Genomic DNA, 57671 nt, shown 5'->3' on the forward strand with positions numbered 1-57671 from the left:
CGTTGAACCAGAACGCCGCCATCGTCGCGGCCCTGAACGCCAACACTTACGATTCCATCGGCGGCTATCGTGACTCCAATTACCTCTTGTGGGACGCCACGGCGATCACCGCCGGTCGACATGACTACATCTCGGTCAACGGCCAGATCACCCTCGGTCAGGCCACCATCACCATTCAGGATGTGAACAACTACCTCACCCAGGCCAACACTTCCGGGAAGGCCCAGGTGGGTGACATCTTCAATCTCGGTGCCTGGCTGGACAACAGCGCGCTTTCCACCTTCGACGCGGGCACCAACTACCGCACCGGCGGCTCGGGCGGCGGCAATCTCATCCTGCCAACCCTCGGCGGCGGCCTCGTGTATGACGTGAGCCTGTTCAACGACTACGGCATCATCGTCGCCATCACGAAGCCCGGTGTCGTGCCGGTGCTGATGAACAGCCTGCACCTTCAGCGCAGCGGCTCCTGGAACACGGCCGCCAACTGGCGTCCCAACTCCGTCGCCAATTCCCTGGGTGCCATCGTCAACCTGACCAGCAATGTCGGCACGGGCGGAGGGGCATCAGGAGGACAACCCGCCAACGGCGGTCTGCATGCCACCATCACCCTGGATGGCAGCAAGAGGGTGGGTGTCCTCGCCATCGGCGATCAGGACAACACGCACCGCTTCGAAATCGTCCGCGGTGCCGGCACGGGCAGCCTCATCTTCAACAATGGGGAGTATGGCCGCGCCCTGCTGAGCAAGGTGCAGTCCAACAGCACCACCGTGGGTGTGGACATGATCACGGCGCCGGTCATCCTCGAAAGCAACCTGCGTGTGAACGTCAACTCCGGTGGTGCCACCGCCCGCATGGACATCAGCGGTGCCATCTCCCAGGCCGTGGGCTCGACTTTTGGCATTGACTACATGGGAGCGGGGCGCGCCACGATCACCGGAGCCACCGCCAACACCTACACGGGCCTCACGACGGTCTTCAGCCGTGGTTTTGGGGATGCGGGGAACCCGCAGTTGGTTCTTGCAAAGACCACCAGCAGTGTCAGCGCCACGCCGGTTGGCACCACCCAGCAGGTATCCAGCGCAGTCACCACCGCCTCCAGCACCACGGTGAATCTGGCGTCTGGAAACACGAATAACTTCTACATCGGCATGCCGGTCACGGGGCATCCCAACATCCCGGCAGGGGCCACAGTGACGCAGATCAACAACGCCACCCAGTTTGTCATTTCGCTGGCAGCCACGGGTGCGGCTACCGCCAACGCGACCTTCGACACCCGCCGCATGGTCAATGTGGCCAGCACCACCGGCATGTATGCTGGAATGGTCATCAACGGACATCCCAGCATCCCGAACGGCACGGTCGTCCAGGCCGTGAAGAACCAGACGCAGATCGTCCTTTCAGCCGACGCCACCGGGGGCACCGCAAGCAGTGCAACCTTTGGAACCTACGTCGCGAATGGTGCCGTCCCCGGTGACCTGAAGATCGGCAACATCAGCATGGGCGGGCTGGGCAGCACCGTGGTGCATCTCGGTGCCAGCGAGCAGATCGCCAACACCTCGCTCCTCAGCTTCGATGCAGGCAATGGCGCGGGATCCACTGGCAATAATGGCAACAACTCCTACTTCAAACTCATGGGCTTCAGCGAGACGATCCGCGCCTTGTCCGACTACACCGCCAGCGGCGTGGTGGAGAACCTGGAGGGTGAAGGCGGTTCGGCCAACAGCACGCTGACCTTGAACACCAGCGGCACGAACTACTTCAACGGTTTCCTGCGCGACCGTGCCAACAATGCGGGCAGCGGAGTCCTGAGTCTGGCTCTCTCCGGCAATGGCACGCAGGTGCTCGCGCTCGGCAACATCAGCTACACTGGCAGCACCCTCATCAACTCCGGAGCCACCCTTGTGCTCGAAAGCGCCACGAGCTTTGGCAGCGGCGTGGGCAATGCGGGCCCCTCCGCCATCGGCTCGCGCACCATCAGCAACAACGGCACCTTGGGATTCCGCATCACCAACGGCGCCAGTTGGGGCTTCAATCGCGTGGTTTCCGGCACGGGCGGCATTGTGCGCGATGGCGGAACAGGCACCCTGACCTTGAACCTCAGCGGCGCGGTCAACTCCTCCTGGGTCTCCGGAAACACCACGGTGACTGTTCCCAGCACGACGGGACTGGTGGCAGGCATGATGGTTTCCGGCACGGGGATCCCCACCGGCGCCGCGATCCAGCAGATCCTCAGTCCGACGACCTTCCAGCTTTCTGCCGCGCCCACCGCTGCCGGTACCAATGTGGGCCTGGTCTATGGATCCGCCGCGATCGCCGCCTCCAGCTTCACCACCACCGGTACCACGGTTACGGTGGCCGACACGTCCGGCCTGAAGGCTGGTTTGAATGTTCACGGCGCCGGGATCCCTCTGGGTGCCAAGATTCAGGCAATTCTCGGAGCCAATTCCTACCAGCTTTCGGTCACACCCACCGCGGCGTTAACCGGAGTGAACTTGATTTATGGCGCCGCCCCAGTGGGAGGCGGTATGCAGGTGCTCGATGGCGGCACTACGTTTTTCACCGCTCCCACCGTAATTTCCGGCGGCGGCTTCTATATTCGCGGCCTCGAGGCGCTCACCACGGTGAGTTGGAGTTCCCCCGTCGCTGTGCTCGGCGGCGGTCTCACCCTGCAAGGCACGGGGGACAACGTCATCAACGGCGCCGCGCTCAGTGTGATTTCGGCCAGCACGGTCAATGGATTGATCGACATCCGGGCGGCTGAGCTCAGAATTTCTGGTGCGAATGGCTCCCTCTCCGGGGTGACTCAGATTCGTGTTGCTGGCAGTGGCAGCACTGTGGGGGGCAACATCAGCCAGGGACTGAGCCTCACCAGCAATGATAGCGGCTTCCACACGAACCGGATCAACGATGATGCCGCCATTGTGCTCGACTCCGGGCGTGTCATCCTCGTCAACTCCAATTCCTCGCAAAATTTGACCGAAACCCTGGGCACGCTCTCAATTGCCGGAGGTGCAAACCTTGTTTACAGCTCATCAGTTACCAGCACTTCCAATAGTTTGACCTTTGCCGGTTTTGGCACTCGCGCCGCCGGTTCCATGGTTGTGTTTGATGGTGTTGATGCAGTTACGGAGCGGATTTTCTTCAACTCCGCGCCATCCCTGGTCAACGGCATCATGGGTGGATGGGCTGTTGATTCCGCTTCCTTGGATGAGTGGGCCACATTGGCGGGAGGTGAGGTGATTGGACTGCCTACCGGCAGCTACACCACCACCAGCAGCGCCACATCCTCCGACTCGTGGGCCTCCAGCCAGAATGTTAAAGTCACCGGCTTCAACCAGAACCTCACTGCCAGCCGCACTATCCACTCGCTGAACATCCAGGACACCGGCGGCCGCACCATCACCATCAAGGCCAACAACGTTGCCGCCGAGCAGAGCCTCGTCATCAAGAGCGGCGGCATCCTTTCCACCCGCAACACGCACAACATCACCGGCGGCAAGCTCATCGCCGGGACGCATGCTGGATCGCTCAATCCTTATGAGCTCGTCATTTACAATACCAGCCAGCTCAACATCAACAGCGTCATCGCCGACACGACGACCCGTTTGGGAGGCAACTCCACCAACGTCGGTTCCCTCACCGCTTCCAGCATCAGTGGCACAACTGTGACTGTTGCTCCAGGCCTAACAGCGGGCTTGGAAATCGGTGCCACGGTTTCCGGCGCGGGCATCGCCGACGGCACCACCATCGCCAGCATCACGGACGGCTCCACCTTTGTCCTCAGCCAGGCTGCCACCGGTGGCACGAATGTGGCGCTGACTTTCCAGGATCTGTCCAATGTCGTCACCGGCATCAACACCGCGGGATTGACACCGGGGATGCGGCTGCTTTCACCGGAAGGCTTCCAAGGCCATGCCACCATCGTCTCGGTGGACTCCAGCGGACAAATCACCCTCGACCAGGCGGTGAACATCCGGGCGAACCTCAACTTTGACTTCATCACGCAATCCACGAGCCTCGTGAAGGCTGGGGCCGGCACTCTCGTGCTCAATCCCACGCTCAGCATCGGCACGAACGGCGGGATGAACCCGAACAGCTTCGATGTCACGCTGGCCTCCGGTTCCTTTAACACAGGCATCGTGGTCGGAGCCACGGTCACGGGAGCGGGCATTGATCCTGGCACGACCGTGGTGGGGCTCGTTGGTAACACTGGCGTCAGGCTCTCCAACCAGCCGAATGCCGCCATTGCCAGCACTCTCACTTTCACGCTGCCGAACAACTACACGGGCAGAACCTACATCAACGAGGGCGTGCTCCAGATCGCCCGTGAGAGCGACCTGGGTCTCAATCCGGCCACATTCACCGCCGACCAGCTCACCATCAACGGCGGCATCCTGCGCGTGAGCACGGACCTGCTCTTCAACGACAGCAACCGCGGCATCACCTTCGGCAATGCGGACGGCGTGTTCCGTGTGGCGGACAACCGCACCCTCACCATCGGCGCTGTGAACACCATCAACGGCGCGGCAGGCCGCCTCCTCTTCTCGGCGGACGGCACCAGCCGCGGTGTGATGGTGGTGGCGGGCAACAACAACCTCTCCGGCGGCATCGAGACCGTTGGTGGCCAGCAGGCCACCACAGGCACCTTGTCCTCGACTTTCAACAGCGGCTTGACCACGGTGAACGTGGCCAGCACCGCTGGGCTTGAGGTCGGCGCGAGTGTCTCCGGCACCGGAATCGCTCCGGGCACCACCATCGCCAGCATCACGAACGGCACCACCTACGAGTTGTCCGCCGCGGCCACCGCGAATGGCAGCAGCGAGAACCTAACCTACGGAGGTTTCAACGCTCTCAGGCTCACGGGCAACAATACGATCGGATTCGTCCGTGTCGTCGGCTCCAGCATCGCCCTCCTTGGCAACAACACGCTCACAAGTGACATCGCGGTCAATTCTGGTCTGCTCAGGGTCGGCGGCAGCAACCAATTCAACGGTCAGTTGACTGTGACCGCAGGGACCGTGCGTTTCGAGAGCAATGCCGGCCTGCAGAGCACCACGGGCGGCTATAGAGTCAGCACCGACGGCTTCCTCGACCTCAACGGCTTCTCCACCACGGTTTCCCAGATCAGCGGATTTGGAACGGTCACCAACAACGGGGCGGCCGGCTCGACCTCCACGCTCACCGTGAACAACATCGAGAGCTTTACCTTCTCCGGCTCCCTGACGGACGGCCAGTCATCCTTCGGTGTGCTGGGTCTGACCAAGTCTGGTAACGGCATCCTGACCCTGGCCAACACCAACAACTCCTACACCGGTCCAACCGTCATCAACGGCGGCGGCATCCGGGTTCTCGAGATGGGCTTCGGCGGCTCCGCCAGCGGCATGGGGGCCGCCACCAACGCAGCTTCGAATCTGGTATTCAACGGCGGCTCCCTGCGCTTCAACGGGGCCTTCTCTACATTCACCGACCGCTCCTTCACCCTGGGTGTGGGTGACAACGCGGGTGCCATCATCGCTGACGGAACCTTCATCGGTGCGGAATTGAATTTTGGCCTCGCCGGCTACTCTCCTGCCATCGCATTCAGCGGCTCGGGCAGCCGCACGCTCACGCTGGGCGGTTCGAACCGCGGGAACAACAAGTTCGATCTTGTGCTGGGCGACGGCACCGGTGGACCCACCTCCGTGAACAAAATCGGCAACGGGACCTGGGTCATGGGCGCCACCAGCACCTACAAGGGTGAAACCGTGGTCAATGCGGGCATCCTCGCCGCCACGGTGAACGGAGCCTTCGGTGCCACGGGAGGCGCGGGCATCATCATCGCCGGTGGTACGAACGCATCAACCGTGCTGGGCAATCAGAACGCCACCGTGGACCTGCGCAATGTCGCCTACTCCACGGTGCAAAGCATGTTCCTGGCCGGCGGAACCCTGGCCACCACCACGGGCTCCAGTTCATGGGCAGGCCCGGTTTTTGTCACCGCCAATTCCAACATCATCGTTTCAAACGGAGCGGTGCTTGACCTCAAAGGCACCCTCGGCGGCGGCAATGCCATCTTCCAGGGGGGCGAGGGCATGCTCATCCTCAGCGGCCAGGCCGACAATGTCACCCGCAATACGGTGACCAACGGCATCGCGGCACCAAACCACACCATCCAGGCCGGAACCCTCCGCCTGGACTACAGCAGCAACAACTTTGGCAAGCTCTCCGACAATGGGCAGCTGGTGCTCGGTGGTACCCGCTTCGGTGGCAGACTCCAGCTCAGGGGCGGCAGCCATCTGGAAATCGTCGCGGGCACCACCATCGGTGCAGGCCGCAACTTCATCGAACGCCTCACCGACATTTCCAGCACCGCCATCCTGCGCATGAATGGCATCGGCCGGCAGACCGGAGCCTCGGTGGACTTCAGCGCCGATGACATTGCCAGCACCGACACGGACAACGTGAACGGCATTCTGGGCGGCTGGGCCACGGTAGGCGGCACTTCCTGGGCGACCAAGAGCGTCTTCACCGAGGCTTTTGTGAACAGCGGCGTCACCACCGGGCAGGACAAGCTCATCCGCGGCCTTGGCCTTTCCGATTACACCAATGTCGGCGCCTTGCCGGGTCCGCTTGCCAATGAGTGGGCGGTGAACGCGAACATGAACGTCATCGGCAACAGCACCCAGAGCACACGCACCGCCAATACCCTGCGTTTCCACAACTCCAACAACGTCGCGGGGAATGCTCCTTTCCGCATGACGCTGGATGGTGTCAACGTGCTCCAGTCCTCCGCCATCCTGTTCACCAACAACATGGCGGCTCATTCAGGAGTGATCGAAGGCACCGGCTTCCTGACGGGCGGGGCGGGCACCAGCAGTGACCTGATCGTCCTGCAAAACAACACAGGCAGCGGCTCCTTGGAAATCAGCGCCGTCATCGCCAACCTCGCCCCGGCCGGCAGGTCTGGCACGCTCAATGCCAACAACCAGATCACCGGCATCAGCCTTGTGGGTCTTGCTCCCGGTCTGACGGTCACCGGCACTGGGATCGCCGCGGGCACCACCATCAATGCAATCACCGTCACGGACGCGGTCAACCAGATCGGCACGCTCACCATCAGCGCCAACGCCTCCACCTCCGGCTCCACTGCGCTTTCCTTCGTGCCCGTGGTCAACGGTCTCGACAAGAGTGGCGTCGGCAGCCTCATTCTTTCCGGTCTCAACACCTACACGGGGGTCAACACCCTCAACGCCGGCATGACCACCATCCGCACCCTCGCGGTGCAGGGATATGGGGCCACCACTCAGCTCATCTCCTTCGCCCCCTCCCTCGGCCGCACCCTCACGGACGTTGATGTGACCGGCCTCACCATCGGCATGAACGTCACGGGTTCATCGATCGCAGGTGGTGTGACCGTGACTTCCGTCGATGCTCGCAACAGGACTGTCGGGCTTTCCAACGGCGCCATTGTCACGCTCGACAACACCAGCGTCACCTTCGGCAGCAACGTCACGGCCAAGTCCGGCTCGCAGACAGCCACGGTCAACAACGGCAGTGCCACCATCACCATCCCGGGCGGCACGGCGGGCATCACCATCGGCCAGGCAGTCACCGGCACCGGCATACCGTCGAATGCGGTGGTCATCGCGGTCAACAACGGCACCCAGATCACGATTGGAACGATCAACGGCAGCAACGTCAGCGCTGCCCCTGCCACGGCCAACGGCACGTCAGTGACCTTGGACCCGAACTCCACCGCAGGTGGGGTACGCACCGCAGACACGGACAGCGGGGCGCGCATCGTCGTGGGCAGCACGCTGGGCATGACTGTCGGCCAGGCCGTTTCCGGCACTGGCATACCCGGCGGGGCCACCATCGTCCGCATCCTCGATGCCAATAATCTCGATCTTTCGGTGCCGGTGAACGCCACTGGACAGAACAATCTGAACTACACCGCCGGTGTATCCATCGGAGCGACACTGCTGGCCACCACCACCGGTGGCAGCGCAACCGTGACAGTGCCATCAACCGCCAATCTCAGCGTGGGTGAGCGTGTGACCGGCCCGGGCATCCCCGAAGGCGCCACGGTGGCCGCGATCCTCAGTCCGACCCAGATTCTCTTGTCCGTGGGTGCCTTGTTCACGGGTTCCAACACCCTCGTCTTCGCCGGCACCGCCAGCGGTCTAGGCGCATCTTCCAATGCCGTCGGCAACATCATCTTCAACGGTGGCATCCTCCAGTTGAACGGCACCACCGCCAGCACGGACCGCGGCTTCACCATCAATGACAGCGCCATTTGGGACGTCGGCAACGCCTACTCGAACCTGCGCCTCGGCGGCAATTACGCCACCCCGGGCAACGAGGAGTTCTACTCCCTGGTCAAGCGCGGAGAGGGCACGCTGAGCATGCTGGGCACTGCTTTTGGCGGCTACGGTCTTGAGGCGCTGATTGTCGAAGACGGCGTGTTGCGGCTCACCCCGGCGTTCAACGACCAGTACATCCGCAACGACGTCGGAGCCCTCATCCTCTCCGGCGGCATGCTGGAACTGCAGAGTGTCTCAGACCGCAACACCACCCAAAACATGATCGGCACCATGCAGGTCAGGGAAGGGGCCTCCGTCGTGCGTGTCATCGGAACCACTGGGGCCACCACCTTCCTCAACCTGCAGGACATCAACAACCCCACCGCCGTGGACTTCCAAAAAGCAGGTACTGTCCTGTTTGATGTGCAGGGTGGGCCCACCGTGTCCCAGATCGTCCTGGCCGGCCGTGCGCTTGTCGATGTCGGCGTCATCCTGCCGCGCACCACCTTCACCAACCGCTCGGTCCTGCGGCCAGGAGTCAATGACTTCGGCTTTGTGGACTCCGCCACGACCATTCTGTCAGGATCGGACATCAAGGGCGCGCATCACTTCCTTTCAGATCCGGCCACCTGGACGAGTTCCAGAAACGTCCATGACGGTGCGCTTCCGGAAGAATCCTTCCGCGGCACCACCGTTTCCGGCGCCTCGGTGAACACCATCCTCTTCTTCAACAATGATGTCGCGCTCGCGGGTGACCGGTTGGACTCGACCCCGGTCGTCACCCGTGTGCCGGGAGTGGACCGGCTCGCAGTCGGCATGGCAGTGCGTGGCAACGGCATCCCGGACGGCACCATCATCATTTCCATCGACCAGGCCAACAACACCATCACCCTGAACAACACGCCGGCGTTCTCCGACAACACAGGCCTGCCACTCTACTTCTTCGACGCATCCATCACCGGCGATCTTGGCGCTGGCAGCGTGACGATCACCAACATCAACGATCCACGCTTGAAGGCAGGTCAGGCCATCTTCGGCGCGGGCATTGCCAGCGGCACCACCATTGTCTCGGTCGATACCCTGAACAATACGGTCACCCTCAGCCAGGCTGCCACCACGTCAGCCGTCGGTTCTTCGATTTACTCTGAGTATCTGGCCTCCACTCCGGCAGCGCTCAACTCCAGCACGGTCACAGTCAGCGATCTTCTGACCGTGGGCAGCGGGGCCATCCTCCAAACCACGAACTCCGGCAACCACGTCAACACCATCAGCGGAGGACTGCTCACCAGCGGTCTTGCCAACAGCGACGGGACCAGCGCCGACCTCATTATTCACAACTGGAACCCCAAGGAGTCTCTGCGCATCTCTTCCAGCATCATCAACAACACCGCGCTCAACCGTGTGGTGAATCTGGTGCACACAGGTGATGGCACGACTATTCTTTCAGGCGTAAACTCCTACACGGGCACGACCTATGTGCAGGGCGGCGTGCTCCGCCTCGACAGTAGCGGAGCGTTGCCCGCCAACAGCCACCTCCGCCTCGATGGAGGGGTGCTCGGCCTCAATTCCGGCAACTTCACCCGCAGCGTTGGAACCGGAGCCACCCAGGTGGACTGGACCAGCAGCGGTGGTTTCGCCGCCTACACCACGAACCGCACCGTCAACCTGGGCGGGGCTGGTGCTTCCTTGGCCTGGGGCACGGCTGGGTTTGTTCCCGACAACACCTCGCTCATCCTTGGTGCCCAGGATGCCAACGCCACCGTCATTTTTGCCAACGGCATTGATCTCGGTCGTAAATCCCGCATGATCGAAGCCGTCAGCGGCCAGTCCTCCATCTTTGCCGACGCCCGCATCACCGGGGTGCTGGATGGAGATGGCGGTCGCATCGTCAAAGGTGGCAACGGTGTGCTCGAACTCGCCGCGGCCAACACTTACACTGGCGGCACCTCCCTGGCGCAAGGAACTCTCGTTGGCACGGTCAACGGGGCCTTCGGCACCGGGCGCATCGAAGTGGGCACCACCACGGACACCCGCTCCGCTGACATGGCGCTCACTCTCCGTTTCCAAGGGGACACCCTCGCCAACCACATGACGTTTGGCCCGGTCAATGGCGAAGGCATCTCCGTGCTCTCCACCACCGCTTCATCAACAACGATCACCGGAACGGTCGAGATCGCGCGCCTGGCAGGGCAGAACCTCCTCATCGATGCCTCCCAGTTCGGAAACGCCGAATTCCAAGGGGCCATCACCGGCACGGGAGGTATCACCGTTGCCGGCGGTGGTGTCATTCTCTCCGCCGCTAACAACTTTGGAACCCTCGCCAATCAGACTAGCGCTACTGCTGTCAACGGACCGGTGGTCGTGCGCAACGGAGCCCTGCTCATCGGCCACGCCTCTGCCTTGGGAAGCACCGGCGTCATCGAACTTGGGGATGCGACCCCGGCCACCCTCTTCGCCGACTACGCCACATCTGGCAGATCGTTGCTGGGTGTTGAGCGTGACACACAGTTCATCGCGAAGAACATCAGCGGTCTGGGCGGTGCCTTTGAAGCGCAGGCAGACGGTCTGGTCAATTTAGGCTTCCCCGGGGCGGGTCCTGGTGCCTTCTACAACATCAGCCGCGTCATCGACGGTGTCACTTTCGGCTCCGCCGACATTGGCAAGAAAATCCTCGTCAAAGACGAGATCGACAGCCCTGAGCGCAACGGCATCTACGAGATCAAACAGATCAACCAGGATCTCACCATGAACGTCGTGCGTGTCGCCGACTTCAGCACCACCGCGAACATGCTCTACGGCACGCAGGTCACCGTGAACAACGGCACCCATGCCGGCCAGACCTTCTTCATGGCCGCCCAGTCCGTCACCGCCATCAACGGAAACGGAACCGACCCCGTCCACTGGTTGCGTGACCAGGTCAATGCCGACGTCACGCTGCGTGTGAGCAACGCTGCTGTCACCAGCGTCAACCAGGCCATTGACGTCAATGCCAACGGCACCGGTCTCACCACCATCGCCTCTGACGCCCCTGTCACTTTTGGCGGAGCAGTCACCCTGCAGAACCTTCGCACCAACATTCAGGAGACCAAGACTCTCCGCATCGACTCGGGCGCTTCCAGCGGTTCCGGCGTGGTCTTCAGCGGCATGATCTCCGAGGCTGACGGAGGTTCGGCCCCCACCGATGACATTCTCTCCCTGATGAAACTCGGCACGGGAGTCGTCACCCTCAGCAATGCCACCGGCAACACCTACAGCGGCACCACTACCGTCAACGCGGGCATACTGCAGGTGACCAACACCTCCGGCAGCGGCACGGGTTCCGGCAATGTCGTGGTCAAAGCCAATGCGACCCTCGCAGGCTCCGGCGTCATCGCTCCGGGAGCCAGCAAGAACGTCACCATTGAAGATTTCGGCTCCATTGCCCCCGGAACCAGTGGTGTCTCCAACGGTCAATCACTCACCATCAATCTCAATGGAGGCACCTTCGACCTCCAGGGCATGCTTGAGTTGAATCTGTTCGCGAACAACAGCGGCATCACCAATGCTGAAGCCGACCGCCTCGTGCTTGCCGGCACGGGAACCGCGACTCTCGGCACCTATGCCACACTCAAGGTCACCTCTTCGGTGAATTCAGCCACCTTCGTCGCTGGCGACGCCTGGAAGCTCCTTGACTGGGGCGGCGTGACCCACACCTCCCAGTATTTCAGAAACCTGGATCCGGCCAGTTACAGCGGAGGTTATGTGAGCAACGCCGACATCACCAATAACTTGTTGGATCTGCCAACGCTCTCCGCAGGCTTGTTCTGGAACATTAACGACCTTTACACCAACGGCACCTTGGTGGTGGCCGTGCCCGAACCTGGCCGGTTGATGCTCATCATCCTGGGCTTCCTCGCCTTGGGCTGGCGTCGCCGTCGCCGTTGGCTGTTCTGAGCAAATCCGTGCGAATCAATCGCCGGACTTGTAGTTACAAAATAAATACCCTTGCGGTTCCTGGGGCGATTTCATAGCATCGTCCTAAAATCGGAAAAAATAAGGAGGACACCCATGCTTAACGCCCGCTCATCTGCCATCCGCCACCTCAAGCGCCGCAAGGCAATGGCCTTGGTGCTCGTCATCATCACCGTCGCGCTGCTGTCCATCCTGATTATCGCGATTTTCTCCATCACGCGCACGGAGTACAAATCCACGCAAAATTACGTCTCCGCCCGCTCCGCCAAGCAATACGCAGACTTCGCCGTCGCCATCACCCAGGGGCAGTTGCAAAACGCGCAAAGTACCTCCAACCAGGCCTCGGGAGGCGACCCCGCCACCACCACCAACCAGATCATCCACGCCACCCAGCCGGGCATGGTTCGTGTGTACCGGGCCAATGGGGAATTTCTTCGGGCTCACAAGCTCTATTCCAGCTCCCAGATGGTGGTGACCAGCCCCAACAACGAGGCGCAAATCTTCGCCCAGGAGCATCAGATCCCGCAGGACTGGAATTCAGAGTCGAACAAGGCACGGTTTGTGGACTTGAACGAGCCCGTCGTCCGTCCTGGGCTTTCCCCGGGATCGCCGCAGTCTGTGTACTTCCCCATCATTGATCCCCGGGCTGCTTTTACTGGGGCGGGAACCTCCGGGCAGCAGTTGGTGGCGGTGGAGGGATTTTCGTATCAGAACCAGACGCCATCCATTGGCGGCGGTTCGTCAGTCAGCTACAACGAGGTGGTGCTCCCTGCCCAGGCGGCGGGGAATCCCAACAAACTCCGTCTCCCCATGCCTGTAGAGTGGATTTACGTGCTCCAGGACGGTACCACCGGCGCTCTCGACGCGTCCAACAAGTTCATCAGTTCCGTCAATGGTGTCACCCCCTCCTCCACTAACCCCATCGTGGGCCGCGTCGCCTTCTGGACTGATGACGAGTCCTCCAAAATCAACGTCAACACCGCCACCGAGCCCACCTTCTTCGCTCCTCCTTACTTCTATCATCAGCGCGATTCGAGGTGGGCGAACTTCCCTGGCACCGGCGGCGAGTTCCAGCGTTATCCCGGCCACCCTGCCACCGTCGCCCTCAGCGCAGTGCTCGCGCCTGGCATCAACCTCGATCCTTTCGACCCACGGGTGAACCAGAACAATGTCGTTCAAATCAAGGAACTCATTTACGGCCTGCTGCCAAAAGTCGCCGGCGGGGGGTCTCGTGCCGGCACGCGTCCGTTCCTTCTGGACGAATTCTCCGCCGCCAACGGCGAAACCGCCGCCGCCACCGGAGGCGATATCTCCGCCGCCCGTAATGAGCGTCTCTTCGCCAGCGTGGACGAGATGCTCTTCCAGGACAGCGGGTACGACGGCACCAACGGTCGTATGGCCGCCCGTGTCGAGATCCCCGGCCAGAGCGGTCGCTTCATGTTTGACCGCGACACCTTGGAGCGCTCCCGCTTCTTCCTCACCGCCCATAGCCGCTCCCCTGAATTCAGCACCCGCGGCCTGCCGCGCATCGCCATGTGGCCTCTTCCGGACGTGCCCAATGAAGCCGCCGCCAGCAACAAACGCAGCACCTTTGACAACCTCATCGCCCTCTGCGCCACCCTGCGCTCCACCGGCACCGGTTCCTCCGTGGCCAACAGCTACATCTTCCGCCGCGCCGAGCCGCATCATCCCACCCATGACGTCACCGGCTCCACCGCCGGCCTCGGCAATTCTCCGGGGCTCCAGCGCAACTCCCGCCTGCTTGACTTCCTTTACACTCAGATTGCAAACATGGAGTTCCCGCAGACCTCCGCGCTGGGAGGCAGCACCTCCACCTTCGGGCAGAAATATGGCAACCAGAACGCCGCCCAGCTCGCCATCCAGTTCTTCGATTACATCCGCAGCACCAATCTCTATGATGGCCTCCTTGCCCGCGATCAGGATGGCATGCCCGCATCAGGACTCTCCGGCACCGCCCTTTACGATCGAAAGGACCAGACCCTGGATCCACAGCGCCTGACCTACACGAGTCATCGCATCACCCGTAGGGCCATGGGCAACCTCAGAGGCGGACAACAAGCCGATGCCAGGTTCGGCGGTGATTATTTGTCAGACGACTCCGGGGTCGTTCCCGGTCACGGCCAGGTCAGCCCCGCCCGCTGGAGCAAGAACGGACAGGTCGTCCAGGGTTTCGGCCGCATGTTCACGCTCTCCGAGATCGGCTTCCAGATCATCTGCACCGCCGATGGCAAGAATGATGAACTCTATGCCGTGGACAATGGTCAAGGAGTCAAAAGCGGCGGCGGCAGCGCTCCCAGGGCTCCTGCCACCCGCACACCTACGCAAGGTGGTGGAGGCGCGGCGGCCAACGTCGGCCCGGATGTGTTTCCGCCCAACTTCCCTCCGGGAAACACCCGCCTGGGTTTCAATCGGTGGTATTCCAACTTCCCGCCGCTCACAGATACCACGGGCAGACTTTATGGCTGTGATCCCGGGAACCCGCAGCGCCATCCCTCACGGCATCCGGGCTATGACCCCGCGAACTGGAACCTCACCCTGGAGGTCAACACTCCCCTGCAACCCACGCAAAAACGTGTCCAGCTCATGTTGATGCTGGAGGCTTTCTGCGCCATGCAGGGCTGGACGAAGATTCACCCTGAGTGGGCCATCGTGCTCGACGGTGCCTTCATGCGTTCCATCCAGCTCGACGGACAGACGCTTTTCCCCTCCACACGTGATGTGATCGTCAAGTCCAACTCCAACCTCTACGAGGATCATGATGTGTATTCCAGCGGCGGTTTCGCCGGTCCTACTGCCATTGCCGGCGGCCGATCCACGCGCGGCTGGGGCGGCACCCAGATCGGGGATGACACCGATCCTTATGTCAATGGTGCCGCCCGCACCAGCAGTGGCAGTCGTTACATCGAAAACGACGGCAATCCCATCGCCCATACCGGTCTGAACAGCTGGGGCTTGGTCAGCGCCCCCATCACCATCAATCGCGCAGGACCCATGCGTCTCACTTTCGGCCAGCGTGACCTGCGCATTCGCATTTACGACAAACACAGCCGCGCCGGCAACGCCAACCAGGAGGTACAGACCATCAACATCTCCTTTGACAACATGACCCTTCCTGTTCCCGCCCTGGCTTTCAGCGGTGAGCGCAGGCTTGCCTCTGACCCCGGCGGCACCAACCCTGCCAGCAAGTTCCCGGCAAATCGTGGCGAGATCAGCCACTATTGGAGTGTGGACCAGTTCGGCCGCGAAATCTACCGCCGCTCCGTTCAAGGACCGCATTGGTGGTGCTTCAATCGCATGGGCTGCATCGGCCGCATGTCCGGGCAGGTGAATCCTGGCTTCAACGGGGCCAACAACCTCTGGAGTGCTGCTCCTGCCTTCGTCACCACCTTCACCAATTCCGAGCAGCAGGTGCTGTTTGGCCGCCTTGACACGGAGGGCCGGTACTCGACCGGTGCGGGCAGCTTTGATAATGGTGGAAGGGATGGAATCAGCCTTTTCCCGCCGGAGGTCGCGAATGGGTACATTGATGAAAATCGCAATCCATGGACGGGCAGCGACGTCGTGCGGACCTACGTGCCGGCGGTCGGTGACTACCGGCTCGTCGCCGCGCGCAACACCGTCCCGCGCTCCATGTGGATGAAGCATCCCGTCTGGGCGGCGGTGGAATCCACCAACCCGCTGAGCCAGCCACGCACCATCCATAGCTTCACCACTCATTGGTCCGATACCGAGAACGGTGCCGTGCTGCCGAATGTCGCGCCTGCAAGCTTCTCTGCATTTGTCAGACCAGAGCACATGCTTGGCGTCCCATTCCACAGCCGCCGTCGCGTTCCCGACCTTCCTCCGGCGGATAGCTGGACACGCACCGCCAACAGCTACGGAGATTTCGACAACGGCATCTCCAATTCAAGGGACGGCCCTTACATCAACAAGCCTGACGAGGGCAACTACTACGCCGGCGAGTTTACCCGACACAACAGAAAGTCGTTCTATCGTTCCGGCTACTTTTTCGAACCATGGCGTAACAGCGACGACTGGCGCAGCGGTGTTTACATGACGCCAAATCGCATGGTCTCCTCCCCCGTCATGTTTGGCTCCCTGCCCACCGGGGTCTGGGGCGGTGGCAGCGTCAGCACCAATGCCGTTAGTTCCTCCGGAGCGACTTACAACACCACCCAGGACGGGAAACCTTGGCAGACACTGCTCTTCCGGCCGTACTCCCGTTCCCACGGCAGTTTTGGCAGGCCCGTCACCACCGGCCATCCCGGAGATCACAACCCGCGCGACCACAACCTGCTCGATCTCTTCTGCATGCCCGTTGTGGAGCCCTACGCCATCAGCGAGCCGCTGTCTGTCGCCGGGCGCCTCAACATGAACTACCAGATCATGCCCTTCACGCACATCACCCGCGCCACGGGCATGCATGCCCTGATGAAAGGCGAGTTCATGACCGCCATCCCGTCCAACGAGGACGTCAACAATGCCAAGAACTACCAGCAGGCCGCCACCCCGGCCATGTGGAGCAATACCGGTGACCGGTTCTGGGATGAGGCCAACCACCGCAAATTCTGGCATCGTCCGATCGATGTGACCCGCACGCTCCACCAGTTCGAGCAGCGTTTCCGCCTCACCGCCACCGGTTCCAACCAGAACGGCGCGCGCATCCGCGGTCTCTTCCGCACTCCCAGCCAAATCTGCGAGGTTCACCTCATTCCAGATGTCTCCCGTGGTCCCTCCTCCAACCCGAGCGAAAACATCGGCAGCGTCGGCAGCATCAGTATAAACACCAGCGGTTCCCAACTTCAGCAGATCATGGACGACTTCTGGCAGAATCACGCTCCCACCGGGGACAACACCCGTGAGCGCCCCTACTCCAACCTCTACAATCGCATCACCACCCGCGGGAACACCTTCCGCGTCCACATGCGCGCCCAAATGCTGCGCAAGGCCCGCTCAACCGCCGTGGATGTCTTCGATCCAACCAAGGACGCCATCCTTGGTGAGTATCGTGGCTCCGCCCTCATCGAACGTTACATCGACCCCACCGACTCCAGCAATCCTATCCCTGACTACGCTGAGTCCGCCAACCCAATTGCCCTTCCGCCCCTCGATACGTTCTACAAATTCCGCACCCTCGAATACAAGCGCTTCAGCCCATGATCGTGACCGCACATTCCCCTCGCCGTCCGGCCTCCGCTGGCTTCTCCCTTGTTGAGGTCACGCTCGCCGTCGCCATTGCCGCGCTCGCCATCATCACCCTGCTTGGTCTCATGCCACAGGGCCTCGAAATGTCGCGCAAAACCGGCATCCTCACCCTGAACAGCAACATCATCGAGCAGATCATACGCGATCTCGAAAACACCCAGTTCAGCCTCCTGCCTCCGCAGGGAACAGGAACCCCCTCCAGCGGCGGCAATGCTCTTCCCGAGAAGAGCCGTCGTTATTTCAACGACCAGGGTCAGGAGGTCGAGCAGCAGTCCGGCCAAGTCACGTTCGTCGCCGAGATCGACTTCTCCCAGCCCGCCTCCCTGCCCAAAACCGAGCAGATGCAGCGCTATTTGCGCCGCGTGATCATCCGGATCGCCACCACCGCCAACCCCGACTTCCAGTTTGGGGAGAACAACCGGATCGCTTACACCACATTCAACCATCTGCTCGCCAAAACTCGCTGAGCCCCGCCGCCATGAACGCCGGATTATTCTGCCCCTCCCTGCCGGTTACCCCAGTCCGGCCTTACCGTCTTCGCGGCCGTTCGGCCTTCACGCTCGTGGAGTTGATGATCTCCATCACCATCCTCGTCATCCTCATGCTCGTGGTCACCCAGGTGATCGGCATTGTGCAGCGTAACTGGGTGCGTTCCAACGCTCGCGTCTCCCAGTTCCGCGAGGCGCGTGTTGCCTTTGACACCCTGACTCGTAACATCAGCCAGGCCACCCTCAACACCTACTGGGAGAGCGCTTCGGATCCCTTTCGAACCGACGCCGCTGGTCAGCAGGTGACTCGCGCCCGGGCCAATGTGCGCCAGTCTGAGTTGCAGTTCGTATGTGGGCCGACAACCAGGCTGCTTACTTCCGCCTCCGGCTCCAAGGAAAACTACCCCGGCCACGCGGTCTTTTTCCAAGCCCCCCTCGGAGTCACACGTCTCGTCGCCGCCACCGGCTCCCAGGCAAACACCGAAAACATGGTCAATCTTCTGTGTGGTCGCGGCTACTTTGTGGAATGGGGTGACGACCAGCCCTATCGTCCTCCCTTCCTCAACCAGCTCACCAGCGTTCCTCCGCGTTTCCGTCTCCGTTTGATGGAATACAGCCCCACTTCGGAAATGAACCGCATCTATTCCGATGGCTTCCGTCTCATCGACCCAAATGATCGCACCAAGATCGTAAATTCACGCAGGTGGTTCCAGGAAGCCCTCACCGCCACCGTCCAAAGTTCTGAGACAGTTGACTCCCGTGCTTTCACCCGGCCTATCGCCGAAAATATCCTCACACTGGTCATTTCCCCGCGGATCGAAACCACCGTTGCCTCCAGCAGCGGCAACATCGAGCCATTCTCCATCGCCCGCGAATATGAGTTCGACTCGACACTCGTCACCAGCCCGGGTTCGTCAGCAGGCAGCAGTCCCCAAGGCACACAGCATCAGATGCCTCCGTTGCTTCTGGTAACCATGGTCGCCCTCGACCAGCGGGGCGGCGAGAGCCTCTCCAGCAACAATGATCTTCGCCAGAAAGTGCTGGCCGAGACGTCCACCCTGTTTACCAACGCGGCCGATTATGCGGCCGACCTCGAGGGTACTGCTGAGGAACCGGGTAAACTCAAAAAAATCCTCCTCGAAAACAAGCTCGACTACCGCGTCTTCACCACCACCATCGCCCTCAAGCAGGCAAGATGGAGCTTTTAACAAACCTTCCCCCCGCCGTCATGATCCACACGTCGTCATCCCCGCGGCCGCCTGCCTCCCGCGCATTCTCCCTCATTGAAATGCTCGTCGTGGTGACGATCATCGTGCTCCTGCTCGCATTTTCAGCCCCGGCTCTCTCCCGCACGCTCATGGCCAGCAAGCTCGCCTCCGCAGGCGAGTCTCTTTTCGGCGCGATCTCCGAAGCCCAGCAGATCGCCTATGCCAGTAACGTTCCTGTCGAACTGCGTTTCTTCAAGGTCCCGGATGCTTTCGGCGCCAATCCCGCCTACCGCTCCTATCAGATCTTTAAAATCATCCAGGTTACTGAAGGAACGGGAGCCGCGGCCAACGTCAAAGAATCCCTCGAGCCAGCCAACAACCTTGTGAACCTTCCGGAAAGCGTCATCATCGTTGCTGACGACACCCTTTCGCCCGCCTTGAAAGGTGACGGTTTGCCTGACAGCAAGGAAGGCTCCAGCGTCGGCTACTCGGGCGTTCAGACGGCTGTCTATAATGCATGGCGCTTCATGCCGGACGGCTCCTGCCGCAAGGTGGGGCAGGCCACCGGTGGTTTTGCCACCCTCGAATATCAAACACTTACCGAAAGCTTCATCACTCTCACCATCGAAAGCGGTCAGGCCATCACCATGCAAAATCTTCCCAAAAACTTCTTCACCATCCAGGTGGATCCGTTCACTGGGAAAGCTCGCAGCTACAAACCGGGTTTCTGATTTCGAGATCAGGCAAATTTCCGCATGACAGCCGCATGATCGCCGCTTACCTGCGACATGGGTGATCTGCCTTCTCTCGCTTTAAGTTTCGATGACGTTCTTCTCCTCCCGGCGCACAGCGCTGTTTTGCCTGGAGAAGTCAATGTAAGCACCAAACTGGCCTCCATCGGCCTCAATGTGCCAATCCTCTCCTCCGCCATGGACACCGTCACGGAGTCCGAACTGGCCATCGCTCTCGCACGTGAGGGCGGGCTCGGCGTTATCCACCGAAACATGCCGATCGACCAGCAGGCCGACCAGGTTGCAAGGGTGAAGCGCAGCGAAAACACCGTCATTCAGAATCCGCACACCGTCACACCGGAAACGCGTCTTGGAGAGCTTCATCGCCTGATGCACGAGAAGGGCGTCAGCGGCTTCCCGGTCGTGGACAAGGACGGCAAGCTCGTCGGCATGGTCACCAGCCGCGACATGTGGTACATCGAAGACGAAAGCACGCCCGTCTCCGCCGTCATGACGCCGAGCACGCGTCTCGCCACCGGCACACCTCAGACCAGCTTCGAGGACGCCCTTAAAATCATCTACACGCACCGCATCGAAAAGCTGCCGCTCATCGATTCCAGCGGGAAACTCGCCGGACTCATCACCAAGCAGGACATCATCAAGCGCCAGACCTTCAAACACGCCGCCAAAGATGCCAACGGCCAGCTCCGCGTCGGCGCGGCCGTCGGAGTCGGCGACGATTGCATCGATCGTGGCAAAGCGTTGCTCGCCGCCGGTGCGGACGCCATTTTCATCGACGCCGCCACCGGTCACACCAGCCGCGTCATGAGCGTCATCGCCCGACTGCGTGAAAATCTCGGCGCGGGCGTGCCCATCGTCGCTGGCAACGTCGTCACCGCCGATGGCGCGCGCGATTTGATGTCCGCAGGCGTCTCTGCCATCAAGGTGGGCGTCGGTCCGGGCTCCATTTGCACCACGCGCATCATTTCTGGCGTCGGCATGGCCCAGTTCAGCGCCGTGCAGGAGGTGGCGGAGGTTTGCCGGCCCGCGGGCGTCACTGTCATCGCCGACGGCGGCATTCGTTACTCGGGTGACATCGTCAAAGCCCTCGCTGGTGGCGCTGATGTCGTCATGCTGGGCTCCTTGCTCGCGGGAACGAGCGAAAGCCCCGGCAACATGGTCAAATGGCAGGGCCGCACCTTCAAAGAATACCGCGGCATGGGCAGCCTCAAAGCCATGCGCAAAGGGGCAGGGGATCGCTATGGTCAGAACAGTTCCGGCAAACTCGTTCCCGAGGGCGTCGAGGCCCGCGTGCCCTACAAAGGTCCGCTCGCCGATGTCGTCTTCCAGCTCATCGGCGGCCTGCGCAGCGGCATGGGCTACGTCGGTGCGAACAACCTTGATGAATTGCGCGCCAAAGCCCGCTTCGTCCGCATCACTGCCGGCGGCCTCAAAGAAAGCCATCCGCACGATGTCGTCATCACCGAGGAGCCGGTGAACTACGAGCCGCATTGATCCGGCCTCGTCATTCATCATTCTGAATTCGACATATTCTCTCATGACCGCCCAAGAAGTCGCCGTCCTCGATTACGGCTCCCAGTATTCCCAGCTCATTGTCCGCCGCGTTCGCGAGCTCGGCTTTGCCTCGCACCTGTATCCGCCTGCGGAGCTGGCGAATTTGCAGTCTCCCGGTGCCATCATCCTTTCCGGCGGCCCCCGCAGCACGTCCGAAAAAGACGCGCCCGATGTCGATTACGACAAACTCATGTCCTTCGGCGTTCCGGTGCTCGGCGTGTGCTACGGCATGCAACTCCTCAACATCAAGCACGGCGGCACCGTGAAACCCGGCGTCACTCGCGAGTATGGGCCTGCCAAGCTGGTCGTGACCGACCATGAGGACCTCTTCAGCGGCATTTCGCACGAATCCCAGGTCTGGATGAGCCACAGCGACACCTGCGCGAACCTGGTCGACACGACCAAGGTCATCGCCACGAATGAAGACGCCGTCCCGGTGGCCTTGAAGTGGTCCGACCGTTGCTGGGGCATCCAGTTTCACCCTGAGGTCACGCATTCGCACGAAGGCACGGCCATCCTGCGGAACTTCCTAACAAAAAGCGGCGCAAAGCTCGCGAAGTTCGACATCAACGCGTTCAAGGCCCAGATGCTCGACCGCATCAAGGCCGAGGTCGGCAACCGGGAGGTAATCTGCGGCGTCTCCGGCGGCGTGGACAGCACCGTGCTCGCCGTCTTGCTCGCCAAGGCCGGCGTGAAGGTGCGCTGCATCTTCATCGACACCGGCATGATGCGCCTCAACGAGGCCGCGGAGGTCAAAACGCTGTTTGATGAAGTCGGTGTGCCCATCGAGCAGATCGACGCCAGCGCCATCTTCCTCGGCGCTCTCAAAGGCGTCACCGATCCCGAGCAGAAGCGCCGCATCATCGGCACGCTCTTCGTCGAGGAGTTCTGGAAAGTGGCCGACAACGTCGAATTGCTCGCGCAGGGCACCTTGTATCCCGACGTGATCGAGAGCGCCACCAGCGGCAGCATTGCCAGCAAGATCAAAACGCATCACAACCGCGTCGATAAGATCATGGAGCTCAAAGAGCAGGGCAAAGTGCTCGAACCGCTCGCCGAGCTCTTCAAAGACGAGGTCCGCGCCCTCGGTGCCAGCCTCGGCATCCCGCATCGCGCCTTGTGGCGTCACCCGTTCCCCGGCCCCGGCCTCGCCGTGCGCATTCCCGGCGAAATCACCGCCGAACGCGTCGCCATCACGCAGCAGGCTGATGCCATCTTCATCGCCGAACTCCGCCGCAGCGGCTGGTATGAGCAGACCTGGCAGGCCTACGCCGCGCTGCTCCCCGTCAAAACGGTGGGCGTCAAAGGCGATGAACGCAGCTACGAGCAGGCCATCAGCCTCCGCGCCGTCATAAGCGAAGACGCCATGACCGCCGAATGGGTCCGTTTGCCTTACGAAGTGCTCGCCAGCACCTCCAACCAGATCCTCAACCGCGTCAAAGGCGTGAACCGCGTGCTCTACGACATCAGCACGAAGCCGCCGGCGAGCATCGAGTGGGAGTGATTACTATGGGCGCTGGATTTCTTCTTTCGTTCGAAGGCTCAGAAGGTTGCGGGAAATCCACGCAGATCCGGTTGTTGAAGGAACGGCTCGAAAAGGAAGGTCGCAAAGTCGAGGTCCTGCGCGAGCCTGGTGGCACGGAGATCGGTGAGAGCATCCGCCATCTCCTCCAGCATTCGAAGGAAGGCCACGCGATGACCTCGGAGACGGAGCTGCTGCTTTTCGCCGCCAGCCGTGCGCAGATCGTGCGCGAGAAAATCCGTCCGCTGGTCGCAAGCGGCGTGTTTGTGATCCTCGACCGCTTCCTCGACTCCACGACGGTTTATCAAGGCCATGCCCGTGGCCTTCCACTCGATGCAGTGAACGCCATCAACCGCTTTGCCATCGGCGGCACGCTCCCGCAGCTCACCGTTTTGCTCGATCTCAATGTGCAGACCGCCTGGCAGCGCATCCACGCCACCGGTCGCGAGCTTGATCGCATGGAAAGCCAGCCGCCGGAGTTCTTTGAAAAAGTGCGCCAAGGCTACCTCTCGCTCGCCAAGGCCGAGCCGGAACGCTTCCGCGTGGTCGATGCCTCGCAATCACCCGAGGAAGTGCACGAGCATATCTGGAGCCTTTTGTCCGCCTAGCCCCGCAAATGCCCTTCAAATCCGATCATGCCCTGCAGCTCCTCGCGCGAGCCCGTGACAACGGGCGGCTTGGGCATGCTTACCTGATCACCGGGCCGAAGGAGGCGCGGCATGAGGAGTTTGCGGCGAAGGTGCTCGATCTCGTCGTCGGCACGCCGCAGCGGACGCTGGAGGGCTGGGAAGGCCAGGGAGCCGTTGTTTTGCGGCCGCAGAGCAAATCGCGCCGCATCACCATCGGCAAGGATGGCGATGATCCGGGCACGATCCGCTTTTTGGAAAAGATGATCCGCCGCACCGCCTCGCCGAACGGCTGGAAGCTCGGCATCATCGTCGATGCGGAGCGCATGAACGTGCAGGCGCAGAATGCCTTCCTGAAGACACTCGAGGAGCCGCCGCCTCGCACGCTGCTGCTGCTGCTCACCACGCAGCCCGAGCAGCTCCTGCCGACGATCCAATCACGCGTCATCGAAGTGGGCCTGATGGCACCCGCGGGTGCCCGCATCTTCACCGAGCATGAAAACAAGCTGCTCATCGTTCTCGGCAAACATGCCGCGAAAGGCTCCGGAACCCTCTCCGGGGCTCTGGCGCTGAAAGTGGAATTTGAGGAGATTTTAGAGGAGTTGCATGACGACCTCAAAAAGAAGCACGAGGAGGAGTTTGAGCGCGAAACCGAGCACTACGGCAAGACCACGGACGGTTCCTGGCTCAAACAACGCGAAGAGCAGGTCGAGGCCGCCATCGAGGCGGATTACATCCAGCAGCGCAGCGCCTTGATGGACCTCCTTCTGTCGTGGTTCGGGGATGTCGCACGCCAACAGGCTGGTGCGGAGCATCTCGATTTGCCGAAGCATCAAAGCATGACGGCTTCGCTCGCCTCGAAGTGGTCGCCAGACGATGTCGCCAAGCGCGTGCGAGTCTTGCGGCAGCTCGAAAGCCATCTGCACACGAACGTGAACGAGTCGCTCGCACTCGAAGTGGGCTTCATCCAGGCCTTCGGGAGCTGAGCGTCATTGCCCGCTGCCCATTTTTGCCGCTTTGATCTCCCATCCTCATGAAGCGCCTCCTACCCTCTATCGCCTGTCTCCTTGGAGTCCATCTGTCTGCCGCAGAACCCTTCCTCGAAAAACAGGATCTCTTCAAGACCGGCGATGATCCCGCTTTCAACATCTACCACATCCCCGGCGTCGTCGTGACCGCGAAGGGCTCAGTGCTGGCATGGTGCGAGGCCCGCAAGGGCGGCGGTGACTGGTCGGACATCCGCATCCTGCTGCGCCGCAGCACCGATGACGGCAAAACATGGAGCCAGCCGCAAAGCATCGCCGATGTGCCCGGGCCGAAGCAGAAGAACCCCTTCGCGTTGCGCCTCAAGAATGTGGACACCACGCAGGTCACCTACAACAACCCGGTGCTCATCGCGGACAAGGACGGCACCGTTCACATGCTCTTCTGCCTCGAATACGAGCGGGCCTTTTACCAGCGCAGCGAGGACGATGGCCTCTCCTGGTCAAAGCCGGTCGAGATCACCTCCACCTTCGACGCTTTAAAAAATGACTATGCCTGGAAGGTGCTCGCCACCGGTCCGAATCACAGCATCCAGCTCAAAACCGGCCGCCTTGTCGTGCCTGTGTGGCTTTCCACGGGTGAAGGCGGCAATGCGCACCGCCCCAGCGTCACCGCGACCATTTACAGTGACGACCAAGGCAAGACCTGGAAGGCCGGTGACATCGCCGTCCCCTGCACCGACGAGTGGATCAACCCGAATGAAACCGTCGCCATTGAGCTCAACGACGGTCGTGTGATGCTCAACGTGCGCAGCGAATCCAAAGCGCATCGCCGCCTCATCACCACCAGCCCGGATGGCGCCACGAACTGGAGCACGCCGAAGTTTGATGATGCTCTGCTGGAGCCGATTTGCATGGCCGGCATCCTCCGCTACGACCACGGCGGCAAGCGCCTCATCCTCTTCTCCAATCCCCACAACCTCGAAGGCGGTCGTGAAGGAAAACCCGAGCCAGGCAAGAGCCGCGCCCGCAAAAACGTCAGCATCAAACTCAGTGCCAATGAAGGTCAGACCTGGCCCGTCAACAAACTCCTCGAAGACGGCCCCAGCATGTATTCCGACATCGCTGTGACTCAAAACGGCACCATCCTCTGCTTTTACGGTCGCGGCACCAAACCAGGCTTCGCAGGCTCCGGTTTGACCGTGGCCCGCTTCAACCTCGAATGGCTCGAACAACCATGAAACCGCTGTTTTTCCTTCTTTTGGCCTCTTCTGGCCTCGCTGCCGTACATGAGGCCGATGTGTGCGTCTTTGGCGGCACGTCGGGTGGTGTGGCGGCGGCGGTGCAGGTGGCGAGGATGGGCAAAACGGTCGTTTTGGCCGAGCCGGGGCGTCATCTCGGCGGCATGACGAGTGGCGGGCTCAGCGCGGTGGACATTGGCGATCCGCGCAGTGTGGGTGGCATCGCGAGAGAGTATTTCACGCGGCTCGTCGGCAAGTATGGGAAGAAGCTGGAGTGGGATCAGCCCTTCAAAAGCACCGGCGGCCCCGCGACGGGCGGCGCGTATGCAATTGAGCCGCATCAGGCGGAGCGAGTGTTTGAGGAGATGGTGAAGGAAGCTGGTGTGAAGGTGCTTCGCGAGGCGCGACTAGCCTCGGCGGCAAAAAGTGAGGCGGCCACTCCTGGCCGCAAAGGTGCGGGCAAGAGTGCCCGCATCACTTCCATCACCCTCGAAAACGGCGATGTGATCCGCGCCAAGGTATTCATCGACACGACTTACGAAGGCGATTTGATGGCGAAAGCCGGTGTGAGCTTCACTTTGATGCGCGAGGGCAATGCGAAGTATGGCGAGAGCTTCAACGGCATCCAATACGACGCGAAGTACAAGCCGCGGAGTGAGCACCTAGTGCCAGGCGTGAATGGCCGCGTGAAAGGCGGGCAGGGCGTGTGGGACCGCGATTTCCCGCTCGATCCGTATGTGGTGCTCGGTTGTCCCGACAGCGGCGTGCTGCCGCTGATCGAACTCGACGAGGTCGGCAAGCCTGGCGATCCCGCGCCCGGCGTGCAGGCCTACTGTTACCGGCTTTGCCTCACCACAGCGGCGGATCGCCTGCCCATCACGCCACCGGCCGATTACGACCCGAAAACGTATGAGATCGTCGCGCGCTTCATTGAGGCCTGTTTGCAAAACGGCGATGACATGGACCTACGCTGGTTTTCAAAGCACGACCCGCTGCCGAACGACAAGTGGGACTTCAACACCGCCACCTTTGGCGGCAATCTGCCCGGTGCCTCGCACGCATGGCCTGCAGCGAGCTATGCCGAGCGCGAAAAGATCGCGAAAAGGCACGAGAACTACCACCGCGGCCTGCTGCACTTCCTCGCCACCGATCCGCGTGTGCCTAAAAAGGTGCGCGAGGACATGCAACGCTTCGGTTTGCCCAAAGATGAGTTTCAGGACAGCGGCGGCTGGCCGCACCAGCTCTACATCCGCGAGGCGCGGCGCATGGTGAGCGACCTCGTGCTCACCGAGCATCACACCTTTGGCAGAACCATCGCGCCGAAGTCCATCGGCCTCGGCAGCTACGGCACGGACGTGCATGAGATCCGCCGCATCGTGAAGGACGGTGTCGTCATTCGCGAGGGCAAGCTCGCCGGCAGTCGCGGCGGCTTCGGCCCCTATCAAATCGGCTACGACGCCATCGTGCCAAAGAAGAGCGAGTGCACGAACCTGCTCGTCACCTTCGCTTTGAGCGCTAGCCACACCGCCTTTGCCAGCATCCGCATGGAGCCGGTTTTCATGATCACCAGCCAAAGCGCCGCCACCGCCGCCGTGATGGCCATCGAGAACGGCCAAAACGTGCAGGAGGTCGATTACGAGAAGCTGAAGGCGCGACTCATGAAGGACGGGCAGGTCGTGGAGTGGGCCAAGTGAGTGTGGTTGAGTCCTCCGGACGCATCTTCACAGGTCGTTTTGACTGAAAAGGCAGCGTGACGTGATTTGATCATTCAAGATCGTTTCGGCCAGCAAGGCGACGATTGGCGGTAAATGTCCCTTGGCATGCCTCGCTTGCTTTGGGCGGCTTTTTCCAGTCCACTCACGCCGTGATCCGATCTCTGCTTTTTCTTCTCTCCGCCTCCGTCGCTTGCGCCGAGGTGCCTCCGCGGGTGCTCATCGAGCAATATGGCGCGGATGCGAGCCTGCTCAGCCGTCATTGGTCGATCACGGGCGACACCGCGCGGTCGCTGGATCGCGAAAAGCAGATGCTGGAGGGCTGGCTGAAGAAGCTGACGGCGCTCGATTTTGCCAAACTCTCGCCGGAGGAGCAGATCGACTTCGTTTTGATGCGCAATGACCTCGAAGCCTCGCTGATGCATGTCGGTGATCGTCGTGATGATGTGCAGGAGCTTGCCACATGGATGCCGTTTCGCTCGATCATCGACGGACTCACCGAGCAGCGCGTGCTGGGGGCTCCTTTGAACCCCGAAAAGGCCGCGAGTGCTCTCGCGCCGCTGGCAAAGCGCGTCACCGATCTCCAGAACCAACTGAAAGCGGCCAAGGAGAAGAAGCCGGAGGCGAAAAAGGCCGGCGAGAAGCCCGCAGAGGCCGCGAAGAAGGAAAAAGCCATCGCGATGCCCACCGCGCATCAAGCGCTGCGTGCGGCGGAGAGCACCGACGCGCTGCGTGACTCGCTCAAAACGTGGTTTGGCAACTACGAGGGCTTTTTGCCGGACTTTGGCTGGTGGATGAAGCAGCCCTATGACGACGCGCAGAAGGCGCTGGAAGGTTACGCGAAGTTTCTGCGCGAGGAGCTGGCGGGCATCAAAGAGAAGGCCGATGCGCCGCTGCTCGGCAAGGCGCAGGGCGCGAGCAATCTGCAGGAGCAGCTCGCGCATGAGTTCATCCCATACACGCCGGAGGAGCTCATCGGCATCGCGGAGCGCGAGTTCGCGTGGTGCGAGTCGGAGATGAAGAAAGCCGCGCAGGAGATGAAGCTGGGCGATGATTGGAAGAAGGCTCTGCTGCGCGTGAAGCTGCAATATGTGCGCCCCGGCGAGCAGGAGACCTTTGTGCGCTCCGAGGGCAAACGCGCGATGGAGTTCGTCACGAAGCGCGAGCTCGTCACCGTGCCCGCCGATTGCGCGGAGTGGTGGGGCACCACGATGCTCGGCCCGCAGGCGCAGAAGCAGATGCCGTATGCCGCGTATAGCGGTCACGACATCCTCATCGCCTACGCAAACGAGGCGATGAAGCATGAAGACAAGCTCATGGCGATGCGCGGCAACAACCGCCCTTTCATGCGCAATGTGGTGCCGCATGAGCTCATCCCCGGCCATCATTTGCAGCGCTTCATGGCGGACCGGCATCTGCCTTACCGTCGCGGATTCAGCACGCCGTTTTATGTCGAGGGCTGGGCGCTCTACTGGGAGATGCGCCTGTGGGACATGGGTTATCAAACAACGCCGGAGGATCGCATCGGCGCGTTGTTCTGGCGCATGCACCGCTGTGCGCGCATCATCGTGACGCTGAAGTTTCACCTCGGCCAGATGAAGCCGGACGAGATGGTGAAGTTCCTCATCGACCGCGTCGGTCATGAGAAACTCGGCGCCACCAGCGAGGTGCGCCGCTTCATCAAAGGCGACTACTCGCCGCTCTATCAATGCGGCTACATGCTCGGAGGGCTGCAGTTCATCGCGCTGCATCGCGAACTCGTCGCCAGTGGCAAGCTGAGCGAGAAGCAGTTTCACGACGGCATCCTCCAGCTCGGCCCGATCCCCGTCGAGCTCGTCCGCGCCAGCCTGACGAAACAACCGCTCAAGCCCGACTTCAAAACCACGTGGAAGTTTGATGCCACCACGAAGCCGTAACGCGTCTGCCGCTCACTCCGAATCCCTTCACCATGCTCCGCACGCTCATTTTCCTCGCGCTGGCCATCGCGGCTGGCGCTCAAACGGCCGATGAGGCCCTGCGCGACTTTTACCAGGAGTATCTCGAAGCCTCCCTGCCGCTCAGTCCCACCGGCGCGACGCGGCTTGGCGATCATCGCTTTGATGCGCAGCTCGATGATGTGTCGCCCGCAGGGCTCGAAAAGCGTCTCGCGCTCGCAAAACACATGCTGGAGGATCTGCCGAAACGTGTGGCCTATGATCAGCTCACGCGCGATGGTCAAGTGGACTACGAGATGCTGCGCGATGGCTTGAAGCTCGAGATCTGGACCGAGGAGCATGAGAAGCCCTGGCAGCGTGATCCGCGTGGCTACACGAGCATCGCCACCGATGGCGCGTATGCGCTGCTCACGCAGTCCACGCTGCCGAAGGAGCAAAACATCGCGAATGTCATCGCCCGCGTGAAGCAGGTGCCGACGATGATCGCGCAGGCGCGGCTTTCGCTGAAAAATCCCACGCAGGTGCACACCACCACCGCCATCACGCAGACACGCGGCGCAGTGATGTTTTATGAGCGCGACCTGCTCGACCTCGCGGGCGACACACCGCGCAAAGCAGAGCTGCAAACCGCCTGCAAAGCCGCCGCGGAGGCCATGCGCTCGCATTTGAACTACCTGCAACGCGAGCTGCTGCCCACCGCCACCGATGACTGGCGTGCGGGCAAGGAACGCTTCGCGCAAAAGCTCGATCAGGTGCTCCAGGCCGGCATGAATGCCGATGAAGTGCTCGCCCGCGCCGAGGCGGCGTTTGCTCAAACGAAACGCGACATGCTGCTCGTGTCGCGACAGCTTTGGTCGAAGGCTTTTCCCGGTGAAACCGTGCCGCCCGATGATGAAGACGGCCGCCGCGAGACCATCGAGCGCGTCATCGACTGGGTGGGCAAGGATCACGGCGCGCCCGACGGCCTCGTGAAGGACGCGAAGGCCACCGTAGCGGAGATCAGCGACTTCATCACGAAGAACGACATCCTGCAGATGCCCAAGCCGGACAATTGCCAGATCCTCGAGATGCCGGAGTTCCAGCGCGGCAACAGCATGGCCTTCCTCAATGCCGCGCCGGTGCTCGATCCGAAGGCGGACACCATTTACGCCATCAGCCCGCCGCCTGCCGCCTGGCCGGTGGAGCGCGTGAAGAGCTTCCTCAGCGAATACAACCAGCGCATGCTCAAAATCCTCACCATCCACGAGGCCTATCCCGGGCACTACGTGCAGCTCGTGTATGCGAATCGCAATCCCTCGATGATCCGCCGCGTGCAGGGCTCCGGTGTCTATATTGAAGGCTGGGCCGTTTACACCGAGCAGATGCTCCTCGACCAAGGCTACGGCGATGGCGACCTCGCGCTGCGCCTCATGCAGCTCAAATTTTTCCTCCGCGCCATCGCGAACACCATCCTCGATCACCAGATGCACTGCACCGGCATGACCGACGACGAAGCGCTCACCTTCCTCACGAAAGAAGCCTTCCAAGCCGAAGGCGAAGCTCGTCCGAAGATCACGCGTGCCAAACTGAGCTTCACCCAGCTCTCCACCTACTTCGCCGGCCGCGAGGCCCACATGCAAACACGCCGCGAGATCCAGCGCGAGCTCGGCAAAGATTTCCACCTCGGCCGCTACCACGAAGCCGTGCTCTCCACCGGCTCGATCCCGGTGAGGCATTTGAGGGAGCTGGTGATGGCGAGGTTGAGGGAGACGAGATGAGTCCAAAACCATCTCTTGGGCGGCTAGTTGGGGCAAAGACGAGCGGTTGCCATTCAAACCTGTTTCTTGTATTCTGACGCTATCCTAAGCAGCCAAGACTCCGATGAACGCCCAACTCCACCTCGATGACGATCTCGCTAACTACCTGAGCGAACAAGCTAGGCAGGAGCGCACGACGTTGGATGTCGTATTGAACCGGTTGCTGCGTCGTGTGGTGCCAGGCAAAGCAGGTTCCACAAATGCGTCAGAGGGACCACTCAAGCCCAAGGTGACCTTGGTGCGCGACCCGCAGACGGGCCGCATGGTGCTGACCCGCGAGGCGGGACTACCCCCGATCACGACCGAGATGGTGAATGACATCCTCCATGAGCTGCCGTGAGCTACCTGATCGACACCAATGTGCTCATTGCCGCCGGTTGGAATGTGCATGCGAACTATGCGGTGGCGAACGCCTGGCTGGGCAGGCAGGCGGAGTTTGCCACGTGCTCGTCGGTTCAGTGTGGTTTTCTGCGTGTGAGCCTCAGCCCGGCCATCGGGGCTGATTTTGCTCAGGCGCAGGTGGCTCTGGACCAGATCATCAGCCTGCCCGCGCATCGTCTGGTTTCGGATGACATCGCTGCGGCGACGCTTCCTGCCGTTTCAGGCCACAAAGAAGTGATGGATGCCCACCTTGTTTGTCTGGCGCGACGCCACGGCTTGAAAATGGCGACTCTCGACAGGCCGCTCTGCTCCAAAGCTTGGGCGGTAGGTGTCGCGGAGTTCATCGGGTAGTGCTGCGGCAGGTAGGAGATAATTTCCCGGCAAACGCCGGTCCAATCGGCAGTATGCTTTTTGAATGCCCGATCCGTCCTTCCAGCACCATGCCGATTTTCTCCGCTTGTATGTGGAGCATGAGCCGTCGTTGCGCGGGTTTGTGAGGTCGCTGGTGCCGACGCTGGAGGATGCGAATGATGTGATGCAGGAGGTGGCGATGGCGCTGTGGAAGCGGTTTGGGTCACTGGATGCGCCGGAGAACTTTCGTCGATGGGCTTTTGGCGTGGCGAGGCTGGAGGCGCTGGAGTTTCTGCGGAAGAAGAGCCGTGACCGTCATGTGTTTGGCGAGGATTTGCTCGCGCAGCTCGCCGATGATGCGGAGGAGATGGCCGACCAGTTCGTGGAGGAGCGGAAGGCGCTGGATGTGTGCCTGCAAAAGCTGCCGTCGGACCAGCGCAGCCTCGTGGAGGCGGCGTATGCGCCCGGCGCACGCATGGATGAGCTGGCGGCACGCATCGGACGCACGGCGATGGCGGTTTACAAATCGCTACACCGCATCCGCATGATGCTCACGGACTGCACGAAGCGTGAACTTTCGAAGGAGGGTCTCGCATGAGCCCGGATCGCGAAAAGGACTTTGATCTCGTCGAGCGCCACCTTAGCGGTCGTGCCTCGGCGGAGGAAACAAGGACGCTTGAAGGCAGTCTCGGTGCCGACGCGGAGCTGCGGCGCGAGTTTTTGCGCTACGCGCATGTCGATGCGGCTTTGACGACGATGGTGCGTCCGGTGGCACAGATGCCGCTGGTGGCCGAAAAGCCGAAAAGCGTCGTTTGGAGGTCTCAAATCGTGCGCTGGGCCGCAGCGGCCGTTTTGCTGCTCGGGGGAGCTTTGGCGTTGTGGATGCCACGCGGCGTGGAAGTGCGTGTGATGGCCGTTTCGGACGATGCGGCCTCGGTTTGGCCCAAAGACGGCGTGAAGCATCTGCGTGAGGTGCGGCTGGATCACGGCAGCGTGCAGTTGCGGCTCGGTTCCGGTGTGAGGCTCGATTTGAATGCGCCGGTGCATCTGCGCCTCGCGGACGCGATGCACGCCACACTGCTCGCGGGCCGCGTGACGGCGGATGTGGGCGAGTTTGGCAAAGGTTTTGTCATCGAGACGAGTAGTGCCCGCGTGGTGGATCTCGGCACGCGCTTTGGTGTATCGCTCGGCAACGAGGGCGCGACGGACGTGGCGGTGTTTCAGGGGCAGGTGGAGGTTTCCAGCACCGTTCAGACAGCCAAGCCTACGTTGCTTTCGACTGGCGATGCCGTGCGCGTGCATCCCAGCGCCACGCCGCGCCGTCTGCACTGCATCAACACACGCGGCGAGTCGTTTGCCGTGATGACTTCGCCACCGCCGGACGCGCTCGTGACCGACATCAGCGACAACGTCGATGACGGCGGCACCTACGCCTTCTACACGCTGCAAACCGGCCAGATGCGCACGGGAGCGCGGCCGTATTCGACACTGGGCAAACCACGCTGGCAACCGATGCCCGGCGAGGCATTTCCCACCGCTCTGGAAGGCGCGGACATCATCGGCACCTTCTCACCGGATCGCAACGATCCCAATCTCCAGCTCACGATGCGCGTCTCGCGGCCCTGCACGGTCTTTTTGATGCTCGATGCCCGCGCCGAAGTTCCCGACTGGGTGCGCCGCGACTTCGTCGAGGCCGGTTTCCAACTCCGCAGCGGCCCCTGGGCTGACAACCCCGTCGTTCAAGGCATGACCGCCGATGCGAGCGGCGAAACCTTCGTCACCTACATCGTGTGGAAGCGCTCCGTGCCCGCCGCCGGCCCCGTGAAACTGGGTCCGCCCTACCCCGAGAAGGATGGACGTTTCCGCGCCATGTATGGCATCGCAGTGAAGTAATGTGGTGCAGCCGTCCCGGCTGCTTCAGATGAGTCCAGAGGACTCAACCACACTTTTTTCCGGTAAACGCGAGCCTGGCCGGCAGTGCTCCATCACAGCACCATGCGCACGCTTCTCTTCCTCTTCGCCCTTGGCTCTTCGCTCTTCGGACAATCGCAGCCGAACGTCCTCTTCATCCTCATCGACGACTTCGGCGCGCGGGATCTCGGCTGCTACGGCTCCGCGTTGTATGAGACGCCGAACATGGACCGGTTGGCGGCCAGCGGGGCGAAGTTCACGCAGGCTTATGTCGCCTATCCGCGCTGCGTGCCGTCGCGCTTTGGCATTTTGACGGGGAAGCATCCCGCACGCGTGCAGGGCGAGAAGGACAGCCCGCATGTCGAGCCGGTGCGTGATGCGACCTTTGGCCAGGCGTTTCAGGCGGCGGGCTACAGCACGTTTTACCGCGGGAAGTGGCATCTGGGCGAAGGCGCATCGAATCCAGACAAGATGGGTTTTGGCACCATCGTCGCCGCGGGCGCTGCGGGAGCCACACGCTCGTTTTTTGCGCCTTACACGGTGTCGAAGAGCAAGGGACACGATGAGAAGGATGCCATCGTGGGTCTCGATGACGCGCCGGAGGGCGAATACCTCACGGATCGCCTCACGCAGGAGACGATGAAGTTCATCGAGGCGAACCAAGACAAGCCCTTCTGCGCCGTGCTCGCGCATTACGCCGTCCACACGCCCATCGAGGCCAAGAAGCACCTCACCAAGCGCTTTGAGCAAAAGCTCGCCACCATGCCGAAGGCCGAGGTCGAATGGGAAAAGGAAAGCGCGGGCGAAAACCTGCTCGTGCAAAACAACGCCACCTACGCCGCGATGATCGAGAGCGTGGACAACGGCATCGGCCGACTGCTCGGCCAGCTCAAGAAGCTCGGCATCGAGGACAACACCATCATCGTGCTCGCCAGCGATCACGGCGGCCTCAGCGCCCGTGGTGGCAAGCGCGAGGTCGCCACCTCCAACCGGCCGCTGCGAGCGGGCAAAGGCCATTTGTATGATGGCGGCCTGCGCATTCCGCTGCTCGTGAAGTGGCCTGGCAAGGTGAAGCCCGGCACGGAAATCGCCACGCCCGTCAGCACACTCGATCTCATGCCCACGCTCACCGCCATGGCCGGCATCGCGACTCCAAAACTCGCCGGCAGCGACGGCGTGAGCCTCGTGGATCTCCTGCAAACCGGCACCGCGCCCGCACGCGACACCTTTTACTGGCACAATCCCGCCCCACGCCCCGCCAGCACGGGCGATCTCTTTTCCTCCGCCATCCGTGTGGGCGATTGGAAGCTCCTCGACTTCCCCGGCGAGAGGCGCGTCGAACTCTACAACCTCGCCACCGACCCCGGCGAATCCCAAAACCTCGCCACCGAGCGCCCCGAAGATCGCGAACGCCTCCTCGCCAAACTCAACGCTTGGCGAAAAGAAGTCGGCGCGTCGATGCAGGCGAAGGAGAAGAAAAAGAAGAAGTAGTGTGGTGGAGTCCTGCGGCCATTCTCCGGACCCGTTCACCAAACTCGAGCCATCACTTTATTGTTTGTTCATGCTCCAGGTAACGAGCAGGCTCTTCCATCAAGAATTCCATTTGAGCCAGCGCGGCTTGAGGCTCGTTGCCGTTTGTGTGTTCGCAATGAGCAAGCCAGTCATCAAGGAGACCTGCTTCGGTGGCAATGCTGCGTAGATCGAGCCTGTGGAGCAGCTCCACGGTGACAGGTCTTTTGGCCTCCGGCAGTGTCAGGGCCGCCAGAAGCTCCAGGCAAGGCTTCGAGTTCAACACGCTGGCAAGAGTGTCCGCTTCTTCCCTGCTGCCCAGAGAGACAAAGTAACAGGTGTCGTCAAACATGACCGGGCAGCCGCTGCGAGGAGGGATGATCTGAAAGCGTGGTGGACGGTGAAGCCCTGACACGGCCACTTTCCAATCGGCAAACGCATAGTCACCGATCCCAAACAATGCGAATGCCTCGCCACGCCGGTAGATGGAGCTTTTTCTCGCTTCAAAGCGGTCAGCGTGCTGCTGGAGGTAGTTCCATGCATTCGGTGCGCGGGAAGCCAGGGTCCGAGTGGATTCACCAACACGGCGCTGGGTAAGGAGTATCCAGCGGTCAGGATTCACGCGCCCGTGATAAAGCGCGGTGCTTTTCAGCAGTGGAAACACGACTTCACTCTCCAGCATCACCGTTTCTCCCAGGCCGTTGGCATAGTGGGTATCACTCACCTGCGTGAGTTCCATCACGGCGGCACAGTCATGTTTGATGCCACTGCGCCAGCGGTAGGGACTGGTGCCCTCCAGGTGCGAGAGCCGCTCGTAGGCATCAAGATCGGCAACAAGCTCGTCACCAGCCAGACCAAAGCGGACAGGCGCCTTTGGCGAACCCAAGCTGTCAAAGAGCGCGGCTTCTCTCGGACCGTGAACCCCTCCGCGCAGCATGAAAAGGCAGGCATCCACGCTCGCGCCGAAATGCTCCTGGGCATCAATGCGGTGCAAGGTGGCCTGATCTACCGGCCATCCTTTAAGCCATGCATGGCGGAGCACTTTTCTAGCCGTGGCGGTTTTGCAAAGCATCGCAACGACCAGTTCCCGACCCAGTGATGCCTCCAGGAGATGAATCAGCATCCACTCACTGATGTCGAAATTGGCCTTGCCCGTTCGTGCTGCGATGCCGCGATGCCCCTGAAAGTTTTTTTTGACCGGCACATTCGCGCCACCCAGGGCTGAAACTCCGGCGTTGGTGACCCACGGCGGATTGCCCAGTAACAGCAAACGTCCCCGCTGTGCAGATAGCACGGATTGCCAGTCGGCATCGAAAAAGTCCTGGTGTATCAAAGTCACTCTCGATGAGTGTCCAGCCTCTTCGACATGCTGGGCGGCTTTGTCACGATAAGTCGCATTGATCTCAAAACCTGACACCGAGGCGGAAGGAAACGCTCCAGCAGAAGCGCGGACGAAAGCGCCTTGTCCGCAGGTCGGCTCAATGATGCTCTCAAAGTCGCCATGCGCTTCACGAACCCGTGCGCAAACCTCCTGGGCCAGCTCCAGTGGGGTCTGAAAATCTCCGAACTCCTTTCGTGTGGATGACTTCATGGCTCAGATGAGTCTTGCGATCCCCTCGACCTGACCGGCCTGCTCGATGACCCTGCCATACTGTAGCCTCCACTGGAGCGCGTTAGAGACGGTCAGGTAGCCGAGCTTTGGCGGCTGGCGGAGGACTTGCTCCGCCAGAGCCTGGGCCTCAATATCATCCACAGGAAGCATTCTCTCGCGGAAAAAAGCCAGCACGTCATCAAGATTGGCTTTGTTCTCAATGAGCCGGAGCAGTCCATAGGTCGTCTGCCAGTCCGCCGTGCGGTCTGTTTCGACAAAAATGGTGTGTTGCAGGTCGAGCCTCCCGGCTTTGCGCCTGCCGTCGTCGATCTTTTCGTAAACAAACACCAGCAATGAGTAGCCCAGCCCGTAGATCTTCTGACCAGCGCTTTTGAACGGACAGGATGACTGCGGCTGTTTAATGCTCGTCACTTTGATGTCCACACCCAGCCCAGGAAAGTCGATTCCTCGGGCAGAGTTGCCCCTGTCATAAGCGTAGCGGCTGGAGAGATGCTTTTGAAATTTGTGCTCCAAGTAGGTGCCGACAGCCTTGCCGTCCGTCACTCCAAACAGCGATTTCTCAAAGTGTTGGGACTCGACCTTGGCAAAAGCTGCTGCCTCGGCTTTCAAATCGGTGATGGTGAGTGGCGGTGGCATCTTGTTTATCCTTCGCCAGCCTCGTTAGGATGGCAAGAATGCAGTTCCGCTGTCTCCGAACCGGTCAACCACACTTTTTCCGGCAAACTTCGTCCATTCCGGCAGTTCTCATTCACACCACCATGCGCCTCTCCATTTTCCTCGCCGCTCTCTGCCCTCTGCTATCCGCTTTTTCGGCGCAGCCGCTGAATGTGCTCTTCATTGCCGTCGATGATCTGCGTCCTGACATCGGTTGCTATGGCGTGAAGCACGCAAAGACACCGAACATTGACCGCCTCGCGGCCCGTGGCATCGTTTTCGACAAAGCTTACTGCGCCCAAGCCGTGTGCAGCCCCTCACGCACCGCGATCCTCACCGGCTTGCGACCGGACACGACGAAGGTGTGGGACCTCGACACGCACTTCCGCGATGCGCAGCCGAACTGCGTGACCTTGCCGCAGCATTTCCGCCAAAACGGCTACCACACCTCCGCGCTCGGCAAGATCGAGCATCACGGCTTTGAAGACGGCCCGTCGTGGACCGAGCCGCGCTGGTTCCCGAGCGGTGAGATGGTCAAAGTGGACGAGCAGGACTGGACGAAGCACACGATCACCCGCTTTGAAGGCGTGCCGAGCGAGTTCGCGAATCCGATCGAGGGCGGCGAGAAGCGCAAAGGCGGCAAATCGGCCAAAAAAGGTCCCGCATATGAAGTGAGCCCAAAAAGCGACGAGCAGCTTCCCGATGGCGCGGTGGCCGTGGAAGCGGTGAAACGGCTCGCGGCGCTCAAAGCGGCCGGGAAGCCGTTTTTCTTCGGCGTGGGCTTTGTGAAGCCGCATCTGCCCTTCGTCGCGCCGAAGAAGTATTGGGACATGCACGATGCCGAGACGATCCCCGGCCCAGCCTTTGTCACCTACCCGGAAGGCACGCCGGATTTCGTCGGTCACACGAATGGCGAGCTGCATGCCTATCCCGGCACGCCGAATGAAAATCCCATCCCCGACGCCTTCGCCAAAACACTACGCCACGGCTACAACGCCTGCATCAGCTACACCGACGCGCAGATCGGCAAGGTGCTCGACGCGCTCGACAAAGAAGGTCTCGCCGACAGAACCGTCATCGTTTTGTGGGGTGATCACGGCTGGCAGCTCGGAGAGCACGGCCTGTGGCACAAGCACACGAACTTCGAAGTCGCTGCTCGTGCGCCATTGCTCATCGCATTGCCCAAAAGCGCCACCGCTGGCAAACACTGCGCCGCGCCGGTTGAGTTCGTCGATGTGTATCCCACGCTCGCCGACGTCTGCGGCCTGAAAGTGCCGCAAGGCCTCGCCGGCATGAGTTTGAAGCCCTACCTCGAAAATCCCGACGCGCCGATGCAGAAGCCCGCCATCAGCGTCTATCCCAAATCATCGAAGGACCACGGCGGTGCCCTCATGGGCTACAGCGTGCGCAGCGAGCGCTGGCGCGGCACCTTCTGGCGGAAGCGCAACGCCGCCGACATCGGCTTCATCGAGCTCTACGACCATCAAAACGACCCCTACGAGACCGTGAACCTCGCCACGAAGCCCGAGCACGCCGACGTGATTGCCTCATTGCAAAAACACCTCCCGCCTGTGGGCAGTGATTTCGCACCGAAGAAGAGCGGCAAGGTCGCCAAAGCCGTCGGCGGCAGCAAAAGCAAAGGCTACGACCCCAACGAGCCCCGCGACAAACGCTACGACCGCCTCTACCCCGGCAAACCCAAGCTCACCGAGTCCGAATACCTCGCCGGCCAAGGCGGCGACAAAGCCGAGGCCAAAGCCCGCTTCGTGAAGCTCGATGGCGACAAGGACGGCTTTGTTAGCCGCGATGAGTTTATTGGCAGCGGCAAGAAGAAGTGATGAGTGTGGTTGAGTCCTCTGGACTCATCTGAAGCAGTCGGGACGACTGCACCACACTGAGAGATTCCGCGCTCGTCAACGTTCACGCGGCATCATGCGCTCCCTACTGCTCTTTCTCTTCGCCCTTTGCCATTCGCTCTTCGCGGCGGCAAAGCCGAACGTCATTCTCATCCTCGCCGACGATCTCGGCGCGAAAGAACTCGGCTGCTACGGCAACAAGCAGCACCTCACACCGAATCTCGACCGCATGGCCGCGGAAGGCGTGCGCTTTGAGACCCTCTATTCGATGCCGCTGTGCACGCCCACCCGCGTGTGCCTCATGACCGGCCAATATGGCTTCCACAACGGCTTCCTCGGCATGTCGAACCCCGCCTTCACGCCGCTCAAAGACGATCCGAAGGCGCAAATTGGCAATCACTTCACCCACGCCGACCTCATGAAGTCCGCCGGCTACAAAACGGCGCAGGCCGGCAAGTGGCAGCTCAGCGGCGTCATTCCCACGCTCGTGCGCGACTGCGGCTTCGACGAATACCGCATGTGGGCCTACGAGCACAATCTCCCGCCCGGCATCACGCACGACGGCAAGGAGAAGGGCGACAAAAACTCGCGCTACTGGCACCCCAGCATCGTGCAGAACGGCGAATACTTCCCCACCAAGCCCGAGGACTACGGCCCCGATCTCTTCAACGACTTCGTGATCGACTTCGCGCGGCGTCACAAGAGCGAGCCCTTCTTCATTTGCTACACCTCCGTGCTCACGCACAGCCCGCACCTCGAAACACCTGATCCCGCGAAGCCCGGCAAGCGCTGGCCCGCAGGCTTCAAATCGAACCTCGAATACCTCGACCACCTCATGGGCAAACTTTTCGCCTCCTTGAAGAGCGAGGGCCTCGATGAAAACACGCTCGTCATCTTCGTCGGCGACAACGGCACCGGCGGCGATGGCAAAGGCACCGTCACTGAACTCGGCGCACGCACGCCCTGCATCATCCGCGGTCCCGGCGTGCAGCGCGGCGTCGTCTCGCGTGCCTTGGCCGATCTGACGGACATCATGCCCACCCTCGCCGACTTCGCCGGAGCCACGCTGCCGAAAGACGTGCCCTTTGACGGCCACAGCCTCGCGCCCGTTTTGCGCGGTGAAAAAGAAACGCACCGCGACTGGATCTACAGTCATCTCGACGACGGCCGCGTCCTTCGCGATCAACGCTGGCTGCTCGAACTCGGCAAAGGCGGCGAAAAAGAGAAATTCTTCGACTGCGGCCAAAATCGCGACGGCACCACCTACAAAGACGTGACCGCATCCACCGATCCCGAGGTCAAAGCCGCCCGCGAACGCTTCGCAGCCATTTTATCCCAAATCCCCACTCCCAAGCCCCACGACGGCCAAACCGCAAAGAAGGCCAAAAAGGCCTCCGAAGCCCCACCGGCCGACATGAAGGACAAAAACGCCCGTTTCGCCTTCCGCGATCAAAACCAAGACGGCCGCATTGACCACGACGAGTTCGTCAAAACCGCCACTGCCAAAGATCCCGCCGCCAACAAGTCCCGCTTCAAGAAACTTGACCTCAACCACGACGGCGGCATCACGAAAGAGGAGTTCATGAGCGAAGCGAAGTAAATGTGGTGCAGTCCTCTGGACTGCCTCAGATGAGTCCGGAGGACTCAACCACACTAGATCGGTGATGCAGGCGGCAAGGAATGCTTTTCACGGCGGAGTTGCGGGCGCATGTGGGACGACCGGACTGATGACGGCGGCATCGCCGTTCCAGCGCAAAACTAGATTCCCGCAAAGCGCGAGGTAGCCAAGCACTTCGCTGACCGTGCCGTCTTTGACGCGGATGGACAGGCAGGGCTCTTTTATGGGCGCGCGGTATTGTATGATGACTCCCGTTTGCTTTGTGATTTCGCCAAAGATGACGCCTGCGGGCTGTTCGCGCTGATCGAGTGTCAGCCTCTTGTTCCGCGCACTGGCGGGCTTGTCCTCAGCGCGGGGTGGCGGGGCAGTAGAGACGCGTTTTGGCAGCGCAACGGGTAGTTCGTGAGGTGCCCCGGCCTGAATCCAGCGGCGTATGATGTCTTTTTCCTCTCTGGTGAGCGGGGAGTTCTTTTGTTGATCATCGGGCGGCATCTCGCCTTCGTTCACCAGGCGAAACAACTCGGACTTGTTCGCTTTGCCGCGTTCGATGTAATCGCGATTGTCCGCAAGACGCTTCAGGTCGAGAACATGGCCAAATTTTGCCTCTGGTTTCTTTAGATGGCTGCCATGGCAGTCATTGCACTTCTGCTCAAAGATGACATGGACGTTGCCCGCAAGCTCGAGAGCCCCCTGTTTGGATACAGTTTGTCCAAATAATGCGGTGCCGCCGAAGAGGGTCAGTTTGGCAGCGAACTTCATGATACGATCTCAAATCTTCTGACCTGGATGCCGTTCTTCCCGGTTTTTTGCAGCGGTCGAGGCTCCGGCTGCGCGAAGCCGTTCAGGTCAACACTTCGCGCGCGGGCTTCGTAGCGTCCTGGCTTTAGATCACTCACCATCGCGTAATATGAGCACATGCCGTAGCGTGGCGGCCAGGAGAGGGGTGTTCCATTATGCACGTCAAAGGCAAGCACCTGGCGAGGATTCACTCCCTTGGGAAGCACCGTGGTCCATTGCGGCTGCGTTTCGAGCTGGCAGGGTTTCCAAGGAGCATTGAGCAGCTCGGGGTCATCATCGGCGAGTGCTTGCGGCCCGCCTTCGACACGACGCAGCCAGTATTCGACATGCTTCACGCCGCTGAGTCCGCTGATGACCTGTCCAGTGATGAAAACTGGCTGCCCGACGGGGATTTTTCGGCCGTCGAGGGCCTTGTCCACATAGGCGGCGGTCTTGAGGAATGAATCCGGGTCGTTGTTGCCGCTCGCATAGGTGTCGTTGTTGCGAGGATCATTGGTGATGAAGATGTGCCGCAGCCACTTGATGGATTTGTAGCCGTGCGACCACGGCACGATCATGCGCACGGGGCCGCCGCGTTCCAAGGAAAGCGGGGCGCCATTCAAACGATACGCGAGAAAGACCGGAAGATCACCCGGCGCGGTCTCGAAGCACTGCGTGTAGCTCACCGAGGATTTGAAGACCTGCCGCGGGTCATCGTTGTGGTATCCCCAGAAATAGATGCGGCGAACGTTGCTCATCCTGCCACAGAGTTTCAGCACCTCGCGCAGCGGCACGCCGCTCCATAGCCCCTGCCCGAGCGGGGTATCGATGTTGAGGCATTGCATGGCCTTGAGAAAATGAACCTCATGCTTTTTGCCCAGTTCCATCAGCATGGGCAGATCCAGGGCGTTGCCATCGGCGAGCGTGCGCGGCTTTTCCAGGGTGGCCGGTACCTTGGTGTGAGGATCCTCGATGAATGCGTCCGCCGTGATCTCGCAGCGCCATGTCTCCGGCGTCAGACGGGCCTGCGTCAGAGCCTCACCAGCGAGCGTGTGCGGCTTTGGCGTTCCACGCGAGACGTCATAAAAGTCGAGGTCTGGCGTGAGCAACGGCGGGAGTTCCGGCGGTGGCGGTTCCGCATGGGTCAAAGAGGCGGCGGCGCCGAGCGCGGTAGCGCGAATGAAGTGGCGGCGCGAAACATGGGCTGGCTTCATGACATTAAAGTGAGCTTCTCCTACAACGCCTGGAGTGTCCAGATGTCGCAAGAGTCCGCATTTACATGATCGCAGTTCGTTTCGCGACAGGTAGAGGTCATGCGAAACCATGCAAACCAGGTCGGCTCCAATGGAGCCACTAATATAACCCGTTATCTGCCACCGGAGCGTGATAACAACGACTGCCGACCTGGCTCTCAAGGCCGCGAAGTCTGGATAGCGAATTCGCGATCTGATGTCCTCCAGGCTGGACAGCCTGCGGCTGATGAGCATGAATGGGGCATGCTGATTCTCCGCCAGCTAGGCATCGTGGCGCTTCTGGGGCTCTCCAGTTGCACCTATTTCATGGGCAAATATGCCGCTTGGAAGCTTGCATCCCCAAAGGACTCAAAAAACAACCGCATGGGCGAGGCGAAGGTCGTCGGCGTGATCGAACTGGTGAATCCGGAGCAGAATTATGTGCTGATCAACTGCGAGCAGCGGCTGAACATCCCCGCAGGCACGGAGATCGTCGCGCAATCAACCGACGGCACTAAAACGAAGCTCAAAGTCTCGCCTGAGCGCAAGGGCAACTACATCACGGCGGACATTACGGAGGGGGCACCGCAAATTCGTGACCTGGTCCTCTACCAGGTCAAGCAAGGCGAGTTGGCGGTCGCACCTGGCACCGCGCCAGCAGCGCCCGTGTCAGGTCCGCCAGTGCAACTGACGCCCATCATGCAGGCGGATGTGATTCCGCCGCTGGATGCTCCCTTTCAACCGACCGCTCCGGTCAGCCCCTCCGCCACACCAACTCCGCCTGTCTTGCAACCACCGCCTGCCAGCACGCCGTCCGCCGAGCCGGTCGCGGACCCAGGCAAGCTGCCGCCCGTCATCCGATGATCACCGAATCCGAGGCGCTGCAGCGTATTCTGGCCGCGATTCCAGTGCTACAGCCGCGCACGCTGGCGTTGTTTGAGGCACTGGACCGCTTTTCCGCCCAAGATGTGACCGCCACGGTCCCGATTCCGGCCTTTGACATGTCGTCGATGGATGGCTACGCGCTCATCTCCTCCGAGAGCGCTGGTGCGAAGGCGCTGCGGATCATCGGCGAGCAGCCGGCCGGGCTGGATCGCGGTTTGCGGCTCGTGGCGGGACAATGTGTGCGCCTTTTCACTGGCGCACCGATTCCAGCAGGAGCCGACGCGGTCATCATGCAGGAGGATGTGAGGCGTGACGAAGTACACATCACTTGCACCGAACCCGTGGTCGCGAGTGAGAACATCCGCCGCGCGGGCGCGGACCTGTGTGCGGGCCAGTTCGTGATGCGACGGGGTGAAAGAATCACGCCGGGCCGTCTTGCGGTGCTTGCGTCGCAGGGGCTCGCAACGGTCCAGGTCCAAGGCCTGCCGCGCGTCGCCGTTTTGAGCACGGGAAACGAACTGGTGGCTCCCGGAGAGGGGGCGCTGAAAGCCGGGCAGATTTACAACAGCAACGGCCTCATGCTACGCGGCCTCCTGGCACGCATCGGGGTGCGTGAAACCATGCACGTTCATTGCCGCGATGATCTCCGAGCCACGATCGAGACACTGGAACGGTTGATAGCCGAAAACGATGTCGTGCTGATCAGCGGCGGTGTTTCTGTGGGCGATCACGACCAGATCAAGCCCGCCTTGAAGCAACTCGGCATCGAGCCGGATCTGTGGCGTGTGAAGGTGAAGCCGGGCAAGCCGTTCCTCTTTGCAACACGCCGCGAGCCAAATGTCACACACATCTTCGGCCTGCCTGGGAACCCGGTGTCGTCATTCGTAACCTTCATGCTCTTTGTGCGGCCGGCATTGTTGAAGATGATGGGCGCGGATGACGCGAATATCGCGCCTCGTTTGACGCAGGTGACAACTGGGGCGCTGCTCACCAACGACGGCGACCGGCCGCATTATTTGCGTGGCACGCTCGCAGGCGGCCAGTTCATGCCTTTCGGGCTGCAACAAAGCCATGCGCTGCTTTCTCTCAGCCGCGCCGGGGCGCTGCTTAGGCTCGAAGCCGGGGAAATACTGCAAGCAGGCGACGTGGCGCAGGCGTGGTTGCTGGATTGATAGGTTGCGCGTCAGGCTGGACCATCCATTCTGCAGGTTCATCAATCATGGAACACGTTCTCGTCATCACACGCCGCCTTTTCGACGAACTTGGCAGCTTTCAGGGCTTTCAATCCGACGCGTCCCGCTATTTGCACGCGATGCTGGCCCCAGGTGCCAATCATTTCATGGAACGCCCCGCCGCAGAGAAGGATCCGACGCACAAGCAGCTCATCCCCTACACCATCTTTCATCACGCGGGCCGTTATCTGAGCTACACGCGTGGCGGCAGCTCGGGTGAGAAGCGCCTCGTGGCGAAGCGCTCCATCGGCATCGGCGGTCACATCAATCCGGTGGACGCAGGCCAGGACCAGCTCGGCGAGACGATGTACTACAATGGTGTCGAACGCGAGATGGCCGAGGAGCTCGTCATCGGCGGCACGCACACGCAGAAGGTCATCGGACTCATCAATGACGACGCCACCGAGGTCGGCAGTGTGCACCTCGGCGTGGTTCACTTTTTCGACTTAAGCAGCGATGACGTGAAGTCGAACGAGGACGCCGTCCAGGATCTGCGCTTTCACACCCTGGAGGAACTGCACGCCATGCGCGATCAGCTTGAAACGTGGTCGCAGATTTGCGTTGATCACCTCTGGAGTGTTCAAAAGTAAGTGAATTGGGCCGTACGGGAAGAATTGCTTGTCTGTTTGGGCAACGAGTGGTTGTCTTTCCTTTAATGGAAGAGTCATCCATCAGCGCCCCTGCGGCAGCCAACGCTTCGCTGAACGAATCCGCGCCCGCGCCTAACAGCAGCGCCGCGGAGGATCGCATCCTCGTCGAAAAGGCCCAGGCCGGTGACACGCATGCTTTTGATGATCTCGTGCGCAAATACACGCCGAAGCTCTACGGCCTGATCTACAACATGACCTCGAATCGCGAGGACACCGCCGACCTTCTGCAGGATGTGTTTGCGAAGGCCTACCGCTCCATCAAGCGCTTCATGGGCAAGTCATCGTTTTACACTTGGATTTACTCCATCGCGGTGAACATGACTTTGAATTTTCTTAAGAAGCGCGGGAGGCATCACAAGGTCAGTCTTGACGATGTAGATACGGGCATTGAGAACGACCCAGAATTCATCCGCGTGACCACCGCGAACACCGGAGTGGCCCGGGAAGTGAACATCCATGAGCTGCAAAAAAGGTTGAACGCGGCCATGATGAAGCTGTCCGAAGACCACCGCACGGTGGTGACCTTGTACGATGTCCAGGGTCTCCAGCATGCCGAAATCAGCAAGATACTAGGAGTCTCGGAGGGGACGGTCAGATCCAGACTGTTTTATGCCCATCGGCTTCTCCAAACCTATCTTGAAGATTTCGTGAAATAAGCCCGACACTTCCACGAATTAATCACACAGAACCCGCAGCACGCCATGAGTGAGTTTGAAGACATCCAGCGGTTGATCCGGTTGAAGAGATTTGAGCAGCCGGGAGAAGGTTTCACCGATGATTTCCTCCGCCAGTTTCATCAGAGGCAGAGGGCGGAGATGCTCAAGCAGTCGTCTCTGGAGCTATTTTTTGAACGTGCCACCACCTGGTGGAACCACCTGACGGCACCGAAGTGGGGACTTACCGCGGCGGCTGTTGTTATCTGCGCCACGGGTGTCTGGCTCATCACCGGGACCAAATCCACCACTGAAGTCACCGCCGTCCCGGTACCCGTGCCAATGGTGCCTGAAAAGCCCTTTGTTTCGAAAATGGACCTCAGCGAGCTGCCCATGGCCAACATCACCGAGCGCAACAACTCCAAGCTCGAAGAATCCCTGCTGCGGAAGCACTTGGAGATACGTCCCGCGCTAGAAGGCAACGTCTCGCCGCTGCCTGCCAATGCCAACGGACTTGAGGGGGGCACGGCTAAAAAAGTCATTCCGGCTGGTGCTGCCGACGGCCAGGGCAGATGATGTCACGCTGGCACGCAGAAACTTCCCTTTGCCATCATCCGCGGCGCGGATAGTATCTGCGCCGTTTTCATGGGAACAACAGCCAACAGTCTCCAGATCATCCGAATTATCGACGGACTCCTCAGCGCGTGACGCGGCCGGGGCAGTCCGTTTTGATTTTGATCTGGCAGGCGCGCTCCAAGGACAAACCAGCACGCCCCACGCGTCCACGATTTTCCGCGGCTTGTCCTTTACCCACATCTCACCCTTTGATTCATGCCCTCAGTAACCATCTATGACACCACTCTGCGTGACGGCACGCAGGGCACCGGCATCTCCTTCAGCACGCTCGACAAAATCCGCGTCGCGGAAAAGCTCGACGAATTCGGCGTCCACTACATCGAGGGCGGCTGGCCCGGCTCGAACCCCAAGGACGCCGCTTTTTTTGAAGAAGCCTCCAAGCGCACGTGGAAGAACGCGAAGATCACCGCCTTTGGCATGACACGCCGCGGCAAGATGAAGGTCGAAGACGATCCGCAGGTCAAAATGCTGCTCGATGCGAAGACGCCCGCCGTCACCGTGGTCGGGAAGACCTGGGCGCTGCATGTCACCGAAGTCTTCCAGGTCACGCTCGAGGAAAATCTGGCGATGATCGCTGATACCGTGGCTTACTTGAAAAAGCATGGCCGCGAGGTGCTCTACGATGCCGAGCATTTCTTCGACAGCTTCCGCGAGAACCCCGAGTACTCGCTCAAGACCATCAAAGCCGCCCAGGATGCCGGCGCAGACCTCATCGTGCTTTGCGAAACAAACGGAGGGGCATTGCCCGAATTCGTCGAAGAGACCACACGCGAGGTCATCGCTTATCTCGGCAGACCTGTGGGCATCCATACGCACAACGACGGAGGTGTCGGGGTCGCCAATGCGCTTGCCGCCGTTCGCGCTGGAGCCTGCCAGGTGCAGGGCACCATCAACGGCTACGGCGAGCGCGTGGGAAACTGCAACCTCACAACCATCATGCCCAATCTGCAGATCAAGATGGGCATCGAGCTCGGTCTTGACCTCACCCGCCTCCGCGAACTCGCGCATTTCGTGGATGAACTCGCCAACGTGCCGCATGACATCCGCGCGCCTTACGTCGGCCTCGCCGCGTTCACGCACAAGGGCGGCCTGCATGTGCATGCGGTGCAGAAGCTCGCCCGCACTTACGAGCATGTCGATCCCGCGCTCGTCGGCAACCAGCGCGTCATCACCATCTCGGACATGTCCGGTCAGTCAAATGTGCTCGTGAAGGCGGAAGGCATGGGCTTCAAATTCGCCAAGGGCGCGCCCGAGGTGCAGGCCATCCTCAACGAGGTGAAGCGCCTCGAAAGTGAAGGCTATGAGTTCGAGGCCGCCGAGGCCTCGTTCGAGATGCTCATCCGCAAGCAGCTCGGACAATACAAACCCTTCTTCAATCTCATCGAATACCACTCCACGCACCGCTTCCACGGCGGCGAGCACGGTTTTGAAACCTGCGAGGCCACGGTGAAGATCGAGGTCAACGGCGAGCGTGTTTACACCGTCGCGGAAGGTGACGGACCTGTGAACGCGCTCGACAACGCGCTGCGCAAAGCGCTCCTTCCCCACTTTCCGGCGCTCCAGCACATGCGCCTGGCCGACTACAAAGTCCGCATCATCGACGGTGGCACCGGCACCGCGGCCAAGACCCGCGTGCTCATCACAAGCACCGATGGCAACGACGATTGGAGCACCGTGGGAGTGAGCTGCAACATCATCGATGCAAGCTGGAAGGCGCTCGTCGATGGCATCGAGTTCCACCTGCGGAAAATGCCGGCATAAGCCGACATTCCTCCTGCTCGCTGGTCACAGGGGCCTGTTTTGGCTCACGGCTTCTTCGGCTCCGGCTGAGAAGCTGGCGTGGAAGGAGAGCTTGGTGCGGGAGTCGCGGGTGCGGGAGCCGCCGCAGGCGTGGGCGTTACCGAAGGCGTTGGCGCAGGTGCGGACGGCACTGCTCCTGGCGGAGCAATCGTGGCTCCAAGACCGCCTGCACCCGGGGTCAGGTTGATTTTCGGCATGCCGGGAATGCTTGGTGTCTCGCCAGGCTTAGGCTCGATCTTCGGCGCTGGTGGTGGATCGACCTCTTTCGTCGGAAGCGATGCCGCAATCCAATTGAGGCGGTTTTGGCCAAGGCTCTGGTATTCCGGCATGTCCGGGAACTTCACAGCGAGATCTTCATAAGCCTTCTTGGCCTCGTCCTGCTTGCCCTCGGCCCAGAGCAGGTCACCAAGGCGGACTTGGGCGAGAGGAGCGGCCTCGCTGGTGGGAAATTCACGTGTGATGCGTTCAAAAACGGCCTGCGCTTCTTTCCGCTCGCCCATCGCGTCAAGCTTTGTGCCGAGGCCGAGCAGGGTATGAACGAAAAGCGGGTGTTTCGCGTGTTTGGTGGTGAATTCCTTCAGCGCCTCGACCGCGGAGCTTTTTTTGTTCTGCTTCCAGAGCATGTCGGCTTTGGTCAGCAAAGCGTTCGCGGCGGCATTGGTGCCGGAGTGGCGCGAGATGACGAGATCGCAGTCCTCGACGGTCTTCGCCGAGGTGAACTCCTCCGCAGCCTCGTTGGCGGCGGCCGTCTGCTGATGATGGATGATGCCATAGGCGACAATCGCGACCACCACGACGACGAAGAGCCAGACGAGCTTGCGGAAGTTGTCCTCCAGGAACTTTTCCATGCCGGTGGCCGGCAGTTCCTGGGACATTGAGTCGAGTTGGGACATGCGGGATAAGTTTGTGAACGTGGAGGAAAAACAACAGCCTTGCCTTATGCGCCCACCTTGGCGCGAGCTTCGTCAGCCAGCGCGGTGGAGAGATAGCGCTCGCCTGTGGAGCAGGCGACGGTGACGATGAGCTTGCCGGCATTTTCAGGACGCTGGGCCACCTGGATCGCGGCGCAGACGTTCGCGCCGGTGCTGATACCGACGAGAATTCCTTCTTCCTTGGCCAGGCGGCGCGCCATGGCGAAGGCGTCATCGTTGCTGACCTTGATGCACTCGGTGATCTGCCCGTTTCCGGCGCTGTCCTTCAAATGAAGGTTCGCAGGCACGAAACCGGCACCGGTGCCCTGGATTTTATGCGGACCGGGCTGCACGGGCTGGCCGGCAAGGGTCTGATTGATGACCGGGGAGGCTTCAGGCTCGACGGCGATGGCGGTGAAGGAAGGCTTGCGAGGCTTGAGCAATTCGGTGACGCCGGTGATGGTGCCCCCTGTGCCGACTGCGGCCACGAGGATGTCTATTTTGCCGTCGGTATCCGCCCACAGCTCTTCAGCGGTGGTCTTCGAGTGAATGGCGGGATTCGCGGGATTTTCAAACTGCTGAGGCATCCAGGCGTTTGGCGTGCTGGCGACGAGTTCGGTGGCCTTGGCGATGGCACCCTTCATGCCCTGGGCACCAGGAGTGAGCACGAGGTCGGCGCCGAGGAGTGCGAGCAGCGTGCGGCGCTCCAGCGACATGGTTTCAGGCATCGTGAGGATGAGCTTGTAGCCCTTTGCGGCGGCCACGAAGGCGAGCGCGATGCCGGTGTTGCCGCTGGTGGGCTCCACGATCACTGTGTCAGGCTTGAGGATGCCCTTCTTCTCCGCGTCCTCGATCATGGCCATGCCGATACGGTCCTTCACGCTGCCGAGCGGATTGAAGAACTCGCACTTGAGGGCAATCGTGGCGTTAAGGCCGGCGGTGACCTTGTTGAGCTTCACCAGCGGTGTTTTGCCGACGGTTTCGACGATGTTGTTGTAGATGCCCATGATCGTGTTCGGTTGGAGGTTTCGATTCGAGGTTGTTTAGTGCTGATTGCAGAACTCTTCGAAGCGGTCCATGCCGGCGTTGATGATGTCGAGGCCGGTGGCGTAGCTGAAACGGATGGTGTACTCGGCGCCGAAGGCCATGCCGGGGACGGCGGCGACCTTCTGCTTGCTGAGCAGCTTCTCGCAGAAGTTCACCGACTTGATCTGCATCGGCTCGATATCCACAAGGAAGTAGAAGGCCCCCATCGGTTCGACGACGCGGACGTTCTTGATATTGGAAAGGCGGCCGAGCATGTATTGGCGGCGCACATCGAATTCATCACGCATGTCGCTGACGATCTGCTGGTCCATCTGCAGAGCGGCGAGAGCGCCATATTGAGCGAAGCTCGTTGGATTGCTGGTGGTGTGGCTCTGGATGGTATCGATCGCGTCGGCGATCTTCTTCGGAGCAGCTGTGTAGCCGAGACGCCAGCCGGTCATCGCGTAAGCCTTTGAGAAGCCGTTGATGGTGATGGTGTGATCGTAGATTTCCTTGCTCAGGGAGGCGATGCTCACGTGCTCATGGCCGCCATAGACGAGTTTCTCGTAGATTTCGTCGGAGAGGATCACGATGCCTTCGCCCACGGCGATTTCGGCCAGCGCTTTGAGCTCGTCCTTGGTGTACACGGAACCGGTCGGGTTGCCGGGTGTGTTGAGGATGATCATCTTGGTCATCGGGGACATGGCGTCCTCGAACTCATCGGGGGTGAGCTTCCAGCCGTTTTCGCGTTTCGTTTCCACGATCACCGGGATGCCGCCGACCATGCGCACCATTTCGGGGTAGCTGGTCCAGTAAGGTGCGGGAATGATGACTTCGTCGCCGGGATTTACGACGGCGAGGATGGCGTTGTAGCAGGAGTGCTTCGCGCCGCAGTTCACGCTGATCTGGGGCACCTCATATTGCACATTGTTGTCCACCATGAGCTTGGCGGCGATGGCTTCGCGCAGCTCGACGATGCCGGCGCTCTCGGTGTAGCGGGTTTTGCCGGAGTTCAGGGCCTCGGTGGCGGCGGCGATGATCGGGGCGGGGGTGTTGAAGTCAGGCTCACCGGCTCCGAAGCTCAAAACGTCCACGCCCTGCTTCTTGAGCGCCTTCGCCTGGCTGGTGATGGACAGGGTCATTGAAGGGGCGACTTCGGCGATGTTTTTGGCGATGAAATCCATGGTCAGAGGGTGGGTTGGGCAGTGAAAAAGCAGGGGGCCGCCTATAAAGGAGGGGCGGGGAACTTTGTCAATCAATCGTCCCGCCGCAGGAAAAGGGCGGCTTGTGCCCTGCTCCACACCGTCCTAGTCATGCTGGACATGACCCAACCACGCCCCCATTCCCAGCCACGCCGCCAGCCAGCCCCGATCCGTGGTCTGGCGCTCGATGTTTTGGGTGAATGGGCAGGCGGAGAGCGTTTCGCCGCCGACCTCATGGACCATGTCCAGCGTGACTGCGGCCTCAGCCTGCCGGACGCTGCGTTTCTGCGCGACATCGTGCTCACCACGCTGCGCAATCTCTCCTTGCTCGACTACTGGATCGCCGTGCTCACCGAGAACAAGCATCTTGACCACCGGAGCCGTTGGGGGCTGCGCATCGGCCTATGCCAGCTTTTGCTCCTCAAGGTCTCCGAGCATGCGGCGGTGAACGAAACCGTCGCCGCCACGGGCCGGGCACGCAGCCTCATCAATGCCGTGCTGCGCCGCGCCTGCCGCGAATCCGCCGAACTTCTGGCCCTGACGGCCACTTTGCCGCTCGAAACGCGCACATCCCATCCCAAGTGGTTGATCGAGCATTGGCTCGGCATTTTCGGCGAGGCCAAAACAATCGCGCTTTGCGAGTGGAACCAAGTCCCGGCACCGATCTGCGCCCGCGTGAACCGCCTGCATCCCGAAATGATCGCCGAGCCCGATGACTTCATCGTTTGCGAATCTCTCCCGCGTGAGGACCTCTCCGCCGGCAAGGTTTACATGCAGGACCCCAGCACCGCCATCGCACCACGCCTGCTCGCTCCGCAGCCCGGCCAGCGCGTGCTGGATGCCTGCGCTGCTCCCGGTGGCAAGACGGCCTTGCTCGCCCAGCTCATGAACAACACGGGCGAAATCATCGCCTGCGATGTCTCGCCCGGCCGCCTGCGTCGTTTGAGCGGCAATTTGCAGCGCCTGCACGTCACCAACGCGCACATTGAGGAGCACGACTGGTCAGACCCGCAAATCCCCGCCTTCGCCAAGGATGGCTTCGACCGCATCCTGCTCGACGTGCCCTGCTCAAATACTGGCGTCATGCGTCGCCGCGTCGATGTGCGTTGGCGTTTGAAGCCAGAGGACATTGCGGCGCAGACGAAAACCCAGGAAAACCTGCTGCGAAACGGCCTCCGCGCTCTCAAGCCGGGCGGCGTTCTCGTTTACAGCACCTGCAGCATCGAACCCGTCGAGAACGAGCAGCTCGTCGCCCGAGTTCTCGAATCCATGAGTGGCTTTGAACCCATCAAGGTCCGGCAGAGCTTCCCGCCCGATGATCAAATGGACGGTGCCTTCGCCACTGCGATCCGCCGTCATTAAAATTCCGGCGTGACATTGCCCGCTACATTTTCAACACTGCCTTCCACCATGAAACTCGCTCCGATCCTTCTCGCTCTCAGCCTCGTCTTTCAGACCCAGGCCGCCGAAGTGCCAAACGCCGCCGGTCTGCAGCTCTACAGCCTGCGCAGCCAGTTCAAGCTTCGCGGCGTGCCATGGACGCTCGACCAGGTGAAGAATTTCGGCATCAAGGAGGTGGAGCTAGCAGGGACCTACGATCTCAGCGCGGAGCAGTTCAAAGCCGAACTCGAACAACGCGGACTCAAGGCCGTCAGCAGCCACTTCCCGTATGCGCGCTACAAGAACGACCTCGACAACGTGGTGAAGGAAGCGAAGACCCTGGGCCTCAAGTATGCCGGTTGCGCCTGGATCGACCACAAGGACAGCTTTGACGAAGCCGAGTGCCGTGAGGCCGCCGCCGTCTTCAACAAAGCGGGCGAGGCGCTCGCCAAGGAGGGCATCACCATGTTCTACCATGCGCACGGCTTCGAGTTCGAACCCCACGGCGACGGCACGCTGCTCGATCTCTTTCTCAGGGAGACCAGGCCCGAGTTCGTCTCGATGCAGATGGATGTGCTTTGGATCATTTTCCCCGGCCAGGACCCTGTGAAGCTGCTGGAGAAATACAGCGGCCGCTGGAAGCTTATGCACCTCAAGGATTTGAAGAAAGGCGTGCAAACCGGTTCCCTCAGCGGCAAGACCGACGTGGCCAACGATGTCACACTCGGCACCGGCCAGATGGACTGGACTTCCATTCTCGCAGCCGCCCGCAAGAACGGTGTTCGGCATTACTTCATCGAGGACGAGTCGCCCACGTCGATGGACCAGATCCCGAACAGCCTGAAGTTCCTGCGCGCGAACGGCTTCGAGTGATCCCATGTCACACCGTCTCCACGCCGTCATCCTGCATGGCGTTTTCATCCTTTCCGGCATTTCGGCGCTGATTTATCAGCTCGTGTGGCAGCGCGCGCTGCTGACGATCTACGGCAGCAACGTCGAATCCGTGGCGATGGTCGTCGCGGCCTTCCTCGCCGGCCTTGGCATCGGCAGTCTCGCGGGCGGCTGGATTTCCCAATCGACGCGCGCACCGCTCGTGTTGCTGTTCGGTCTCGCTGAACTCGGTGTCGGTGCCTACGGCCTCGTGTCGCTCAAGTTGTTCGATGCTGTCGGCGCCATCACTTCCGCTCAAGCGCACGGCCTCACCACCGGCGCCCTGGTCTTCCTGCTCGTTTTTTTGCCCACGTTGCTCATGGGGGCCACTTTGCCGATGCTCGTCGCCCATCAGGTGCGTGACACGGCGCACGTCGGCCAAAGCGTGAGCCGGCTCTACTTCGTGAACACACTTGGTGCCGCGCTTGGAGCCTTCATCGCCGCGAAATGGCTTCTCGGCGGCTTCGGCATGAGCGGCACCGTCCACATCGCCGCCAGTTTGAATGCGCTTGCCGCGCTGATCGTGTTCATCGCGCTGCGTAAAGCCCCCCAAGCCGCCAAGCAGCCTGCTCCATCGCTCATCCCTGATCCCTCATCGCAAATCCCCTTCCGCACCGCTCTGCTGTGGTCCGCTCTGTCGGGATTCCTCGCCCTCTCCTGGGAAATCATCTGGTCCCGCGTCTTCAACTTCGCCAGTGCCTCTCGTGCGCCGGTGTTTGGCTACATGCTGGGCAGCTACCTGCTGGGGCTCGCGCTGGGCTCTCTCTTCAGCCCGCGTGTGCTGGCCCGAGCTGGAGACCTGCGTGGCAAGCTCTCACGCTGGGTGGCTTGGTCGACGGTTGCCGGATTCGCCGTTGCGCCACTGACCGCAGAAGCGGCTTGTCACCTCTCCTGGGAAGCGGGTTATCTTTTGGTTATTCTCGCCGGAGCTCTGATCGGCATCACCTTTCCGCTGCTCTGCCACGCAGCCATCCCAGCGGGACAGGACACCGGCAGCAAGCTCTCACAGCTTTATCTCGCCAACATTGCCGGCTCCGGCGCAGGCAGCCTGCTCACCGGTTTTCTCTTCATGGAATGGATGAGCCTGCATGTTCTTAGCTGGGTGCTTCTCATCATTTCATGCTTGTGGATCAGAAACATCGCACCTACCCGCGAACATCGTATCAGGGCAACGCAGATCGGAGCTTCAGCCACTCTTTTGGTGGGCTCGTTTTGGTGGCTCTACGAATACCTGCAGTATAAGCATGAGTCCAAGCCAGGCATGCGCTTCGAGCAGGTCATTGAATCACGTCACGGTGTCATCACCGTCGACACCAGCAACGCGGTTTACGGCAACGGCGCTTACGACGGCATGATCGGCACGAGGCTGGAGCCGAAGTCCTGGCTCGTGCGGCCCTACTTCCTCTCCGCCGTTCGAGATCGCATCGAAAATGTGCTCGTGATCGGCGTCGCCAGCGGTTCGTGGACGCAGATTCTCGTCAATCATCCGCAGGTGAAAAAAGTCACCGCCATCGAGCTCAGCCACGGTTACCTCGATTTGATCCGCTCACGCAAGGAAGTCGCCAGTTTGCTCACGAATCCGAAGCTCGAACTCATCATTGACGACGGCCGCCGCTGGCTGCGGCGGCATCCTGACGCGAAGTTTGACGCCATTGTGATGAACACCACGCACCACTGGCGCGAGTTCGCCTCCGCGCTGCTCTCCCGCGAGTTTTTGACCGAGGTCAAAGCCCACCTCACGCCTGACGGCATCGCCTTCTGGAACTGCACCGAGTCTCCCCGTGCTGCCCGCACCGGAATGGAGGTCTTTCCGAACACGCTGATGGTCATGAACCACTGCCTTGCCAGCAAAGCCCCGCTCGAACCAAACCGCGAGCGCTGGAGCAAAATTCTCGCTGATTACCACATCGACGGCCAGCCGGTCATTGCCGCTGATCAGATTGAAGGCCTTCTAACCTTCCTCGATGGCGAATCCCTGCCCGTTCCCGGCGACATGTGGCACTGGTGCCGCCGCGAGGCCATGCAGAAGGCCTGGGGCTGCGCGGAGATCATCACCGACGACAACTTGGGCCATGAATATCCGTGAACAGGCATGTTGCTTGTGCATTGGCACAGCAAAGGCATGATCCAAACGATGAACCGAGTCTCGTCCACCGCCACGCATGTCCTGCCGTTGCTGCTGTTCATGCTGCTGAGCGCGCTGCCCGGAGTTTTTCGCGTCGAAAACTCCGAACTGCCATGGCATGTGCGGGCGCCGGAGCACTGGGTCTATCCGCTGCAAACCATGATTTGCGGCATGTTGCTGGTGTTGTTTCGCAAACACTACACGTTCGGACCATGGCGTGGGCTGGGGCTTGCGTTTGCGCTCGGCATCGCCGGCATTGTCATCTGGATAGCGCCGTCGCTTGTGCGCGAGCACCTGGTTCAAAACGGAGCACAGCCGGCGTCTTGGTGGGAATGGCTTGGCCTGGCAGAGCGCACGAAGGGCTTCGACCCGACGATCGCCTCACAATCACCGTTCTGGTTCGGCATGGTGGTGTTTTTTCGCTTCGCGCGCATGGTTGTGGTCGTGCCGTTTGTCGAGGAGCTTTTCTGGCGCGGCTTTCTGATGCGTTTCCTTCTGGCTGAGGATGGCCGGTTTGAAAGAATTCGCTTCGGCACGCATGCCTGGCGTGTTTTCTGGATCGTCACCGTGGCCGTGATGCTGATCCATAACACCGAGGACTACCTCGGCGCTTTTGTGTGGGGCTGTTTGGTGTACTTGGTGGCTGTGCGGACGAAAAGCCTCGGCGCGTGTGTGCTCATGCACGCTATCGGCAATCTGGCGCTCGGACTCTACGTCATGAAGACGCAGCAGTGGGGTTTTTGGTGATCAGGGAGCGTCAGAACCGTTGACCTTGCTCTCCAGATCCTTCACGCGGGCAACAAGCTGCGGCAGACTTTTCACTCCGGCCATGCGGCGCTTCTCTTCCACCGCTGGAGCAGCCGGGAAGCCCAAGTATTTGCCGCCAGCGGGCAAATCCCTCGTGACACCGCAGCGGGCGGCCAGCGTGCTCCGCGATCCCACAGTCACATGTCCCGCGATGCCGACCTGGGCGGCGATGACAACGTAGTCGCCGATCACCGCGCTGCCTGCGATCGCGGTGCATGCCACAATGATGCAATGTTTGCCTATCACGACGTTGTGGCC

38 protein-coding genes (2 of these 38 only partly in view) are annotated in these 57671 nt (G+C 61.0%); 30 read left to right on the forward strand and 8 right to left on the reverse strand.

Annotated elements, in window-relative coordinates:
- From ACILSE_RS00475 to ACILSE_RS00560, 18 genes are all read left to right on the forward strand, one after another.
- A protein-coding gene (locus ACILSE_RS00475) for an autotransporter-associated beta strand repeat-containing protein (protein WP_395715370.1) crosses the window boundary here: on the forward strand, positions 1 to 12215 show its final stretch. The gene continues 20038 nt to the left of window position 1, outside the view; the window shows 12215 of its 32253 coding nt (coding positions 20039-32253); its start codon lies off the left edge, out of view; it ends in the stop codon at positions 12213 to 12215.
- A gap of 114 nt (positions 12216 to 12329) precedes the next feature.
- Positions 12330 to 17414: a Verru_Chthon cassette protein A gene (gene vccA / locus ACILSE_RS00480; protein ID WP_395715371.1), complete on the forward strand. Its 5085-nt coding sequence runs from the start codon at positions 12330 to 12332 to the stop codon at positions 17412 to 17414.
- Positions 17415 to 17416: 2 nt separating this feature from the next.
- Positions 17417 to 17926: a Verru_Chthon cassette protein B gene (vccB, locus tag ACILSE_RS00485; protein ID WP_395715372.1), complete on the forward strand. Its 510-nt coding sequence runs from the start codon at positions 17417 to 17419 to the stop codon at positions 17924 to 17926.
- An 11-nt stretch (positions 17927 to 17937) separates the two neighbouring features.
- The gene (gene vccC, locus ACILSE_RS00490; RefSeq protein ID WP_395715373.1) at positions 17938 to 19155 is read left to right on the forward strand and encodes a Verru_Chthon cassette protein C; all 1218 of its coding nucleotides are present in this window, start codon (positions 17938 to 17940) and stop codon (positions 19153 to 19155) included.
- A 20-nt stretch (positions 19156 to 19175) separates the two neighbouring features.
- The gene (vccD, locus tag ACILSE_RS00495) at positions 19176 to 19886 is read left to right on the forward strand and encodes a Verru_Chthon cassette protein D (protein ID WP_395715374.1); all 711 of its coding nucleotides are present in this window, start codon (positions 19176 to 19178) and stop codon (positions 19884 to 19886) included.
- A gap of 57 nt (positions 19887 to 19943) precedes the next feature.
- Positions 19944 to 21401: an IMP dehydrogenase gene (guaB, locus tag ACILSE_RS00500; RefSeq protein WP_395715375.1), complete on the forward strand. Its 1458-nt coding sequence runs from the start codon at positions 19944 to 19946 to the stop codon at positions 21399 to 21401.
- Between the two features lie 43 nt (positions 21402 to 21444).
- Positions 21445 to 22965: a glutamine-hydrolyzing GMP synthase gene (gene guaA, locus ACILSE_RS00505; protein WP_395715376.1), complete on the forward strand. Its 1521-nt coding sequence runs from the start codon at positions 21445 to 21447 to the stop codon at positions 22963 to 22965.
- Between the two features lie 5 nt (positions 22966 to 22970).
- A complete protein-coding gene (gene tmk / locus ACILSE_RS00510) occupies positions 22971 to 23591 on the forward strand; it encodes a dTMP kinase (RefSeq protein ID WP_395715625.1) in 621 nt (206 codons plus the stop codon).
- Positions 23592 to 23599: 8 nt separating this feature from the next.
- A complete protein-coding gene (locus ACILSE_RS00515; RefSeq protein ID WP_395715377.1) occupies positions 23600 to 24595 on the forward strand; it encodes a hypothetical protein in 996 nt (331 codons plus the stop codon).
- A 47-nt stretch (positions 24596 to 24642) separates the two neighbouring features.
- Entirely contained in the window at positions 24643 to 25833 is a 1191-nt protein-coding gene (locus tag ACILSE_RS00520) for an exo-alpha-sialidase (RefSeq protein WP_395715378.1), read from the forward strand.
- On the forward strand, positions 25830 to 27527 hold the full coding sequence (locus ACILSE_RS00525; protein WP_395715379.1) for an FAD-dependent oxidoreductase: 1698 nt from the start codon (positions 25830 to 25832) through the stop codon (positions 27525 to 27527). The genes ACILSE_RS00520 and ACILSE_RS00525 overlap by 4 nt, the downstream gene beginning before the upstream one ends.
- A gap of 170 nt (positions 27528 to 27697) precedes the next feature.
- The gene (locus ACILSE_RS00530) at positions 27698 to 29461 is read left to right on the forward strand and encodes a DUF885 family protein (RefSeq protein WP_395715380.1); all 1764 of its coding nucleotides are present in this window, start codon (positions 27698 to 27700) and stop codon (positions 29459 to 29461) included.
- 32 nt (positions 29462 to 29493) lie between these two features.
- Positions 29494 to 31236 (forward strand): DUF885 domain-containing protein, encoded by a 1743-nt coding sequence (locus ACILSE_RS00535; RefSeq protein ID WP_395715381.1) that lies wholly within the window; start codon positions 29494 to 29496, stop codon positions 31234 to 31236.
- 103 nt (positions 31237 to 31339) lie between these two features.
- Positions 31340 to 31615 carry a hypothetical protein gene (locus ACILSE_RS00540; RefSeq protein ID WP_395715382.1) on the forward strand — a complete coding sequence of 92 codons (276 nt, stop codon included), beginning with the start codon at positions 31340 to 31342 and terminating at the stop codon, positions 31613 to 31615.
- A complete protein-coding gene (locus ACILSE_RS00545) occupies positions 31612 to 32007 on the forward strand; it encodes a PIN domain-containing protein (RefSeq protein ID WP_395715383.1) in 396 nt (131 codons plus the stop codon). Before ACILSE_RS00540 ends, ACILSE_RS00545 begins: the two co-directional genes overlap by 4 nt.
- A 64-nt stretch (positions 32008 to 32071) precedes the next feature.
- Positions 32072 to 32605, forward strand: a complete 534-nt coding sequence (locus ACILSE_RS00550) for a sigma-70 family RNA polymerase sigma factor (RefSeq protein ID WP_395715384.1) — start codon at positions 32072 to 32074, stop codon at positions 32603 to 32605.
- Positions 32602 to 33900 carry a FecR domain-containing protein gene (locus tag ACILSE_RS00555; RefSeq protein WP_395715385.1) on the forward strand — a complete coding sequence of 433 codons (1299 nt, stop codon included), beginning with the start codon at positions 32602 to 32604 and terminating at the stop codon, positions 33898 to 33900. The genes ACILSE_RS00550 and ACILSE_RS00555 overlap by 4 nt, the downstream gene beginning before the upstream one ends.
- Before the next feature lie 102 nt (positions 33901 to 34002).
- A complete protein-coding gene (locus ACILSE_RS00560) occupies positions 34003 to 35409 on the forward strand; it encodes a sulfatase (RefSeq protein WP_395715386.1) in 1407 nt (468 codons plus the stop codon).
- A gap of 52 nt (positions 35410 to 35461) precedes the next feature.
- On the opposite strand, the gene ACILSE_RS00565 is transcribed toward ACILSE_RS00560, so the two are convergent.
- Entirely contained in the window at positions 35462 to 37018 is a 1557-nt protein-coding gene (locus ACILSE_RS00565; protein ID WP_395715387.1) for an SAM-dependent methyltransferase, read from the reverse strand.
- Positions 37019 to 37021: 3 nt separating this feature from the next.
- The gene (locus ACILSE_RS00570; RefSeq protein ID WP_395715388.1) at positions 37022 to 37675 is read right to left on the reverse strand and encodes a restriction endonuclease; all 654 of its coding nucleotides are present in this window, start codon (positions 37673 to 37675) and stop codon (positions 37022 to 37024) included.
- Between the two features lie 122 nt (positions 37676 to 37797).
- Between ACILSE_RS00570 and ACILSE_RS00575 the strand changes: the two genes are divergently transcribed.
- Together ACILSE_RS00575 and ACILSE_RS00580 are read left to right on the forward strand one after the other, a co-directional pair.
- Positions 37798 to 39531, forward strand: a complete 1734-nt coding sequence (locus ACILSE_RS00575; protein ID WP_395715389.1) for a sulfatase-like hydrolase/transferase — start codon at positions 37798 to 37800, stop codon at positions 39529 to 39531.
- Between the two features lie 94 nt (positions 39532 to 39625).
- Complete coding sequence (locus ACILSE_RS00580) at positions 39626 to 41149, forward strand: sulfatase-like hydrolase/transferase (protein ID WP_395715390.1); 1524 nt, start codon at positions 39626 to 39628, stop codon at positions 41147 to 41149.
- A gap of 87 nt (positions 41150 to 41236) precedes the next feature.
- Here the strand turns inward: ACILSE_RS00580 and ACILSE_RS00585 are convergent, their stop codons facing one another.
- Both ACILSE_RS00585 and ACILSE_RS00590 read right to left on the reverse strand, forming a co-directional pair.
- Positions 41237 to 41926, reverse strand: a complete 690-nt coding sequence (locus ACILSE_RS00585) for a hypothetical protein (protein ID WP_395715391.1) — start codon at positions 41924 to 41926, stop codon at positions 41237 to 41239.
- Entirely contained in the window at positions 41923 to 43158 is a 1236-nt protein-coding gene (locus tag ACILSE_RS00590) for a molybdopterin-dependent oxidoreductase (protein WP_395715392.1), read from the reverse strand. Before ACILSE_RS00590 ends, ACILSE_RS00585 begins: the two co-directional genes overlap by 4 nt.
- A gap of 282 nt (positions 43159 to 43440) precedes the next feature.
- Between ACILSE_RS00590 and ACILSE_RS00595 the strand changes: the two genes are divergently transcribed.
- The 6 genes from ACILSE_RS00595 to cimA all read left to right on the forward strand — a co-directional run bounded on the left by ACILSE_RS00595 (position 43441) and on the right by cimA (position 48993).
- Entirely contained in the window at positions 43441 to 44040 is a 600-nt protein-coding gene (locus ACILSE_RS00595) for a hypothetical protein (protein WP_395715393.1), read from the forward strand.
- Complete coding sequence (gene glp / locus ACILSE_RS00600; protein WP_395715394.1) at positions 44037 to 45233, forward strand: gephyrin-like molybdotransferase Glp; 1197 nt, start codon at positions 44037 to 44039, stop codon at positions 45231 to 45233. Before ACILSE_RS00595 ends, glp begins: the two co-directional genes overlap by 4 nt.
- A 47-nt stretch (positions 45234 to 45280) precedes the next feature.
- Positions 45281 to 45883, forward strand: coding sequence for a hypothetical protein (locus ACILSE_RS00605; RefSeq protein ID WP_395715395.1), 603 nt, complete (start codon positions 45281 to 45283; stop codon positions 45881 to 45883).
- Positions 45884 to 45948: 65 nt separating this feature from the next.
- On the forward strand, positions 45949 to 46599 hold the full coding sequence (locus tag ACILSE_RS00610; protein WP_395715396.1) for an RNA polymerase sigma factor: 651 nt from the start codon (positions 45949 to 45951) through the stop codon (positions 46597 to 46599).
- 45 nt (positions 46600 to 46644) lie between these two features.
- Complete coding sequence (locus ACILSE_RS00615) at positions 46645 to 47172, forward strand: hypothetical protein (RefSeq protein WP_395715397.1); 528 nt, start codon at positions 46645 to 46647, stop codon at positions 47170 to 47172.
- Positions 47173 to 47427: 255 nt separating this feature from the next.
- Positions 47428 to 48993 (forward strand): citramalate synthase, encoded by a 1566-nt coding sequence (gene cimA / locus ACILSE_RS00620; RefSeq protein WP_395715398.1) that lies wholly within the window; start codon positions 47428 to 47430, stop codon positions 48991 to 48993.
- A 44-nt stretch (positions 48994 to 49037) separates the two neighbouring features.
- Here the strand turns inward: cimA and ACILSE_RS00625 are convergent, their stop codons facing one another.
- The 3 genes from ACILSE_RS00625 to ACILSE_RS00635 are packed head-to-tail and all read right to left on the reverse strand — an operon-like array spanning position 49038 to position 52153.
- Positions 49038 to 49925, reverse strand: a complete 888-nt coding sequence (locus tag ACILSE_RS00625; protein WP_395715399.1) for a tol-pal system YbgF family protein — start codon at positions 49923 to 49925, stop codon at positions 49038 to 49040.
- Positions 49926 to 49969: 44 nt separating this feature from the next.
- Positions 49970 to 50950, reverse strand: coding sequence for a cysteine synthase A (cysK, locus tag ACILSE_RS00630; RefSeq protein ID WP_395715400.1), 981 nt, complete (start codon positions 50948 to 50950; stop codon positions 49970 to 49972).
- Positions 50951 to 50986: 36 nt separating this feature from the next.
- A complete protein-coding gene (locus tag ACILSE_RS00635) occupies positions 50987 to 52153 on the reverse strand; it encodes a pyridoxal phosphate-dependent aminotransferase (RefSeq protein ID WP_395715401.1) in 1167 nt (388 codons plus the stop codon).
- Between the two features lie 138 nt (positions 52154 to 52291).
- On the opposite strand from ACILSE_RS00635, the gene ACILSE_RS00640 reads away from it, so the two are divergent.
- The 4 genes from ACILSE_RS00640 to ACILSE_RS00655 are packed head-to-tail and all read left to right on the forward strand — an operon-like array spanning position 52292 to position 57353.
- On the forward strand, positions 52292 to 53533 hold the full coding sequence (locus ACILSE_RS00640) for an RsmB/NOP family class I SAM-dependent RNA methyltransferase (protein ID WP_395715402.1): 1242 nt from the start codon (positions 52292 to 52294) through the stop codon (positions 53531 to 53533).
- A gap of 48 nt (positions 53534 to 53581) precedes the next feature.
- Entirely contained in the window at positions 53582 to 54424 is an 843-nt protein-coding gene (locus tag ACILSE_RS00645) for a sugar phosphate isomerase/epimerase family protein (protein ID WP_395715403.1), read from the forward strand.
- A 4-nt stretch (positions 54425 to 54428) separates the two neighbouring features.
- Positions 54429 to 56567, forward strand: coding sequence for a fused MFS/spermidine synthase (locus ACILSE_RS00650; RefSeq protein WP_395715404.1), 2139 nt, complete (start codon positions 54429 to 54431; stop codon positions 56565 to 56567).
- A gap of 48 nt (positions 56568 to 56615) precedes the next feature.
- Positions 56616 to 57353, forward strand: a complete 738-nt coding sequence (locus tag ACILSE_RS00655) for a CAAX prenyl protease-related protein (RefSeq protein WP_395715405.1) — start codon at positions 56616 to 56618, stop codon at positions 57351 to 57353.
- On the opposite strand, the gene lpxD is transcribed toward ACILSE_RS00655, so the two are convergent.
- A protein-coding gene (gene lpxD / locus ACILSE_RS00660; protein ID WP_395715406.1) for a UDP-3-O-(3-hydroxymyristoyl)glucosamine N-acyltransferase crosses the window boundary here: on the reverse strand, positions 57354 to 57671 show its end. Its footprint extends 720 nt past the window's final position; 318 of the gene's 1038 nt are visible here — the last part of the coding sequence; the start codon falls outside the window, past its right edge — the gene reads right to left on this strand; it ends in the stop codon at positions 57354 to 57356.

Source organism: Prosthecobacter sp. (assembly GCF_044236155.1).
Taxonomy (GTDB): domain Bacteria; phylum Verrucomicrobiota; class Verrucomicrobiia; order Verrucomicrobiales; family Verrucomicrobiaceae; genus Prosthecobacter.

What these genes read in the sequence shown, in the direction of transcription:
- vccA (WP_395715371.1), top strand. Translation starts at nt 12,330, where the DNA reads ATGCTTAACGCCCGCTCATCTGCCATCCGCCACCTCAAGCGCCGCAAG.
- vccC (WP_395715373.1), top strand. Translation starts at nt 17,938, where the DNA reads ATGAACGCCGGATTATTCTGCCCCTCCCTGCCGGTTACCCCAGTCCGG.
- vccD (WP_395715374.1), top strand. Translation starts at nt 19,176, where the DNA reads ATGATCCACACGTCGTCATCCCCGCGGCCGCCTGCCTCCCGCGCATTC.
- guaB (WP_395715375.1), top strand. Translation starts at nt 19,944, where the DNA reads ATGGGTGATCTGCCTTCTCTCGCTTTAAGTTTCGATGACGTTCTTCTC.
- guaA (WP_395715376.1), top strand. Translation starts at nt 21,445, where the DNA reads ATGACCGCCCAAGAAGTCGCCGTCCTCGATTACGGCTCCCAGTATTCC.
- tmk (WP_395715625.1), top strand. Translation starts at nt 22,971, where the DNA reads ATGGGCGCTGGATTTCTTCTTTCGTTCGAAGGCTCAGAAGGTTGCGGG.
- ACILSE_RS00515 (WP_395715377.1), top strand. Translation starts at nt 23,600, where the DNA reads ATGCCCTTCAAATCCGATCATGCCCTGCAGCTCCTCGCGCGAGCCCGT.
- ACILSE_RS00520 (WP_395715378.1), top strand. Translation starts at nt 24,643, where the DNA reads ATGAAGCGCCTCCTACCCTCTATCGCCTGTCTCCTTGGAGTCCATCTG.
- ACILSE_RS00525 (WP_395715379.1), top strand. Translation starts at nt 25,830, where the DNA reads ATGAAACCGCTGTTTTTCCTTCTTTTGGCCTCTTCTGGCCTCGCTGCC.
- ACILSE_RS00535 (WP_395715381.1), top strand. Translation starts at nt 29,494, where the DNA reads ATGCTCCGCACGCTCATTTTCCTCGCGCTGGCCATCGCGGCTGGCGCT.
- ACILSE_RS00540 (WP_395715382.1), top strand. Translation starts at nt 31,340, where the DNA reads ATGAACGCCCAACTCCACCTCGATGACGATCTCGCTAACTACCTGAGC.
- ACILSE_RS00550 (WP_395715384.1), top strand. Translation starts at nt 32,072, where the DNA reads ATGCCCGATCCGTCCTTCCAGCACCATGCCGATTTTCTCCGCTTGTAT.
- ACILSE_RS00555 (WP_395715385.1), top strand. Translation starts at nt 32,602, where the DNA reads ATGAGCCCGGATCGCGAAAAGGACTTTGATCTCGTCGAGCGCCACCTT.
- ACILSE_RS00560 (WP_395715386.1), top strand. Translation starts at nt 34,003, where the DNA reads ATGCGCACGCTTCTCTTCCTCTTCGCCCTTGGCTCTTCGCTCTTCGGA.
- ACILSE_RS00565 (WP_395715387.1), bottom strand. Translation starts at nt 37,018, where the DNA reads ATGAAGTCATCCACACGAAAGGAGTTCGGAGATTTTCAGACCCCACTG.
- ACILSE_RS00570 (WP_395715388.1), bottom strand. Translation starts at nt 37,675, where the DNA reads ATGCCACCGCCACTCACCATCACCGATTTGAAAGCCGAGGCAGCAGCT.
- ACILSE_RS00575 (WP_395715389.1), top strand. Translation starts at nt 37,798, where the DNA reads ATGCGCCTCTCCATTTTCCTCGCCGCTCTCTGCCCTCTGCTATCCGCT.
- ACILSE_RS00580 (WP_395715390.1), top strand. Translation starts at nt 39,626, where the DNA reads ATGCGCTCCCTACTGCTCTTTCTCTTCGCCCTTTGCCATTCGCTCTTC.
- ACILSE_RS00585 (WP_395715391.1), bottom strand. Translation starts at nt 41,926, where the DNA reads ATGAAGTTCGCTGCCAAACTGACCCTCTTCGGCGGCACCGCATTATTT.
- ACILSE_RS00590 (WP_395715392.1), bottom strand. Translation starts at nt 43,158, where the DNA reads ATGAAGCCAGCCCATGTTTCGCGCCGCCACTTCATTCGCGCTACCGCG.
- ACILSE_RS00595 (WP_395715393.1), top strand. Translation starts at nt 43,441, where the DNA reads ATGCTGATTCTCCGCCAGCTAGGCATCGTGGCGCTTCTGGGGCTCTCC.
- glp (WP_395715394.1), top strand. Translation starts at nt 44,037, where the DNA reads ATGATCACCGAATCCGAGGCGCTGCAGCGTATTCTGGCCGCGATTCCA.
- ACILSE_RS00605 (WP_395715395.1), top strand. Translation starts at nt 45,281, where the DNA reads ATGGAACACGTTCTCGTCATCACACGCCGCCTTTTCGACGAACTTGGC.
- ACILSE_RS00610 (WP_395715396.1), top strand. Translation starts at nt 45,949, where the DNA reads ATGGAAGAGTCATCCATCAGCGCCCCTGCGGCAGCCAACGCTTCGCTG.
- ACILSE_RS00615 (WP_395715397.1), top strand. Translation starts at nt 46,645, where the DNA reads ATGAGTGAGTTTGAAGACATCCAGCGGTTGATCCGGTTGAAGAGATTT.
- cimA (WP_395715398.1), top strand. Translation starts at nt 47,428, where the DNA reads ATGCCCTCAGTAACCATCTATGACACCACTCTGCGTGACGGCACGCAG.
- ACILSE_RS00625 (WP_395715399.1), bottom strand. Translation starts at nt 49,925, where the DNA reads ATGTCCCAACTCGACTCAATGTCCCAGGAACTGCCGGCCACCGGCATG.
- cysK (WP_395715400.1), bottom strand. Translation starts at nt 50,950, where the DNA reads ATGGGCATCTACAACAACATCGTCGAAACCGTCGGCAAAACACCGCTG.
- ACILSE_RS00635 (WP_395715401.1), bottom strand. Translation starts at nt 52,153, where the DNA reads ATGGATTTCATCGCCAAAAACATCGCCGAAGTCGCCCCTTCAATGACC.
- ACILSE_RS00640 (WP_395715402.1), top strand. Translation starts at nt 52,292, where the DNA reads ATGACCCAACCACGCCCCCATTCCCAGCCACGCCGCCAGCCAGCCCCG.
- ACILSE_RS00645 (WP_395715403.1), top strand. Translation starts at nt 53,582, where the DNA reads ATGAAACTCGCTCCGATCCTTCTCGCTCTCAGCCTCGTCTTTCAGACC.
- ACILSE_RS00650 (WP_395715404.1), top strand. Translation starts at nt 54,429, where the DNA reads ATGTCACACCGTCTCCACGCCGTCATCCTGCATGGCGTTTTCATCCTT.
- ACILSE_RS00655 (WP_395715405.1), top strand. Translation starts at nt 56,616, where the DNA reads ATGAACCGAGTCTCGTCCACCGCCACGCATGTCCTGCCGTTGCTGCTG.